Source organism: Kocuria sp. KH4, assembly GCF_053711175.1.
The window spans coordinates 1-55,723 of the sequence record NZ_JBSJYX010000020.1; the positions used below are offsets into that span (position 1 = coordinate 1).

49 protein-coding genes are annotated in these 55,723 nt (G+C 73.7%); 12 read left to right on the forward strand and 37 right to left on the reverse strand.

Going from position 1 to position 55,723, the window contains the following annotated elements:
• Positions 1–1,544 precede the first annotated feature (1,544 nt).
• The 4 genes from qcrB to ctaE form a co-directional block, all read right to left on the reverse strand.
• Positions 1,545–3,206 (reverse strand): cytochrome bc1 complex cytochrome b subunit, encoded by a 1,662-nt coding sequence (qcrB, locus tag ACWCOM_RS13720; protein WP_454549301.1) that lies wholly within the window; start codon positions 3,204–3,206, stop codon positions 1,545–1,547.
• Entirely contained in the window at positions 3,206–4,300 is a 1,095-nt protein-coding gene (gene qcrA / locus ACWCOM_RS13725; protein ID WP_454549302.1) for a cytochrome bc1 complex Rieske iron-sulfur subunit, read from the reverse strand. The genes qcrB and qcrA overlap by 1 nt, the downstream gene beginning before the upstream one ends.
• A 75-nt stretch (positions 4,301–4,375) precedes the next feature.
• Positions 4,376–5,167: a cytochrome bc1 complex diheme cytochrome c subunit gene (gene qcrC, locus ACWCOM_RS13730; RefSeq protein ID WP_454549303.1), complete on the reverse strand. Its 792-nt coding sequence runs from the start codon at positions 5,165–5,167 to the stop codon at positions 4,376–4,378.
• Between the two features lie 64 nt (positions 5,168–5,231).
• Positions 5,232–5,870: an aa3-type cytochrome oxidase subunit III gene (gene ctaE, locus ACWCOM_RS13735; protein WP_454549304.1), complete on the reverse strand. Its 639-nt coding sequence runs from the start codon at positions 5,868–5,870 to the stop codon at positions 5,232–5,234.
• Between the two features lie 241 nt (positions 5,871–6,111).
• Here ctaE and trpD point away from each other — a divergent pair, with 241 nt between their 5' ends.
• The gene (trpD, locus tag ACWCOM_RS13740) at positions 6,112–7,170 is read left to right on the forward strand and encodes an anthranilate phosphoribosyltransferase (protein WP_454549305.1); all 1,059 of its coding nucleotides are present in this window, start codon (positions 6,112–6,114) and stop codon (positions 7,168–7,170) included.
• Positions 7,171–7,283: 113 nt separating this feature from the next.
• On the opposite strand, the gene ACWCOM_RS13745 is transcribed toward trpD, so the two are convergent.
• From ACWCOM_RS13745 to ACWCOM_RS13755, 3 genes are all read right to left on the reverse strand, one after another.
• Positions 7,284–7,562, reverse strand: coding sequence for an Lrp/AsnC family transcriptional regulator (locus tag ACWCOM_RS13745; protein ID WP_454549306.1), 279 nt, complete (start codon positions 7,560–7,562; stop codon positions 7,284–7,286).
• 52 nt (positions 7,563–7,614) lie between these two features.
• Positions 7,615–8,031 carry a DUF3054 domain-containing protein gene (locus ACWCOM_RS13750; protein WP_454549307.1) on the reverse strand — a complete coding sequence of 139 codons (417 nt, stop codon included), beginning with the start codon at positions 8,029–8,031 and terminating at the stop codon, positions 7,615–7,617.
• 1,108 nt (positions 8,032–9,139) lie between these two features.
• Positions 9,140–11,518 carry an ATP-binding cassette domain-containing protein gene (locus tag ACWCOM_RS13755; protein ID WP_454549308.1) on the reverse strand — a complete coding sequence of 793 codons (2,379 nt, stop codon included), beginning with the start codon at positions 11,516–11,518 and terminating at the stop codon, positions 9,140–9,142.
• Between the two features lie 335 nt (positions 11,519–11,853).
• Between ACWCOM_RS13755 and ACWCOM_RS13760 the strand changes: the two genes are divergently transcribed.
• Positions 11,854–13,281 carry an alanine racemase gene (locus ACWCOM_RS13760; RefSeq protein ID WP_454549309.1) on the forward strand — a complete coding sequence of 476 codons (1,428 nt, stop codon included), beginning with the start codon at positions 11,854–11,856 and terminating at the stop codon, positions 13,279–13,281.
• Positions 13,282–13,290: 9 nt separating this feature from the next.
• On the opposite strand, the gene ACWCOM_RS13765 is transcribed toward ACWCOM_RS13760, so the two are convergent.
• The gene (locus tag ACWCOM_RS13765) at positions 13,291–13,683 is read right to left on the reverse strand and encodes a hypothetical protein (RefSeq protein WP_454549310.1); all 393 of its coding nucleotides are present in this window, start codon (positions 13,681–13,683) and stop codon (positions 13,291–13,293) included.
• Between the two features lie 206 nt (positions 13,684–13,889).
• Between ACWCOM_RS13765 and ACWCOM_RS13770 the strand changes: the two genes are divergently transcribed.
• From ACWCOM_RS13770 to ACWCOM_RS13780, 3 genes are all read left to right on the forward strand, one after another.
• Positions 13,890–14,435: an NfeD family protein gene (locus ACWCOM_RS13770; protein ID WP_454549311.1), complete on the forward strand. Its 546-nt coding sequence runs from the start codon at positions 13,890–13,892 to the stop codon at positions 14,433–14,435.
• A gap of 76 nt (positions 14,436–14,511) precedes the next feature.
• Positions 14,512–15,636, forward strand: coding sequence for an SPFH domain-containing protein (locus tag ACWCOM_RS13775; protein WP_454549312.1), 1,125 nt, complete (start codon positions 14,512–14,514; stop codon positions 15,634–15,636).
• 154 nt (positions 15,637–15,790) lie between these two features.
• Entirely contained in the window at positions 15,791–16,126 is a 336-nt protein-coding gene (locus tag ACWCOM_RS13780; RefSeq protein ID WP_454549313.1) for an RNA polymerase-binding protein RbpA, read from the forward strand.
• 86 nt (positions 16,127–16,212) lie between these two features.
• On the opposite strand, the gene ACWCOM_RS13785 is transcribed toward ACWCOM_RS13780, so the two are convergent.
• The 16 genes from ACWCOM_RS13785 to ACWCOM_RS13860 form a co-directional block, all read right to left on the reverse strand.
• Positions 16,213–16,956, reverse strand: a complete 744-nt coding sequence (locus tag ACWCOM_RS13785) for a polyprenol monophosphomannose synthase (protein ID WP_454549314.1) — start codon at positions 16,954–16,956, stop codon at positions 16,213–16,215.
• A gap of 202 nt (positions 16,957–17,158) precedes the next feature.
• Entirely contained in the window at positions 17,159–18,850 is a 1,692-nt protein-coding gene (locus tag ACWCOM_RS13790; protein ID WP_454549315.1) for an amidohydrolase, read from the reverse strand.
• Positions 18,851–18,909: 59 nt separating this feature from the next.
• Positions 18,910–21,747 (reverse strand): DEAD/DEAH box helicase, encoded by a 2,838-nt coding sequence (locus ACWCOM_RS13795; RefSeq protein ID WP_454549316.1) that lies wholly within the window; start codon positions 21,745–21,747, stop codon positions 18,910–18,912.
• A 71-nt stretch (positions 21,748–21,818) separates the two neighbouring features.
• Positions 21,819–22,712, reverse strand: a complete 894-nt coding sequence (gene tatC / locus ACWCOM_RS13800; RefSeq protein ID WP_454549317.1) for a twin-arginine translocase subunit TatC — start codon at positions 22,710–22,712, stop codon at positions 21,819–21,821.
• A 106-nt stretch (positions 22,713–22,818) separates the two neighbouring features.
• The gene (gene tatA, locus ACWCOM_RS13805; protein ID WP_454549318.1) at positions 22,819–23,124 is read right to left on the reverse strand and encodes a Sec-independent protein translocase subunit TatA; all 306 of its coding nucleotides are present in this window, start codon (positions 23,122–23,124) and stop codon (positions 22,819–22,821) included.
• Positions 23,117–23,485: a hypothetical protein gene (locus ACWCOM_RS13810; RefSeq protein ID WP_454549319.1), complete on the reverse strand. Its 369-nt coding sequence runs from the start codon at positions 23,483–23,485 to the stop codon at positions 23,117–23,119. Before ACWCOM_RS13810 ends, tatA begins: the two co-directional genes overlap by 8 nt.
• Before the next feature lie 23 nt (positions 23,486–23,508).
• Positions 23,509–25,572, reverse strand: coding sequence for a WYL domain-containing protein (locus ACWCOM_RS13815; protein ID WP_454549320.1), 2,064 nt, complete (start codon positions 25,570–25,572; stop codon positions 23,509–23,511).
• An 11-nt stretch (positions 25,573–25,583) separates the two neighbouring features.
• Positions 25,584–25,979: an FKBP-type peptidyl-prolyl cis-trans isomerase gene (locus ACWCOM_RS13820; protein WP_156268155.1), complete on the reverse strand. Its 396-nt coding sequence runs from the start codon at positions 25,977–25,979 to the stop codon at positions 25,584–25,586.
• 109 nt (positions 25,980–26,088) lie between these two features.
• Positions 26,089–27,054: an FKBP-type peptidyl-prolyl cis-trans isomerase gene (locus tag ACWCOM_RS13825; RefSeq protein ID WP_454549321.1), complete on the reverse strand. Its 966-nt coding sequence runs from the start codon at positions 27,052–27,054 to the stop codon at positions 26,089–26,091.
• Positions 27,055–27,188: 134 nt separating this feature from the next.
• A complete protein-coding gene (pafA, locus tag ACWCOM_RS13830) occupies positions 27,189–28,634 on the reverse strand; it encodes a Pup--protein ligase (RefSeq protein WP_454549322.1) in 1,446 nt (481 codons plus the stop codon).
• A 5-nt stretch (positions 28,635–28,639) separates the two neighbouring features.
• Positions 28,640–28,849 carry a ubiquitin-like protein Pup gene (locus ACWCOM_RS13835; protein WP_454549323.1) on the reverse strand — a complete coding sequence of 70 codons (210 nt, stop codon included), beginning with the start codon at positions 28,847–28,849 and terminating at the stop codon, positions 28,640–28,642.
• Between the two features lie 30 nt (positions 28,850–28,879).
• Entirely contained in the window at positions 28,880–30,517 is a 1,638-nt protein-coding gene (dop, locus tag ACWCOM_RS13840) for a depupylase/deamidase Dop (protein WP_454549324.1), read from the reverse strand.
• The gene (gene arc, locus ACWCOM_RS13845; RefSeq protein WP_454549325.1) at positions 30,514–32,280 is read right to left on the reverse strand and encodes a proteasome ATPase; all 1,767 of its coding nucleotides are present in this window, start codon (positions 32,278–32,280) and stop codon (positions 30,514–30,516) included. The genes dop and arc overlap by 4 nt, the downstream gene beginning before the upstream one ends.
• Positions 32,277–33,383 carry a tRNA (adenine-N1)-methyltransferase gene (locus tag ACWCOM_RS13850; RefSeq protein WP_454549326.1) on the reverse strand — a complete coding sequence of 369 codons (1,107 nt, stop codon included), beginning with the start codon at positions 33,381–33,383 and terminating at the stop codon, positions 32,277–32,279. Before ACWCOM_RS13850 ends, arc begins: the two co-directional genes overlap by 4 nt.
• A gap of 132 nt (positions 33,384–33,515) precedes the next feature.
• Entirely contained in the window at positions 33,516–34,652 is a 1,137-nt protein-coding gene (locus ACWCOM_RS13855; protein WP_454549327.1) for a site-2 protease family protein, read from the reverse strand.
• Positions 34,649–35,359: an HAD family hydrolase gene (locus ACWCOM_RS13860; RefSeq protein WP_454549328.1), complete on the reverse strand. Its 711-nt coding sequence runs from the start codon at positions 35,357–35,359 to the stop codon at positions 34,649–34,651. Before ACWCOM_RS13860 ends, ACWCOM_RS13855 begins: the two co-directional genes overlap by 4 nt.
• A gap of 83 nt (positions 35,360–35,442) precedes the next feature.
• Between ACWCOM_RS13860 and ACWCOM_RS13865 the strand changes: the two genes are divergently transcribed.
• Positions 35,443–36,339 carry a PAC2 family protein gene (locus ACWCOM_RS13865; RefSeq protein ID WP_454549329.1) on the forward strand — a complete coding sequence of 299 codons (897 nt, stop codon included), beginning with the start codon at positions 35,443–35,445 and terminating at the stop codon, positions 36,337–36,339.
• A 142-nt stretch (positions 36,340–36,481) separates the two neighbouring features.
• Here ACWCOM_RS13865 and mshC read toward each other — a convergent pair whose 3' ends face one another.
• From mshC to ACWCOM_RS13880, 3 genes are all read right to left on the reverse strand, one after another.
• Positions 36,482–37,759 (reverse strand): cysteine--1-D-myo-inosityl 2-amino-2-deoxy-alpha-D-glucopyranoside ligase, encoded by a 1,278-nt coding sequence (gene mshC, locus ACWCOM_RS13870; RefSeq protein ID WP_454549373.1) that lies wholly within the window; start codon positions 37,757–37,759, stop codon positions 36,482–36,484.
• A gap of 98 nt (positions 37,760–37,857) precedes the next feature.
• A complete protein-coding gene (locus ACWCOM_RS13875) occupies positions 37,858–38,688 on the reverse strand; it encodes an undecaprenyl-diphosphate phosphatase (protein WP_454549330.1) in 831 nt (276 codons plus the stop codon).
• A 112-nt stretch (positions 38,689–38,800) separates the two neighbouring features.
• Positions 38,801–39,157 carry a primosomal protein gene (locus ACWCOM_RS13880; RefSeq protein ID WP_454549331.1) on the reverse strand — a complete coding sequence of 119 codons (357 nt, stop codon included), beginning with the start codon at positions 39,155–39,157 and terminating at the stop codon, positions 38,801–38,803.
• A gap of 40 nt (positions 39,158–39,197) precedes the next feature.
• On the opposite strand from ACWCOM_RS13880, the gene ACWCOM_RS13885 reads away from it, so the two are divergent.
• The gene (locus ACWCOM_RS13885; protein WP_454549332.1) at positions 39,198–39,431 is read left to right on the forward strand and encodes a DUF5703 family protein; all 234 of its coding nucleotides are present in this window, start codon (positions 39,198–39,200) and stop codon (positions 39,429–39,431) included.
• A 27-nt stretch (positions 39,432–39,458) separates the two neighbouring features.
• On the opposite strand, the gene ACWCOM_RS13890 is transcribed toward ACWCOM_RS13885, so the two are convergent.
• The 3 genes from ACWCOM_RS13890 to ACWCOM_RS13900 form a co-directional block, all read right to left on the reverse strand.
• Positions 39,459–40,685: an acyl-CoA dehydrogenase family protein gene (locus tag ACWCOM_RS13890; RefSeq protein ID WP_454549333.1), complete on the reverse strand. Its 1,227-nt coding sequence runs from the start codon at positions 40,683–40,685 to the stop codon at positions 39,459–39,461.
• Positions 40,686–40,749: 64 nt separating this feature from the next.
• A complete protein-coding gene (locus ACWCOM_RS13895; RefSeq protein WP_454549334.1) occupies positions 40,750–42,084 on the reverse strand; it encodes a M20/M25/M40 family metallo-hydrolase in 1,335 nt (444 codons plus the stop codon).
• A gap of 79 nt (positions 42,085–42,163) precedes the next feature.
• Complete coding sequence (locus tag ACWCOM_RS13900) at positions 42,164–42,373, reverse strand: hypothetical protein (protein ID WP_454549335.1); 210 nt, start codon at positions 42,371–42,373, stop codon at positions 42,164–42,166.
• A 333-nt stretch (positions 42,374–42,706) separates the two neighbouring features.
• Between ACWCOM_RS13900 and ACWCOM_RS13905 the strand changes: the two genes are divergently transcribed.
• Positions 42,707–43,894: a CAP domain-containing protein gene (locus ACWCOM_RS13905; protein WP_454549336.1), complete on the forward strand. Its 1,188-nt coding sequence runs from the start codon at positions 42,707–42,709 to the stop codon at positions 43,892–43,894.
• Between the two features lie 53 nt (positions 43,895–43,947).
• Here ACWCOM_RS13905 and ACWCOM_RS13910 read toward each other — a convergent pair whose 3' ends face one another.
• Positions 43,948–44,955: a zinc-dependent alcohol dehydrogenase family protein gene (locus ACWCOM_RS13910; protein WP_454549337.1), complete on the reverse strand. Its 1,008-nt coding sequence runs from the start codon at positions 44,953–44,955 to the stop codon at positions 43,948–43,950.
• A gap of 196 nt (positions 44,956–45,151) precedes the next feature.
• On the opposite strand from ACWCOM_RS13910, the gene ACWCOM_RS13915 reads away from it, so the two are divergent.
• Positions 45,152–46,033 (forward strand): manganese catalase family protein, encoded by an 882-nt coding sequence (locus ACWCOM_RS13915; protein WP_454549338.1) that lies wholly within the window; start codon positions 45,152–45,154, stop codon positions 46,031–46,033.
• Between the two features lie 110 nt (positions 46,034–46,143).
• Here the strand turns inward: ACWCOM_RS13915 and ACWCOM_RS13920 are convergent, their stop codons facing one another.
• The 4 genes from ACWCOM_RS13920 to ACWCOM_RS13935 all read right to left on the reverse strand — a co-directional run bounded on the left by ACWCOM_RS13920 (position 46,144) and on the right by ACWCOM_RS13935 (position 49,766).
• On the reverse strand, positions 46,144–46,887 hold the full coding sequence (locus ACWCOM_RS13920; protein WP_454549339.1) for an MBL fold metallo-hydrolase: 744 nt from the start codon (positions 46,885–46,887) through the stop codon (positions 46,144–46,146).
• A gap of 16 nt (positions 46,888–46,903) precedes the next feature.
• Entirely contained in the window at positions 46,904–47,986 is a 1,083-nt protein-coding gene (locus ACWCOM_RS13925) for a glycosyltransferase (RefSeq protein ID WP_454549340.1), read from the reverse strand.
• A gap of 145 nt (positions 47,987–48,131) precedes the next feature.
• Entirely contained in the window at positions 48,132–48,830 is a 699-nt protein-coding gene (locus ACWCOM_RS13930; RefSeq protein WP_454549341.1) for a type 1 glutamine amidotransferase domain-containing protein, read from the reverse strand.
• Between the two features lie 69 nt (positions 48,831–48,899).
• Positions 48,900–49,766 (reverse strand): aldo/keto reductase, encoded by an 867-nt coding sequence (locus ACWCOM_RS13935; protein WP_454549342.1) that lies wholly within the window; start codon positions 49,764–49,766, stop codon positions 48,900–48,902.
• A gap of 108 nt (positions 49,767–49,874) precedes the next feature.
• On the opposite strand from ACWCOM_RS13935, the gene ACWCOM_RS13940 reads away from it, so the two are divergent.
• Complete coding sequence (locus ACWCOM_RS13940) at positions 49,875–50,726, forward strand: SDR family NAD(P)-dependent oxidoreductase (protein ID WP_454549374.1); 852 nt, start codon at positions 49,875–49,877, stop codon at positions 50,724–50,726.
• On the opposite strand, the gene ACWCOM_RS13945 is transcribed toward ACWCOM_RS13940, so the two are convergent.
• On the reverse strand, positions 50,701–51,312 hold the full coding sequence (locus ACWCOM_RS13945) for a deoxynucleotide monophosphate kinase family protein (protein ID WP_454549343.1): 612 nt from the start codon (positions 51,310–51,312) through the stop codon (positions 50,701–50,703). The genes ACWCOM_RS13940 and ACWCOM_RS13945 overlap by 26 nt on opposite strands.
• Before the next feature lie 136 nt (positions 51,313–51,448).
• Between ACWCOM_RS13945 and ACWCOM_RS13950 the strand changes: the two genes are divergently transcribed.
• Both ACWCOM_RS13950 and ACWCOM_RS13955 read left to right on the forward strand, forming a co-directional pair.
• Positions 51,449–52,183 carry a TetR/AcrR family transcriptional regulator gene (locus ACWCOM_RS13950; protein WP_454549344.1) on the forward strand — a complete coding sequence of 245 codons (735 nt, stop codon included), beginning with the start codon at positions 51,449–51,451 and terminating at the stop codon, positions 52,181–52,183.
• Positions 52,180–53,835 (forward strand): MDR family MFS transporter, encoded by a 1,656-nt coding sequence (locus ACWCOM_RS13955; RefSeq protein WP_454549345.1) that lies wholly within the window; start codon positions 52,180–52,182, stop codon positions 53,833–53,835. Before ACWCOM_RS13950 ends, ACWCOM_RS13955 begins: the two co-directional genes overlap by 4 nt.
• 417 nt (positions 53,836–54,252) lie before the next feature.
• On the opposite strand, the gene ACWCOM_RS13960 is transcribed toward ACWCOM_RS13955, so the two are convergent.
• Entirely contained in the window at positions 54,253–55,470 is a 1,218-nt protein-coding gene (locus ACWCOM_RS13960) for an MFS transporter (RefSeq protein ID WP_454549346.1), read from the reverse strand.
• Positions 55,471–55,723: the final 253 nt, after the last annotated feature.

Here is a 55,723-nt window from a genome sequence, read left to right on the forward strand (position 1 = left end):
CAGCACAGGTGTCCGGGGCCTCCGCCGTTCCCGCGGGCCCCGGACACCTGTGCTGTCCGGGGTCTCCGCCGTTCCCACGGGGCCCGCGGTGCTGAGCGGGGGGTACTGCTCCGTGCCCGGTTGACCCCGCCGCGCCAGGCCCGTCGTTCTGGCCGCAGCACTGCCGTCCTGGCCCGCAGCACCGCCGTGGACAGCACAGTCGCCTGAAGCCGGCGTGAGCCTGCTGTGGACCGCTTCTCGGGCCCGTGGGTCCGCAGTGCCTGGTCGGGGCCCTCAGGACCGATGTGCGGCCACCGGCCGCGCCATCGGCGGCCGGGCGTCCCGTGGGACGTGCCCAGGCCGTCCCGGTCCCTCGCAGGCGGTTCCCGGGTGCGCCGGCAGGCAGCACGGGACCGGCGTGTGCCGGGAGGCCGTGGCTCCGCGTCCGCAGAGGAGCACCATGCATCGGGGCTCCGTCGAGCCTCGGCGCGTCCCGCATGTCCGCGACACCGGCGTACTGATGCGCGACGGTCCGGCATCGGCGATGAGAACAGGCTGTCCAGCGGCGTCCCGACGGATACGCTGCGCCGACGACGTCCTCGATTTCCTGCCGCTGCGCTGCAGCGGCACTGCCGGTAGACGAGCTGCACGCGGCCTCGGAGGCCTTCCACGCGGTCGTGCGGGAGGGGGGGAGACGTCAGCCGCCCGGGAAGATGCACTGGAGGCCCCCACGAGGGCGTGGCGCCGGTCCTGGCGGACGCTGACCGGACCCCGACTGCGGGCACCGTCCCACCGGCGGATCGGTCGACCGGCGGCTGTGCGGTCCCGGACCTCTCCCATGGCGACACGGTCCTGCAGGGCGCCGCAGGGCGGGGGTGGCGCACCGGGCCGTGCGGGAGACGTCTGCCTTGTGGGGACTCGTCCGGCCGGCTGGACAGCTTCGCTCCGTCGAGTGTCACGCGTGGTCTCGCGCGCTCCCGCCCGTGCCCGCCGGACGCGCCCTCTCCTCGGCCCGGCACCAGCCGCGGTCCCCGTACACGTCGCTGTGCCCGGGGAGCACCGCTCGGGCAGACATGGCTCATCCGGGGGGCCCGGCCGCCTTCGGTCCAGCCTCCGGTACGCCGTCGCGGAGAAGGCTGGTGCGCTGCCGCCGGTAGAGGCCAGGCTCTGCAGACCACGGACACGCATCAGTCGGAGGCCCGGCGGCACAGGACGATGGCGTCTCCGCACGCGTCCAGCAGTCGCATTGCCTCGAACCGCCAGGGACCGGGTCCGAGCGGTGACCGGCACGGAACGCCCTCGGTCCGGACGGTCCGGATTCGCGGTGCCGGCCGGTGACGTCGGACATCTCGGAGCGGGCGGCGAAGAACACGTCAGGAAGCAGACCGGGAACTCCGCGGCGACCGCCGGTGGTGAGCCCGCCGGCCTGGTCGAGGACGCCGCCGGCCCGAGCGGCGCAGGCCGCTCGTCGGCGGCAGGGGGGGAAGAGAAGAGCTCGCTGGAGCGCACATGACGGGGCCCCGGGAGGATGATCCTCCCGGGGCCCCGTCAGTCGGTCGGACGGCTCAGCGGACGAGCTCCCGGTCCTGGGAACCGGCCGTCACGGCCTCCACCTCGTGGTGGTGGTGCGAGGCCTCGAGCTCGGCCGGGGTCACGGGGGCCACGCGGTCCTCGAAGAAGAACCGGCTGACCCGCTCGCGCATCTTCTCCACGCCCGTGATCTTGCCCTTGCCGTTGGGCTGGGCCGGCAGCACGTCGTAGTCCGGCATGGAGACGAGACGGTAGCGCTTGTACTCGTCGAGCGGCTCGTGCACCTCGATGAACTCACCGTGGGGCAGCTGCTGGACGCGGCCGGTCTCGCGGCCGTGCAGCACGATCTCACGGTCCTTGCGCTGCAGCGCCAGGCAGATGCGCCGGGTGATCATGAAGCCGAGGATCGGGCCGAGGAAGTACGCCGCCCGCAGCCAGTACAGGACGTCGTTGACGGCCACGTGGAAGTGCGTGGCGATGAGGTCACCACTGGCCGCCACGAGCATCACGGTGTAGAAGACCACACCGGCGACGCCCATGGCGGTGCGGAACGGGGCGTTGCGCGGGCGGTCCAGGATGTGGTGCTCGCGGTCGTCCTTCGTGACCCATCGCTCGACCCACGGCCAGGCGGCCATCAGGCCGAACAGCACTGCCAGGGGCATCATCGGCAGCAGGACGTTGAAGGGGATCGACATCCCCCAGAAGGTCCACTCCCAGCTGAACGGCCAGTTGCCGGGCATGAGGCGCACGGCGCCGTCGGTGAAGCCCATGTACCAGTCGGGCTGCGAGCCGGCCTGCACGGGGGACGGGTCGTACGGCCCGTAGTTCCAGATGGCGTTGATGGTGGTGGTGCCCGCCATCAGCGCCATGATGCCGAACACGATGAAGAAGAAGCCGCCCGCCTTGGCCGCGTAGACCGGGCCGACCGGGAAGCCGACCACGTTGTTCTCGGTGCGGCCCGGGCCGGGGAACTGGGTGTGCTTGTGCACGACGACCATGAACAGGTGGACCACGATGAGGCCCAGGATCGCCGCGGGGATCAGCAGCACGTGGATGATGTAGAGGCGCGCGATGATGTCGTGGCCGGGGAACTCGCCGCCGAACAGGAACATCGACAGGTAGGCGCCCACCAGCGGGATCGCCTTGAGGATCGCGTCGGCGATCCGCAGGCCGTTGCCGGAGAGGACGTCGTCCGGCAGGGAGTAGCCGGAGAAGCCCGCGACGATGGTCAGCAGGAACAGGCCCACGCCGACGAGCCAGTTCAGCTCGCGCGGCCGGCGGAACGCGCCGGTGAAGAACACGCGGAGCATGTGCACGGCCACGGCGGCGGCGAACACGAGTGCGGACCAGTGGTGGATCTGGCGCAGGAACAGCCCGCCCCGGATGTCGAAGGAGATGTCGAGCGAGGACGCGTAGGCCGCGGACATCTCGACGCCCTGCATCGGCACGTACGAGCCCTCGTACTCCAGCGCGGCCATCGAGGGCTCGAACCAGAGCGCCAGGAACGTGCCCGAGAGCAGGAGGATGACGAAGGTGTACAGGGCCACCTCGCCGAACATGAAGGACCAGTGGTCCGGGAAGATCTTCCGGCCGAACTCCTTGACCATCGGCGACATGCCGACGCGGGTGTCGACGAAGTTCGCGATCCGGCCGGTGCTGGTCTGCGGCTTGTACTCGTAATCAGTGGACGTTGACATCAGTTCGCCTCACCCTGCATCTCTTCGACATGGGTACCCCGCTGGGAGTAGGTCGGTCCGACCGGTTCCTGGAAATCGCTGCGGGCCACGAGGTAGCCCTCGTCGTCCACGGTGATCGGCAGCTGGGGGAGGGGCCGGGCAGCCGGCCCGAAGATGACCTCGCACTCGTTGGTGAGGTCGAACGTGGACTGGTGGCACGGGCACAGCAGGTGGTGCGTCTGCTGCTCGTACAGGGCCACCGGGCACCCGACGTGGGTGCAGACCTTCGAGTAGGCGAAGATGCCGTCGACGTTCCAGTCGGCCCGCTCGGGGGACACGTTGACGGTCTCGGGGTCCAGGCGCATCAGCAGGACCACGGCCTTGGCCTTCTCGTCCAGGTAGCCCTCGTTGTGCCCGATGGAACTCAGGTTCTCCGGCACGACGTGGAAGGTGGAGCCGAGAGTGACGTCCGAGGCCTTGATCGGCGTCCCGGAGGGGTCGCGGACCAGGCGGATGCCCTCGTCCCAGAGGGTCTCCTTGAGGACGTCCAGGTTCGTGGGCCCCAGGTCCTTGAGCAGGCCGACGAACGGCAGGGGGGCGAGGACCGCGGCGCCGATGAGGGTGTTGCGCAGCAGCGGACGACGCTTGATGCCGGACTCGTCGTAGATCGTGGTGAGGATGCTCTGCGCGTCGGCGCGCTGTTCCTCGGTGCGGACCGCGTGCCGGTTCTCGACCAGCTCGTGGTCCGGCATGAGCGTGCGCGCCCAGTGCACGACCCCCAGGCCGATGCCGAACATGCCGAGCGCGATGCCGAGCCCCAGCAGGAGGTTCTGCAGCTGCAGCGCCCGGGTGGGCGCCGTGTTCGTGACGTCGTAGATCGGGCCGTCCACCCGGACGCCGAAGTAGCCGACGAAGAACAGGACGGAGCCGATGATCGAGATCAGGAACAGGAGGACGACCTGCCGCTCGGCGCGGTTGGCCGCCCGGTCGTCGACGTCCGTCAGGCGCGGGCGGTGCGGGGGCAGTCCGGGGTCAGGGAAACGCTCCATCGCCGTGGTGCCCGTGGTGGCAACTGTTCCCGACTCGTGGGGAGTGCCGTCACTGTGGCTTCCCATGTGTGGTCCCTCATTCTTCTCTTGGTGCAGTTGATCGTAGCTAGTGGGTCCGACATCCGCCGCCGGGGCGGCGGCTCAGGCGGAGCGGGAGGTGAGCCAGATGGTGAACCCGATGATGACCGCGAGTCCGATGGTCCAGACGAACAGGCCCTCCGAGACCGGGCCGAGCGCGCCGAGGCCGAACCCGCCCGGGTTGGGGCTCTCCTCGAGGGTCTTCAGGTACGTGATGACATCCCGCTTCTCCTCGGGAGTGATGTTCGCGTCGTTGAAGACCGGCATGTTCTGCGGGCCCGTCTGCATGGCCTCGTAGATGTGCGCCTCCTCGACGCCCATCAGGGACGGGGCGTACTTGCCGCGGGTCAGAGCGCCACCGGCGCCGGCGGCGTTGTGGCACATGGCGCAGTTGGCGAGGAACACCTTCGCACCGTTGGCGGCGTTGCCCTGGGTGACGTCCAGGTACTCCTCCTCGGGCAGCGCGGGGCCGGGGCCCAGGCTCGCGACGTAGCCGGCCATCTGGGCGGTCTCCTCGGGGCTGAACTGCGGAGCCTTCTGCGGAGCCTGGGGGCCGTTGGCCTGCATGGGCATGCGGCCGGTGCCGACCTGGAAGTCGACGGCCGCGGCGCCGACGCCGATCAGCGACGGCCCGGAGGGGGAGCCCGCACCGTCGAGACCGTGACAGGTCGAGCAGTTCGCGATGAACAGCTTCTCGCCCTCCTCGAGGTCCTGGGCCGAGTACGACTCGGTCTGCGCCTTGGCCTCGTTGGTGGTGGTGGCGACTGCGTAGAGCCCACCGCTGAGGAGCAGGGCCAGGACCATCAGTACGAGGACTGCGAGAGGGTGGCGCCGCTGTTGCGAAAGTGCCTTCACGTCAAACGTTCCTTTAACTCGGTGCTGCGTTGGTTTGCTGGGGTCGTCCCCGGGAGGGCGCGGGCTACTTCAGGAAGTAGACCACGAGGAAGAGGACGATCCAGACGACGTCCACGAAGTGCCAGTAGTAGGAGACGACGATCGCGGAGGTGGCCTCGAAGTGCCCGAAACGCTTGGCCACGAAGGCGCGGCCCATGATGAACAGGAAGGCGATGAGCCCACCCGTCACGTGCAGGGCGTGGAAGCCGGTCGTGATGTAGAAGGCGGAGCCGTACGCGTGGGCCGGGATGCTGATGCCGTGCGAGACGAGCTCGGCGTACTCGAACGCCTGCACCGCCACGAAGATCGCCCCCATGATGAAGGTCAGGGCGAACCACTCGACCATGCCCCAGCGGCGCACGTCGAGGACGCCGCCGGTGCGGCGGGGCTGGAGGCGCTCGGCCGCGAAGACGCCGAACTGGCAGGTCACCGAGCTCGACACCAGGATGATGGTGTTCGCGGTGGCCAGCCACACGTTCAGCTTGGCCGACTCGTCGGCCCACAGCTCCGGGGAGGTGGAGCGCAGCGTGAAGTACATGGCGAAGAGGCCGGCGAAGAACATGACCTCGGAGGCGAGCCACACGATGGTGCCCACGGAGGTCAGGTTGGGTCGGTTGATCGACCCGCCTACCGGCTTGGCTGGGGTCTGGGTTGCAGTCGTCACAGAGACATTATGTCGCCAAAACTCCCGGTGGACCAACCAGGATCGGATCGGGCGATTTGCGTGTCCGGCGCCCCGCGCCGCACGTGACCGGGCCCGGGGCCGCGTCCGGCGGCCGGGGGTGCCGGATCCCGCGCCCGGGGGAGCTCGCGGGGGTCTCTCGTGATCTGCGGCACCACCGTCCGGGGTCCGTCCGGGCGGACCCGTGCCGGCCGCCGCCGGGGCGGGCGATACGATCGGGGGCGTGAACACGACGACTCCGGCGACCGCACCGCACTTCGAGTGGCCCGACCTCATCACCGCGCTGATCTCGGGGGCCGACCTGACCCGGGAACAGGCGTACTGGGCCATGGACACCGTCATGTCCGGGGAGGTGCCGGACGTCGTCATCGCCGGCTTCCTCGTGGCCCTGCGGGCCAAGGGCGAGACGGTGGAGGAGCTCACCGGCCTGGCGGACGCGATGGTCTCCCGGGCCCGGCCGGCCGACATCCCCGGGCCCGCCCTGGACATCGTCGGCACCGGCGGCGACCGGCTCTCCAGCGTGAACATCTCCACGATGGCCGCGCTGGTCTGCGCGGGCGCGGGGGCGAAGGTCGTCAAGCACGGCAACCGGGCGTCGTCGTCGAAGTCCGGCTCCGCCGACGTCCTCGAGGCCCTCGGTGTCCGTCTGGACCAGCCGGTCGACCTGGTGGAGTCGGCCGCGGAGCACGTGGGCATCACGTTCCTGTTCGCCCAGACGTTCCACCCGTCGATGCGCTACGCGGCCGCGGCCCGGGCCCAGCTGCGGGTGGCCACGACCTTCAACGTCCTCGGGCCCATGACCAACCCCGCCCGGGTCGAGGCCTCGGCGATCGGGGTGGCCGACCGCGCCCTGGCTCCGCTCATCGCCGGGGTCTTCGCGGCCCGGGGCCACCGCGCCCTCGTCTTCCGCGGCGGCGACGGACTCGACGAGCTCACCGTGACGGCGCCCTCGGAGGTCTGGGAGGTGCGCGGCGGCAGCATCGAGCACCACGAGCTCGAGCCCCTCGACCTCGGCATGCCGCGGGCCACGGTCGAGGACCTGCGCGGACGGGACGCCCTGTACAACGCCGGGGTCGTCGAGCAGGTGCTGGCGGGGGAGCCGGGGCCCGTGCGCAACGCCGTCCTGCTCAACGCGGCGGCCGGCCTGGTCGCCTTCGACGAGGAGGCGGAGGGCTCGTTCCACGACCGTCTGGCGGCCGGGGTCCGGCGCGCCGAGCAGGCCGTGGACAGCGGCGCCGCGCGCGCGGTCCTGGACCGCTGGATCGCCCACACCGCCCGCTGAAGGGCGCCGGGGGAGCCGACGGCCGGTGGCCGGTGAGCAGGTGCTCACCGGCCTCCGGCCGTCCCGGGGCGTCCCGACGGGGTCGGGCCGGTGGGGTCGGTCGACGCCGGGGGTCAGTCGATGCCGAGGGAGAAGGCGGCGTCGAGGTCGTGCGTGCTGTAGGTGCGGAAGGCGATGTTGGTGTTCGTCCCCACGACGCCGTCGACCTTGGAGAGACGGTCGGCGATGACGTCCGCGAGGTCCTCGTGCCGGTGCACGCGGACCATGGCGATCAGGTCCCAGTCGCCGGTCACGGAGTACACCTCGCTGATCCCGGGGATCTCGGAGATCTGCTCCGCGACCTCGGGAATGCGGTCGGCGGAGGTCTTGATGAGGACGATGGCGGTGAGCATGGGACGCCTTTCTCGGGACGGGGCCGGCCGGGGCCGGGGGGAGCAGGATGGATCAGGGCCGGCGGTGCGTCCGTGCCGCGCGCACCGCCAGGGCGAGCACGCGGTGGCCCAGCAGGAGCACGGCGAGGACACCCAGGGTCACCAGCACGAAGCTCGGCGCGGTGCCCTCGCCGGCGAGGACCCGCAGGGCCATGCCCGCGGTGACGGTCGTCAGCCACAGGGCGACCCCGTGGGGCCACAGGTCGACGGGGTGGCGGGGCAGTCGCCAGAGGACCCAGCCCAGCAGCAGTCCGGTCAGGAACGGCCAGGCGGTCTCCAGCAGGCCCACGGGGTCGAGGGCATGGGTGCTGCGCCCGACGGCGGCGAAGAGGAGGATCAGGAGCACGTCAACGACGAGGACCACCGGCCAGGAGCTCCGGTGTCCGGGGCGCCCGGTGGGCCGCGGGGTGGTGGGGGCCGTGGTGTGCATGCTGGCAGTCTAGTGCGGGCCCCGGTGCGGCCGGCGTGCACCGCTCGGGTTGAAGGTAAGCCTGAAGGTTGAGGAATGGATGAGGTCCGGCGCCGGACGAACTCTCAACCTTCGACCATGAGTCCAGGGATATGCAGGCATCGTTCTGAAGCGGTCATGATCCGAGTCCAGGCAAGGCGACCTCCACTGGATGCCCGAGGGTGGTCGTTCTCGCGAGGGGCTCGGTCAGCCCGGCTCCCGGCCGTGCGCAGAGTAGGCGCGAGCATCGCGGCGGTCGCCGGCGCGGAGGTGCGACGGTGTGCGGGGCGGTGGTTCCGGATGCGGCGTGGAGGGGGCCGAAGGGTCGAGCGGGGAGGCCCCTTTCCAGCGCTACTTTACATAATGTAGATTATCGGCGCTTTGGACAGAGCCGATCGGGGCGCCGAAAACGGCCGTGTCGGGACGTGCCTCCTGCCGATGCTCCGTCTGCACCGGTGTCTCCGTCGCGGGTGCCGGTCGGTCGCCGGGACATGGACTTAGGACGCCGCTCGGACTGATTCGTTCCGCGCCGTTCGGACCGGGCCGTCGACCGGATTGACGGATCGCCGTGGAATGCACCGTGGATGCGTGGGACGGCCACGCCATGCCGATGCTGTCGCACGCCGTCCGACCACGGAACGTGCCGACCGACGACGGCACCGAGCCGGCGGTCCGTTCGTCCGGGTGACGTTCGGTACCGGCGGACGCCCTCCTGCCCGCGTCCGCCATGCCGGCTGGCTGCCGTACGACGTCCCCGGTCCTCCAGACGCCCCTGGCCGGTCCGTGGTGCTCGCCGTACCCGCCGGTGATGCTTGTTGGACCCTGCAGTCGGTGCTCGACGGACCTCTGCACAGTTTGTGGTGCGAGTCACAGGAGCGTTGCCGTTCGGGCCCGTCCTCGTCGGCCGCCCCCTGAGCCGTTCCCTGCGCTCCGCCCGTGGACAGGCGTCCTCCCTCGGTGTGGATCCGGACCGCCGGGGACTGCTGCCGGTACTCCCCTGGCTCCTGCAGTTCCTGTCCCTTCGCCACGGGCGGCTGACCCGACGGGCTCCGGAGGCACCGCTCAGGACGCCGGGCGCCGCGTTCGACCGTCACGCCCCGACGTAGGCCGCGAGGTGCCGGCCGGTGAGCGTCGAGCGGGCGGCCACGAGGTCCGCGGGCGTGCCCTCGAAGACCACCCGGCCGCCCTCGTGACCGGCGCCGGGGCCGAGGTCGACGATCCAGTCGGCGTGGGCCATGACCGCCTGGTGGTGCTCGATCACGACGACCGACTTCCCGGAGTCGACGAGCCGGTCGAGCAGGCCGAGCAGCTGTTCCACGTCGGCCAGGTGCAGGCCGGTGGTCGGCTCGTCCAGGACGTAGATCTCCCCCGGCGCCGCGAGCTGGGCGGCCAGCTTCAGCCGCTGCCGCTCCCCGCCGGAGAGCGTGGTGAGCGGCTGGCCGAGCACCAGGTAGCCGAGCCCCACGTCGGCCAGCCGGCCGAGGATCTTCTGGGCGGCCGGCGTGCGGGCCTCACCGGCTCCGAAGAAGTCCAGGGCCTGCGCCACGGGCATGGCCAGGACCTCGGCGATGTCCCGGCCGGCCAGCGTGTGCTCCAGCACGGCGCTCTGGAAGCGCTTTCCGCCGCAGTCCGCGCAGGTGGTCTCGACCGTCGCCATCGGACCCAGGTCCGTGTAGACGACCCCGGCGCCCTTGCAGGCGGCGCAGGCGCCCTCGGAGTTGGAGCTGAACAGTGCGGGCTTCACCCCGTTGGCCTTGGCGAAGGCCTTGCGGATCGGGTCGAGCAGGCCGGTGTACGTGGCCGGGTTGCTCCGGCGCGAGCCGCGGATCGCGCTCTGGTCGATCAGCACCACGCCCTCCCGGCCCGCGACCGAGCCGCGGACCAGCGAGCTCTTGCCCGATCCGGCGACACCGGTGAGCACGCAGAGCGTCCCGAGGGGGATGTCGACGTCGACGTCCTGGAGGTTGTTGGCGTCGGCGCCGCGGATCCCGAGGATGCCGGTGGGCGTGCGCACCGTCTCCTTGAGGGACGCGCGGTCGTCGAGGTGCCGGCCCGTGAGCGTGCCGGAGGCGCGCAGCCCCTCGACGGTGCCCTCGAACACGACGGTCCCGCCGTGGCTGCCGGCACCCGGGCCGAGGTCGACGACGTGGTCCGCGATCGCGATGGTCTCCGGCTTGTGCTCCACGACGAGCACGGTGTTGCCCTTGTCCCGCAGCTGCAGGAGCAGGTGGTTCATCCGCTCGATGTCGTGGGGGTGCAGGCCGATGGTGGGCTCGTCGAAGACGTAGCTCACGTCAGTGAGGGAGGACCCGAGGTGCCGGATCATCCTGGTGCGCTGGGCCTCTCCCCCGGACAGCGTGCCGGTCGGGCGGTCGAGGGAGAGGTAGCCGAGCCCGATCTGCGTAAAGGCGTCGAGGAGGTGCTGCAGCCCCGCGAGCAGCGGGGCGACCGACGGCTCGCGCAGCTCCCGCACCCAGTCGGCCAGGTCGCTGATCTGCATCGCGCAGACGTCGGCGATGTTCTTCCCGTCGATCCTCGAGGAGCGGGCCGGTGCGCTCAGCCGGGTGCCGCCGCACTCGGGGCAGGAGGTGAACGTCGCGGCGCGCTCCACGAAGGCCCGCACGTGCGGCTGCAGCCCCTCGATGTCCTTGGACAGCATGGACTTCTGGATCCGCGGGATCAGCCCCTCGTAGGTCAGGTTGATGCCGTCGACGACGATCTTCGTGGGCTCCTTGTGCAGCAGGTCGTGCAGCTCCCGCTCGGAGTACCGGCGGATCGGCTTGTCCGGGTCGAAGAAGCCGCAGCCGCGGAAGATGCGGCCGTACCAGCCGTCCGTGCTGTAGCCGGGGATCGTGAGCGCGCCCTCGTTGAGCGACAGGGCGTCGTCGTAGAGCGCGGACAGGTCGACGTCGCTGACCGAGCCCATGCCCTCGCACCGCGGGCACATGCCGCCGAGGACGGTGAACGTCGTCTTCTCCGGCCGCGTCCTGCCGGGGCCGCGCTCGACGGTGATCGCGCCGCTGGCCCGCACCGAGGGCACGTTGAACGAGTACGCGTTGGGTGAGCCGATCTGCGGCGTCCCGAGCCTGCTGAAGAGGATCCGGAGCATCGCGTTGGCGTCCGTGGCGGTGCCGACCGTCGAGCGGGGATTGGCGCCCATCGGCTCCTGGTCGACGACGATGGCGGTCGTCAGGCCCTCCAGCAGGTCGACCTCGGGCCGGCCCAGCGCCGGCATGAAGCCCTGCACGAAGGCGCTGTAGGTCTCGTTGATCAGCCGCTGCGACTCCGCGGCGATCGTGCCGAACACCAGTGAGCTCTTGCCGGAGCCCGAGACGCCGGTGAACACGGTCAGCCGGCGCTTGGGGATCTCGATGCTGACGTCCCGGAGGTTGTTCTCCCGAGCGCCCTGCACACGGATGAGGTCGTGGCGGTCGGCGAGGTGCGGCTCCGTCCGGGCTGGCGTGCTCATGGTCTCGGCCTCTCCCGGGCGGCTCCGCCCGCGTCTCGCCCGGGAACGACGCCCGCCCCGGTCCGGTCCGAGCCTACGGCCGGTGGCCCGTCCTGTCCGCCGGGCGCGGTCCGCGCACGGCGACCGGGTGCCCGCGGCGTGGCGGCGCCCCGTCCGATGACGTGCATGTGACGCGGAATCCGTCCGCACATCTGTGGACCCCGGCCCGCGAGCGCCGGGGACGGGCCTGTCGGCGCCCCGGCTCCGGATACGCTCCCCGTGACCGAACGGTGTGTGCACCGGCAAATGCCGGTGCCGAGGGGAGGAGCGCTGTGGGACGACGGAACGGCACGGGCATGACGGACATCCGCGGACACGGGCTGGTGACGTCCCTGCTGGGGCTGTCCGTGCTGGTCCTGGCGGGCTGCGGCCAGGGTGGTGCCGCCCCGTCGGAGGCGCCGCCGCCGAGCGCCTCCGGCTCGGTGGCCCTCTCCCCCGCGCACGGCGGGCTCGGCGGGGGCAACCTGGTCCTGGCCGACACCGGGGAGGACACCGAGGGCCCGATCACCGCCCGCTTCGGCGGGACGGAGGTCGAGTGCCCGTTCGACGAGCGGTCCGCCCGCCACGCCTGCACGGCCCCGTCGGTGGGTGCGCCCGGCACGGTGGAGGTGTCCTTCGCCGCCGGCGGGGACGAGATCGGGGAGAAGACCGCCTACACCTACACGACGCCGGGCACGCAGGACGTCCCCGTGCTGACGGTCGACACGGGGACCGTGCGGCGCAACGCCGAGGAGATCCGGGCGGACTTCCCGCAGGACGTCCAGCTGGGGGCGGTGCTGAAGAACGGCGAGCCGGTGGACGTGTTCGGGAAGGTCATCGAGGACGCGGCCGACGTCGACTACCTCTTCGTGCCGAAGCTCGACGACGCCATCGCCCTGCGCGAGGCCGGGGTGCGGGCGCGGATCGCCGTGCTCTACGCCGCCCAGGTCGAGGACATCCCGCTGCTGGTGCACTACGACGTGGAGGTGCCCGCCATCGATCCCGCCTGGGTCGACGCGGCCGAGCAGGTGCTGGCCACCACGGGCGGGACGCTGAAGGTGCACCTGTGGGTGGACACCGGCATGGGGCGGGAGGGTGTGGTGCCCGAGGAGGCGCTGCCCCTGGCCCGCGCCGTCGAGGGGGCCTCGCACCTGGAGCTGGCGGGGATCGCCACGCACTTCTCCACGGTCACCGCCGAGGACGCGGAGGCCATCGAGCGCAACGACACCGCCAACACGACCGTGGCGCAGAAGAACCGCTTCGACGGCGCCGTGGCCGCCATCCGTGACGCCGGCCTCGGCCAGGACGCCCTGATCCACGCCGGGGCCAGCGACGTCCTCGACCACGGCATCGAGGCGCTGTACTACGACCTGCTGCGGGTCGGCGGGATGTTCTTCAGCAGCGCCCCGCCGGAGACGAGCGTGTACTCCTGGACGACGGAGCTGAGCCAGGTCAAGACGCTCCCGGAGGGCTGGTGCATCGACTACGGGTGCACCGATCCGACCACGGCGCCCACGAAGGTGGGACTGATCCACCACATCCCGTCCCGGGAGAACGAGCTGGACTTCACGGTGGGCGGCCGGCGCGTCCCGGTGCTGCTCGACCACGGCACGGTCGTGACCCTGGACCTCTCGGAGGTCCCGGACGCCGCGGCGGGCGACGAGGTGGTCATCGACTTCAGCGCCGAGGCCTTCCACATGCTCGACGCGACCGCGCCGCTGCCGGTGACCACGACCGGGGGGTGAGCGGGGGCGTCAGCGCCCTGCGATCCCGTCCTCGGCGTCCCGGGCGCCGTCCAGGTCGTGGTCCAGCACGTGGTCGGCGTGAAAGCTGCGGGCGAGCTCGCGGTTGCGGGCGGCCCGGCGCGCGGAGGTGCCCGGAGGCACGGTGACGTCGACGTACACCACGGGCCTCCCGGAGGCGCTCTCCAGCCGGGCGCGCAGTCTCTCGGCGCGGTCGTCCCCGGGTGCGCACCGCCCGGTGCCGAGCAGGACCAGCGCCCGCTCGAAGTCGGGCTCGGCGGCGAGCCAGCGGCTCATCATGGCGGGCAGCCGGGACTGGAGGGCCGAGAGGCCGACCACGGCGGTGGCCGTGCCGGCCAGCCACGCGCCCGCGGCCGTGACCGCCACCGAGGTGACGAGCTTCATGGGTTCCCTCCTTCTGCCTGGCACGGTCCGGTCGGGCCCGCCGGGGCGCGGGTGGGACTCGGGTGCGGGGCCGCGGATCCTTCCCGGACCCGCGGCGCCACCGTTGTCGGGTGAACAGCAGGGAAAGCCCGGGTATTCCGGGCGGCCCCGCCTGCGGACGGCGGCCGCCGCGCCGCTCCCGGGCCGCGTCGGTGGGCTGGGGCACAATGGAGACCAGGGCGCACGCCCTGGCGAAGGCGCAGGAGAGGTCGGGACCGATCATGTGGGAATGGCTCGTCGACAACGCGTGGCTGTTCTGGTTGCTGGCGATGATCGTGCTGGCCGCGATCGAGATGCTGACCCTCGACTTCGTGTTCCTGATGCTGTCCGCGGCGTCCCTGCTGGCCTTCGGCCTGAGCTGGGTCACGGACAACTTCGTGGTCCAGGTGGTGGCCTTCGCCCTGGCCGCGGTCCTGCTCATCTTCCTCGTCCGGCCCATCGCCCTGCGCCGGATCAACCGGTCCACCCCCGGCACCGTGTCCAACGCGGCCCGGCTCATCGGCCTGCCCTGCCAGGTCCTGGACCCCGTCACCGCCCGCAGCGGGCTGGTGCGCCTGGAGGGCGACACCTGGAGCGCCCGCTCGGTCACCGGCGAGCAGCTGCCGGTGGGCAGCGACGTCTACGTCCACGAGATCGAGGGCGCCACCGCCCTGGTGGCCCCGCACCCCGCCCCGACCGCCGACGGCCGGCCCGAGCCGCGCCCGTCCTTCTGAGTTCCCGCACCGGAGGCCCCGCGCCGCCGGACCCGGCGTCGCCGACGTCGCGCCGCACCCACCGAGAGAGGCCCCCGTGGACCTAGCCGTCATCATCCTGCTCGCCGTCCTGATCGTCCTGGTCGTGATCATCCTGTTCCGCTCCGTGCGGATCGTCCCGCAGGCACGGGCCGGCATCGTGGAGCGTCTCGGCAAGTACCGCACGACCCTGACCCCGGGGCTGCACTTCCTCATCCCGTTCATCGACCGGCTGCTGCCGCTGATCGACCTGCGCGAGCAGGTGCAGTCCTTTCCCGCGCAGTCCGTGATCACCGAGGACAACCTGGTCGTGGGCATCGACACCGTCGTCTACTTCCAGGTCACGGACCCGCGCGCGGCGACCTACGAGATCGTCGACTACATCCAGGCCGCGGACCAGCTGACCTCCGCCACGCTGCGCAACGTGGTGGGCGGGCTGAACCTGGAGGAGGCGCTCACCTCCCGGGACAAGATCAACGCGGAGCTGCGCGGCGTCCTGGACTCCACGACCGGGCGCTGGGGCATCCGGGTCTCCCGGGTGGACATCAAGGAGATCACTCCCCCGCCGTCCATCCAGGACTCGATGGAGAAGCAGATGCGCGCCGAGCGGGAGCGCCGCGCCGTGATCCTGACGGCCGAGGGCGACAAGCAGTCCCGGATCCTCATGGCCGAGGGCCAGCGGCAGTCGGCGATCCTCTCCGCCGAGGGCGAGGCGAAGGCCGCGATCCTGCGCGCCGACGGCGAGGCGCAGGCGATCCGCAAGGTCTTCGACTCGATCCACCGTGCCCGGCCCACGCAGAAGCTGCTGGCCTACCAGTACATCCAGACGCTGCCGAAGGTCGCCGAGGGCAGCGCGAACAAGGTCTGGATGATCCCCGCGGAGCTGGGCGACGCGCTGCGGGGCGTCGGCGAGTTCCTCTCCCGCCCCGACGAGGACGGCGACGGCCCCGGCCCGGCCGGCGAGGAGGACGCGGCACCGGTCGAGCCCGCCGGGGCGGAGGCGGAGCCCCTGGTCGCCCCGGAGGAGGTCCGGGTCACCGAGGAGGACCTGTCCCTGAACCTGGAGCGCACCACCGTGGACCCGGACGACTTCACCATCCCCCGTCCCTCGAGCATCGACCCGGACGCGCCCGTGCGCCTCGAGGACCCGATGCCGCCGCAGGACGGCCCGGCCGGCCGCTGAGGCGCGGGGCGCACCGGAAACCGGGCCCCGTGCGGGGAACATCCCGGGGGCCGTCGATGTTGCACCCTGAGGATCCCGGGTCCCTGTGGACCCGTCGTCAGCCCGAGCGTGCGCCACGGCCGTGGCCACCGTCAGTTATGGAGGAACCACCACTATGAGCGACCGCAGCCTCAGGGGAATGCGTCTGGGCTCCCAGTCGATGGAGACGGAGGCCGGCGTCGAGCCGGCCCCGCGCCAGCGCGTGGAGTACCGCACCACGGACGGCGAGTCGGTGACGGTCACCTTCGCCGCGGAGGCCGAGATCCCGCCGGTGTGGGTGTCGAAGACCGGCAAGGAAGCGATCATCGTCAACGGCGAGAAGCCGGAGAACCCCAACGAGAAGCACCAGCGCACGCACTGGGACATGCTCCTGGAGCGGCGCAGCGTGGACGAGCTGGAGGAGATCCTCGCCCAGCGGGTCGAGTTCTACCGGGCCAAGCACGCCATCTGAGCCCGCGCCCCGAGAAGTGCGCGGAGGGCCCCACCCGTTGCGGGTGGGGCCCTCCGCGCGTTCCCGGGGCGGTGTCCCCGGTCCGCTCAGCGGCCGGTGCGCCGGAGCTTGGCCGCCAGGGTCCTCGCGCGGGCGGTCAGTCCCCACTGGGCGACGCGGACGACGGCCTCGCGGGTGACGTCCGGGCTCATCTTCGACTCGCCCTCGGCGCGCTCCACGAAGGTGATCGGGACCTCCACCACGTGCAGGCCGGCGCGCTCCGTCCGCCAGCCGAGGTCGATCTGGAAGCAGTAGCCCTTCGAGTCGACCGTGTCCAGGCCGATCCGCTCGAGGGTCCCGCGGCGGAAGGCGCGGTAGCCGGCGGTGATGTCGTGGATCCGGGAGCCCAGCAGCGTGCGGGCATAGAGGTTGCCGCCGCGGGAGAGCAGCTGGCGCTGCACCGGCCAGTTCACGGTGCGGCCCCCGGGGACGTAGCGCGAGCCGATGGCGAGGTCGGCGCCGCGCTCCACCGCGTCCAGCAGCAGCGGGAGCTGCTCGGGCTGGTGGGAGCAGTCGGCGTCCATCTCGACCAGGACGTCGTAGTCCCGGGCCAGCCCCCAGCGGAACCCGGCGATGTAGGCGGCCCCGAGGCCGTCCTTGCTGGTGCGGTGCAGGACGTGGACGGCGGCGTCGGCGGCGGCCATCTCGTCGGCGAGCCGGCCGGTGCCGTCGGGGCTGTTGTCGTCCACCACCAGCACGTCGCCCTCCGGGACGGCCTGGCGCAGCCGGTCCATGACCGTGGGCAGCGACTCGCGCTCGTTGTAGGTGGGGATGACGGTCAGTACGCGCACCGGGTCGGTCCTTTCGAGGTCTCACCTGTTAAACCACAGGGCAGGCTCCCTCGCCTTCGGACCAGGCCAGCCCTGAGGGGATGCCGGCCTGTTTTCTAAGGACGAGTGAGCCCACCCGGCAGCAGTTGCCCAGCCTATCCTGCGCCGTGCGCTCGACCAAGATCGACCGACACGGGGCGGGGCCGGGCGGCGGGGCGGGAGCTCACCACCCGTCGGAGCGGAACAGCTCCACGCCGTCGAGCACGGTCTGCCGGCACACGGGCAGGGCCGCCCCGTCCAGGGCGGGCAGCAGCGGGGTGCGGGCGCGCGGGTCGGTGCTCCAGGAGGAGCCGGTGCCCTCGGCCTGCTGCACCATCAGCGCCTCCACGTCCCACACGGCGAAGGTCGCCGGGGTGCCGGGGGCGAGCTGGCCCTGCATCGGATCCGGGTGGCGGGCGGCCCGCCAGGCGCCGCGGGTGGAGGCGAGGAAGGCGGCGCGCGCGGAGATCCGCTGCTCCGGGTCGTGGTGCTCCAGGCAGGCGCGGACCGTCTCCCACGGGGACAGGGGCACCACGGGGGCGTCGCTGCCCAGGGCCACGGGCACGCCGGCGCGGTAGAAAGAGGCCAGCGGGTTCATCGCCGCGGCCCGCCCGGGGCCGAGGCGCTGCTCGTACAGCCCGCCCGGCCCGCCCCAGGCGGCGTCGAAGCCCGGCTGCACCGAGACGGTCACGGCGTGGCGGGCCAGCCGTTCGATGCCCTCCGGGTCGATCAGCTCGGCGTGCTCGAGGCGGTGGCCGGCGCCCTGGAGGGCCCGCTCCCCCACGAGCCGGGCGGCGCGGTCGAGACCGTCCAGGACCGCGTCCATCCCGGCGTCCCCGATGACGTGGAAGCCGCCCTGCAGACCGGCCTCGGTGGTCGCGGCCAGGTGGGCCGCGACGGCGTCCGGGTCGAGGTAGAGGTCCCCGGTGCTGGACGGCTCGTCGGCGTAGGGGGCGCGCAGGGCGGCCGTGCGGGAGCCCAGGGCGCCGTCCACGCAGAGGTCCCCGGCCAGCCCGACCAGCGACTCGTCCCGCCGCGGCGGGCGCCCGAGCAGCTCCGCCAGGGCCGCGTCGAAGCGGTCGACGACCGCGCGCGCCTGCGCGGCGGTGCGCACCAGCTCCCCCCGGTAGGGCAGCACGCGCGGGGTCGGCCCGTCGGCGTGGACCCCGTGGTTGGCGAGGGCGACCAGGTGCACGAGGTCCTCGACGGGAGCGACCTGCTCCGCGCTGGCCTCGGCGAGGGCCACGTAGCCCCGGGCCGCGGCGTGGCGCAGCCCCAGCCGGTGCAGCTCGGCCCGGCGCCCGGCGTCGAGGTCGAGGGCGGCGGCGCGCACCCGCTCGTGCGCGAGGTGCTCGACGCGGCCGTCGCCCAGCCAGCCGTCCACGGAGGCGAGGCCCAGGCGCCGGGCGAGGGACGCGGAGACGACTCCGGAGTGGACGTCGATGCGGGTGAGGTAGACCTCGCGCCCGCCGGCGGCGCGGTCCAGCTCCTGGGCCGTGGGGGCGCGCCGCTCGGGCCACACGGACTCGTCCCAGCCGGAGCCGAGGACCACCCCGCGGCCGGTGCGCGCGGCCCCGGCCACGGCGTCGAGGACGTCCTGGAGGGACCCGGCCGAGCTGAGGTCGAGGGTGGACAGGGACAGCGCCGTCTCGGTGAGGTGCACGTGGGAGTCCACGAACCCGGGCGCCAGCAGCCTCCCGTCGAGGTCCACCACGTCCATGGAGGAGTCCTGCAGGGACCGGGCGGCCTCCTCCGAGCCCACCCAGGCCACGCGCGGGCCGTCCACCAGGACGGCGGTGGCGAAGGGGTCGGCGGGACTGTAGACGGAGCCGTTGCGGTAGAGGACCGGACGGCGTGCGGGGGCGGTGGAACTCACGGGTCTCCTGTTCGGGACGGGCGTGGGCGGGCCGCGGACGGCCCGCGGGCGGGGCGGGCTCAGTCCTCGAAGGCCGAGTGGGCGACGACGCCGCGGCGCACCAGCGCGATCGCGCGCTGGCACTGGCTGCGCAGCTCGGGGCCGAGCAGGTCGATGGAGGCGAGCTGGTCGAGCATGTCGATCACCTGCTTGGCCCAGCGGACGAAGTCCCCGGCGGCGAGCTCGGTGCCGGTCAGGGCGGTGCTCAGGGTCGCGCCCCGCGCCCACAGGTACATGGGCTCCACCAGGCCGAACTCCGGCTCCGCCGTGGGCGGGAGGTGGTGCTCCTGCTCCCGGTCCGTGAGCACCGACCAGTTGCGCGCCACCGTCTGCGCCGCCCGGTCCATGGCCGCGGAGGGCAGCACGGGCTGGAAGCGCTGCTCCTCGCGCTTGGCCTGGTACACGAGCAGGGTGACCAGGCCGGCCGTGGCCGCGGGGTCGAGGCCGTCGAGGAAGCCGTCGCGCAGGCTCAGCGCCAGGAGCAGGTCCCGGTCCCCGTAGATCCGGCGCAGCTGCTCCCCGGCGTGGGTGGGCCGCACCTCGCCGTCGGGCAGGGTCTCGAGGTAGCCGAAGGAGTCCAGCACCTGGGAGACCCGGTCGAAGGTCTTGGCGATCGTGTTGGTGCGGCCCTCGATCTGGCGCAGCAGCCCGTCGGTGTCCCGGCGCAGCGTCCACCACCGCTCGGCCCAGCGGGCGTGGTGCTCGCGGTCGGAGCACCCGTGGCAGGGGTGGGCGCGCAGGGCCTTGCGCACGTCGGCGATGCGCTGCTCGGCGGCGCTGGTGCCGCGGTCGAACCGGACGGTGTGCCCGCGACCGCCGCCGCGCGGGGGCCGGTGCTCGTGCAGGGCGTTGCGCACGGAGGAGGCGAGGTCCCGGCGCTCCTTGGGGGACTTCCCGGTGAAGTGCTTGGGGATCCGGATCCGGGAGACCGGCTCCAGCGGCCCGTCCAGGTCCTGCGCGCCGACCCGGCGCAGCTGGTGGTCCAGGGTCAGGATGGAGGGGCGCGGGTCGTCCCGGTTCGGGTCGGTGCTCAGCACCACGGCGTAGCCGGCGTTGCGCCCGCGGGGGATCTCCACCACGTCGCCGGGCAGCAGGTCGTGCAGCGAGGCCACCGCGTCGGAGCGGCGCCGGCGGGAGTCGGAGCGCTCCGCGGCCCGCTCGAGGTCCTTCAGCTCCCGGCGCAGGGCCGCGTACTCGGTGAAGTCCCCCAGGTGGCAGGTCATCGCCTCCTCGTAGCCGCGCAGCGACTCCTCCTGGGAGCGGACCCGGCGGGCCAGGCCCACCACGGAACGGTCGGCCTGGAACTGGGCGAAGGAGGACTCGAGGATCTTGCGCGAGCGGTGGGCGCCGAACTGCGCCACGAGGTTCACGGACATGTTGTAGGTGGGCCGGAAGCTCGAGTTCAGCGGATAGGTGCGCTTCGAGGCGAGACCGGCCACGGTGCGCGGGTCCATGCCGGGCTGCCACAGCACCACGGCGTGGCCCTCGACGTCGATCCCCCGCCGCCCCGCGCGGCCGGTGAGCTGGGTGTACTCCCCCGGCGTGATGTCGACCCGCGACTCGCCGTTGAACTTGTCCAGCTTCTCCAGCACCACGGAGCGGGCCGGCATGTTGATGCCCAGGGCGAGGGTCTCGGTGGCGAAGACGGCCTTGACGAGGCCGTCGGCGAAGAGCTGCTCCACGAGCTCCTTGAAGGCGGGCAGCATCCCGGCGTGGTGGGCGGCCACGCCGCGCAGCAGGCCGTCGCGCCACTCGTAGAAGCCCAGGACGTTGAGGTCGGCCGCCTCGAGGGAGGCGGCGGTCTCGGCGACGCGCGCCCGGATGGTCTGCTGCTCCTTGTCGGTGGTCAGGCGGATGTCCGCGGCCACGCACTGCTGGACGGCGCCGTCGCAGCCGGCCCGGGAGAAGATGAAGGTTATGACCGGCAGCAGGCCCTCGGCGTCGAGCCGGCGGATCAGCTGCGGGCGGGAGACCCGGCGGGTCTCAGGCCCGGGGCGGAAGCCCTCGCCGCCGTTGCGGCGGGAGAACCGGTCGCGGGAGCGCCCGCCGGGGCCGCGTCCCCCGCGGCGGCCGCCACGGGGGTGCTCGGCGCGGGCGAGCTGGAGCAGCTCGGGGTTGACCTCCGGCTCGTCCCGGCCGGGCCCGCCGAGCCGCTCGGCCGCCTCCTCCACGGTGGTGTCGTCCACGAACAGGTCCAGCAGGCGCCCGCCCACCTGGACGTGCTGCCACAGCGGCACGGGGCGGTGCTCGGAGACGACGACGTCGGTGTGCCCGCGCACCGTGTCCAGCCACGCGCCGAACTCCTCCGCGTTGGAGACGGTCGCGGACAGGGAGACGAGCTGCACGCTCTCCGGCAGGTGGATGATGACCTCCTCCCAGACGGCGCCGCGGAAGCGGTCGGCGAGGTAGTGCACCTCGTCCATGATCACGAAGCCGAGGTTGAGCAGCGTCGGGGAGTCGGCGTAGAGCATGTTCCGCAGGACCTCGGTGGTCATCACCACGACGTCGGCCTCGGAGTTCACGGAGGTGTCGCCGGTGAGCAGCCCGACCCGCTCCGCGCCGAAGGCGCGGGAGAACTCGTGGAACTTCTGGTTGCTCAGGGCCTTGATGGGCGTGGTGTAGAACGCCTTCTGGCCGCGGGAGAGGGCGAGGTGGACGGCGAACTCCCCCACCACGGTCTTGCCGGCCCCGGTGGGTGCGGCCACGAGCGCCCCGCGGCCCTCCTCGAGGGACCGGCACGCGGTCACCTGGAACTCGTCCATCGCGAACTCCAGCCGCTGCTGGAACGCCGCCAGCTCGGTCCTGGCGTGGGCGGCCCGCTGCTTGGCGGCCAGGTATCGGTCGGCGTAGGAGGACATGTGCCCACCCTACTGTGCATCCTCGCCGCGCACGGGCCCCGGCGGGCCCGTTCGCGACGGGCCGATCCGGCTCAGACTCCGGTGTCCTCGCGGGGGTCCCGGCCGAGGCGCTCCAGCTCGTCGTCCGAGGTCGCGGCGTCGGCCGAGGCGCCGGTGGCGGCGGCCCGCCGCTGCTCCCGGCGGGCGCGGCGCCGGTCCAGGAGCAGGCACAGCCCGACCGCCACGAAGAACAGGGCCAGCAGGGGCACCGCCAGGTAGAACATGGTCATGGGGTCCGGGCCGGGGGCCGCCATCGCGGAGACCACCATCACGAGCACCACCACGATCCGCCAGCTCTTGAGCACCGTCCGGCCCGGGAGCACCCCGAGCATGTTCAGCCCCACCAGGAACACCGGCAGCACGAACGCGATCCCGAAGGTGAGGATGAGCTGGAGGAAGAACCGCAGGTAGACGTCGGCGGAGATGAAGTTCGTGCCGCCGGCGGGGGTGAACGCGGTCAGCGCGTAGACGGCGGTGGGCAGGGTCAGCACGGCCACGGCGATGCCGCCCAGGAACAGCGGGACCGCCGCGGCCAGGAACCCGATCGCGTAGCGCCGCTCCGTGCGGTGCAGGGCGGGGGTCACGAAGGCCCAGAGCTGGTACAGCCACACGGGGCTGGCCAGCACCAGGCCCAGGACCAGGGAGACCTCCACCATGATGTTGAAGGAGGAGCCCACCGCGGAGTAGTTGATGGACGCCTGGTTGCCCTCGGCCTGGGCCAGCCGCGCCAGGGGCTCGGTGATGTAGCCCATGAAGGGCTGGTAGAGGAAGAAGCCCCCCACCATGCCGAGGACCGTGGCCACGGCGGCCTTGATCAGCCGGTTGCGCAGCTCCCGCAGGTGCTCGGCCAGGGCCATCTGCGCCTGCGGGTTGGCCTTGCGCACGGACCGGCGCTGCTTCGGGCCGCGGGATGACTGCGCGGGCATGGGGGACCTCCGGGACGTCGGGGCCGGGCGGGGGGACCGGGCGAGCGGTCCCCCGCTCCCGCCGCGGGGCGGGGCGGGAGACCGCTCGGGTGCGGGGCGCGGGCCGTCAGGCCGTGGGGCTGCCGGGGCGCTGGTCCGGGCGCGGCGGGGTGTCCGTGCCGGGGGCGCCGGTCGTGCCGGGGCGCGGCTCCGGGGCGGCGTCCCGGATGTTCTGCACGGGCTTGCCGTCGATCACGACGTCCGAGCCGCCCGGCTGGTCGTCCCGCTTCATCTCCTTGACCTCGGACTTGAAGATGCGCAGCGACTGGCCGAGGCTGCGGGCCATGCCCGGGAGCTTGGGCGCGCCGAAGAGCAGCAGGATCACCAGCAGGATGATCAGGATCATGAAGGGGCTGTCGAAGAGCCTACCCATTGAACATTCCTTTCCGTTCAGCCCGGCGGATGTCGCTGATCCGCTGCGGCTGGCCCATGCGGTCCTTGCGCTCCATGCGGCGTCTCAGACGGGCGGTTTCTCGTTGGTCACGGCCGACCCGGTAGTCGGCCACGGCTTGCCCCACCGGGGTGAACAGGGCCGGGTCGGGGGCGACCCGGACGGGACGCTGTACCCCGGCGGCGGCGTCGTCCCAGCGCCGGGCGAACTCCCCGGCCACCGTCTCGGTGTCCCGGAGCAGGGCAAGGAACGTCCTCACCAGCCGCCACAGCATCAGCCCGAGGAACGCGGCGCCGAGCAGGACGAGGACCGTCCACAGCAGGACCCAGGACCACCAGAGCATGTCCTCCAGTATAGGCGCGCCGGTCAGGGCTTCCCCGACGTCCCGTAGGTGCTCAGCGCCGAGTTCACCCAGAGTTCCACCTGCGCCACCACGTCGTCGGGGCCGGCCACGGCCAGCTGCCCGCCGTAGCGGGTGACGAGCGCGCACACCGCCTCGACCGTCTGGAAGCCGATGAGCGCGGCCTCGTGGTCGGCGGCGGGGCCGGTGCGGGGCCCGCCGGGCAGCCGCACCACCGCGGTGCGGGTCGCGTGGTACTGGTCCGCGATCCACCGGCTGCGGCGGTCGGTGACGAGCACGACCTCCACGGTGTCCGGGGTGCCGGGGGCCGGCGGGGAGGCCGCGGCGGCCTCCTGGGCGGCCGGGCGCGGCCCGGCCGGTCCGGCGTCCTCCACGGAGGAGATCCGGTCGAGCCGGAAGTTGCGCATCCCCTCGGAGGTCAGGCACCACGCGCGCACGTACCAGTGCGTGTTGGAGGAGAAGACCTGCACGGGGTCGACCACGCGCTCGGTGAGCTCGTCCCGGGACGGGACCACGTAGCGGATCCGGATCCGGCGCCGCTCCTCCACGGCCCGGCGCACGGTGGCCATGACGTCCGCCAGCGCCGGGGCGGGGGTGTCCGTGATGGGGCGGGCGCCCACCGCGTTGGCGAGGACCCCGGCGTCCCCGGCCGCGCCGGCGACCTTGGCGATCGCCGAGGCCACGGCCTCGGAGTCCCCTCCGGGCACCGTGCGCAGGGTCTGCAGGCCCACCAGCAGCGCGGAGGCCTCCGGCTGGGTGAGCCGCACGGGGTCGGAGAGCTCGTCCGCGTTGGAGAGGTAGACGTGCCCGTCGTCCCAGGACGCGTCGATCAGCTGGTCGGGCATGTGCCCGGGCTTGCCGCACACGAACAGCGTGTTGAGGTCGGCGATCAGCTCCTGGTCGGTGATCCCGAAGCGGCGGGCGGTCTCCTCGAGCTCGGCGCCCTGGTGGGCGTAGACCCACCGGACGATCTCCAGCAGCCGGGAGAGGTGGTCGGCCGTGGAGAGCTTGTTGCGGGTGCCCTTGCGGGACTTCACGGTCCAGTCGACCGGCACGCCGCGGAACGCGGCCACGGCCGCGGCGGCGCTGCCGAGCCGGCGCACCACGGCGGCACGGACCTCGGCCTGCATGGTGGGCGCCGTCCCGTCCCCGCCCTCGGGCACGACGACGCCGGGTCCGGCCGCGGCGATCTCCTCGGCGAGGATCTCGGTCTCCGCGAAGGGGATGTGCAGCCGGTCCCACTCCCCGGCGGCGGCGGCGGGCTGCTGGCGGGAGGCCATCCGGCGCAGCATGAGGGCGTGGCCGGGACGGGCGAGGACCTCCACGGTGCGCGCCGGGGCGTGGGAGACCATGTGGGACAGCGCCTCGTTCATGGAGAAGCCCGCGGGCGGGTCGAACTCCTTGCGGGTCACCGTGACGTCGGACATGATCCGGGAGAGCCGGAACGTGCGGGAGTCCTTGCGGTCCAGGTCCCAGCCGACCACGTACCAGTTGCCGTAGCGGGAGCCGATCCCCCACGGCCGCAGCCGGCGGGTGGTGAGCTGGTCGGTGCTGCGGGCCAGGTAGTCGAAGCGCACCTCGCGGTGGCGCACGACCGCCGAGAGCAGCGGCTCGAAGGACGGCTCGTGGGCGGTGAGGGTGGGCTGGAGCAGCGGCGGGGCGTCGTCGTCGGGCAGTCCCCCGATGGCCGGCTCGAGCTTGCGCAGGGCGCGGCGGGCCAGCTCGCCCAGGGAGGCGTCCGTCCACGCGTTCGCCGCCAGGGCGAGCACCGCCGACTCCTCCGCGGTGAACTGCAGGGGCGGCAGGGTGAAGGACCCGCGCGGGATCCGGTACCGGTGCCCGTGCGTGTCGTCCGGGAACAGGGGGTCCTCGGAGACCTCCTCGATGGGGTAGCCGAGATCCCGCAGCTCCGCCTTGTCGCGCTCGAACATGCGCTCGAAGGCCTCGTCCGAGGCGGACTCCGCGTACGACGGAACGGCCTCCCGCAGCTCGGCGCGGGTGTAGCCGCGCTCGCGGGAGACCAGGGCGATGAGCAGGTTGAGAAGCCGCTCCGTCGATCGGGCTGCCATCCGGTGGGTCCTCAGCGCACGTCCAGGAGGTCCACCACGAAGATGAGGGCCTCGTCGGGGCCGATCACTCCGCCCGCGCCCCGGGAGCCGTAGGCCATGGCGGAGGGGATCTCCAGGCGGCGGCGGCCGCCGACCTTCATGCCCAGCAGGCCCTGGTCCCAGCCCTGGATGACCTGGCCGATGCCCACGGTGAAGTCCAGGGGCTGGCCGCGGTTCCAGGAGGCGTCGAACTCCTCGCCGGCGGAGAACGTCACGCCGACGTAGTGGCAGGAGATCTGCTTGCCGGCGGTGGCCTCGGCGCCGGTGCCCTCGACGAGGTCGGTGACGACGAGCTCGGTCGGGGCCTCCCCCTCCGGGAAGTCGATCTCGGGCTTGGTGCGGTCGAGCCTGCGCTCTCCGAAGGACATGGGTGCTCCTGGTTCGTCGGGTCGTCGGCGGGGGTGCCCGCCGGGGGCGGTGGGGCCGCGGGCCCCGGTGGGGGCCGCGCCCCCACCGGGCCACCATAGCCGACCGGAACTACTCCTCGGTCGCCGAGGGCGACGCGCTGGGCGCCGCGGAGGGCTCCGCCTCGGCCGGGGCCTCGGGGGTGTCGACGGCCGCCAGGATGTCGACGACGAACAGCAGGTCCCCGGCGGGGTACTCGGAGTCCTCGCCCAGGTCCTTCTCCGTGCCGTAGGCCTGGTCGACCGGCACGGACAGGATCACCCGCGAGCCGGCCTTCTTGCCCGCCAGGCCCTCCTGCCAGCCCTCGATGACGTTGTCGAGGGGGAAGGACGCGGGGGCGCCCTTCTCGTAGGAGGAGTCGAAGGTCTCGCCGTCGGACCACTTCACGCCCACGTAGTTCGCGATGACGGTGTCGCCCTCGGCGACCTCCTCGCCGTCGCCCTCGACGAGGTACTCGGAGACGAGCTTCTCCGGGGCCTTGCCCTTCGGCTGGGCCACGGTGGGCACGCCCTCGTCGTTCTCGGTGACCGCGGGCAGCCCCTTCGGGCTGTCCTGCGGCTCGCCCTCGATCTCGGTGGGGATCCTGCGCACGACCTCGTAGACCTCCACGGAGGTCGAGTCGTCGCCGGCGGCGCCGGAGGTCTCCGGGGAGGAGTAGGCGATGATCGCGCCCTCCTTGGCGCCCACCAGGGCGTCGTACATCTCCGGGATGGACTCCTGCAGCCCCTGCTCCAGGGTGAGCACCTGGCCGGCTCCCTGGGAGTAGGTCTCGCCGATCGAGGTGCCGTCCGAGCCCTTGAACAGCGCCGCCTGCAGCAGGACGGTGTCGCCCTCGGCGATCTCCGCGCCCTCGCCCTCGCGCAGCTCCTTCGCACCGGCCTCCTCGGCGTTGAGCGGGGTCTCGAACGTCACCGACGGGGCGGTGCCCGAGGCCGGGTCGTTGCTGAGCTCGACGGAGTCGACGCCGGGCCCCGAGCAGCCCGCCAGGGCGAGCGTCAGGGTCAGGGCGGCAACGGAGGTGGTCAGGGTCTTTCGCACAGGTGTCTTCCTCGGGGGTCGGGCCGGGTGGGGTCGGCGGGGTTCGGGCGGCGGGGCCGGGACCGCCGCCCAGCCTAGTGCAGGGCGCTGGATGTTGACTGGACAGCGCGGCCCGGGGCCGGGCCGGGGCCGCGTCAGACCACGGGGGCGTCCCCGTGGGCGGGCCCGTCCCCGCCGGGGGCCTCCGCCCGCAGACCGGCGACCAGGGCGTCGGCCTCGGGGTGCTCGGTGGCGAAGGGGTCCTTGCAGAGCACGGTGCGCTGGGTGCGGTCGTTGACCTTCAGGTGCACCCAGTCGACCGTGTACTGGTGCCCGGAGGCGACCACCGCGTCGATGAACCGGCCGCGGACGGCGGCCCGGGTGGCGGGCGGGGTGCGCGCCGCCTCCTCGACCCGCGCGTCGGGCACGAAGGTCGCGGCCTGTCCGCGGCGCTGCAGCAGGTTGAACAGCCCGCGCTCCGGGGCGGTGTCGTGGTAGGCGAGGTCCAGCTGGGCCAGGCGCGGGGCGGAGTAGTCGAGGCCGTCCCGGACGGCGTAGCCGTCGAGCAGCTTCTTCTTGATCGCCCAGTCGATCTCGGTGTCGATGGCCGAGGTGTCCTGCCGGGCCACGGCGTCCAGGGTGCGCTCCCACAGCTCCAGCACCCACGGCACCCGGTCGTGGTGGGCGCCTTCCCGGTCGACGAACGCCCGGGCGGCCTCCAGGTGCTCCCGCTGCAGGTCCAGGGCGGAGCGCCGGGCGCCGTCGGCGAGCAGGACCGGGTGGGTGCCGGTGAGGTCGTGGGAGACCTCCCGCAGGGAGCGCACCGGGTCGGCCATGGTCCGGTCCGGCAGGATCTGCCCGGCCTCGATCATCCGCAGCATCAGGTCGGTGGTGCCGGCCCGCAGGGCCGTGGTGGTCTGGGACATGGTGGAGTCCCCCACGATCACGTGCAGCCGGCGGTAGTGCTCGGCGTCGGCGTGCGGCTCGTCCCGGGTGTTGATGAGCGGCCGGGAGCGGGTGGTGGCGGAGGAGGAGCCCTCCCAGATGTGGTCCGCGCGCTGGGAGAAGGAGTAGCTGGGGGTCCCCGGGCCCATCGGCACGGCCCCGAAGTCCTCCGGCCCGGCGGGGTGCACCTTGCCGGCCCCCACGAGCAGCTGGCGGGTGACCAGGAACGGGATGAGGATCTGCACGAGGCGGGCGAACTCGGTGCGCCGGGCGATGAGGTAGTTCTCGTGGGAGCCGAAGGAGTTGCCGCGGGAGTCGACGTTGTTCTTGAACAGGTAGATCCGCCCGGGCACCCCCTCCGCCGCCAGGGCGTCTTGGGCCTGGCGGCGGAGGTCGTCGACGAGCAGCTCGCCGGCCTTGTCCTGGGCCACGAGGTCCTCGAGGCTCGCGCACTCGGCGCTCGCGTACTCGGGGTGCGAGCCGACGTCCAGGTAGAGCCGGCCCCCGTTGGGCAGGAACACGTTCGAGGACCGGCCCCAGGCCACCACGGGCCGGAAGAGCGTGCGGGCGGCCTCCTCGGGGCTGAGCCGGCGCGCCCCGGGGGCGCTGTGGGTGATGCCGAACTCGGTCTCGATGCCGTAGATCCTGCGGTCCATGGGGGCTACTGGCCGCCCTTCTGCACGAAGCCCTTCACGAACTCCTCGGCGTTGGACTCGAGCACGCCGTCGATCTCGGCCAGCAGGTCGTCGGTGCTGCCGGTCTGCGCCTGGGCCTGGCCGGCGGGCGGGGTGGGGGCGGGGACGCCGGGCTCGGGGAGCTCGGTCTCCTCGCGGCGCTGGGCGCCGGTGCCGAAGATGCGTTCCTGGGCCATGCGGGATCCTCCTGTGGTGGTGGGGTGTGCTCAGCCGAGGGAGCCGGTGTGCACGAGGGCGGGGCGGGCGCCGGCGAGGGCGCGCACGAGGTGTTCGGCGTCGGGGGCGGTCCCGACGAGGGGGCCGACGTCGTCGCGGGTGAGCTCCAGCGGCTCGGGCATCGTGATCCTAGCGCCGCGGCGGAGCCCCGGCAGCGTGAGGGAGACCGAGTCCCAGTTGGCGGTGAGCACGTCGTCGGGGAACCGGGAGACCAGCTGGCCCCGGAACCAGGCGCGGGTGTCGGCGGGCGGCGCGCCGGCCGCCCGCTCGATCTCCTCGGCGTCGAAGAGCGTGCGCATCCGCCCGCCCGCGACCAGCCGGTGGTAGAGCCCCTTCTCGGGGCGCACATCGGCGTACTGCAGGTCGACGAGCGTCAGGCGGGGGTCGTCCCAGGCGAGTCCGTCGCGCTCGCGGTAGCCCCGCAGCAGCGCGTACTTGGCGACCCAGTCCAGCCGGTCGGCCAGGGACAGCGGGTCGCTCTCGAGGGCGTCGAGGACCTCCTCCCACAGCTCGAGGACCTCTCGGGTCTGCGGGTCGGGGCCGCCGCCGGCGGCCTCGTGGGCGCGGGCGGCCTCGAGGTAGAGCCGCTGCAGCTGCACCCCGGTGAGCTCCCGGCCGTCCCGGAGCGGGACGGTGGCGCGCAGCGACGGGTCGTGGCTGATCGTCTGCAGGGCGGCCACGGGGTCGGCGAGGCCGAGGTCCGGGGCGGCGCCGGCCTCGACCAGGCCCAGGACCAGGGAGGTGGTGCCGAACTTGAGCAGCCCGGCGGTGTGGGAGAGGTTGGCGTCGCCGATGATCACGTGCAGGCGGCGGTGCCGGCCGCGTTCGGCGTGGGGCTCGTCCCGGGTGTTGACGACGGGGCGGTGGACGGTGGTCTCCAGGCCGACCTCGCGCTCGAAGAAGTCGGCGCGCTGGCTGAGCTGGAAGCCCGGGCGCCGGCCGCGCGGGCCCAGGCCCACGCGGCCGGCGCCGCACATCACCTGGCGGGAGGCGAAGAAGGGCAGCAGGGCCGCGGCGAGCCGGTCGAAGGGCACGGCGCGGGGCACCAGGTAGTTCTCGTGGGCGCCGTAGGAGACGGACTTGTTGTCCGTGTTGTTCTTGTAGAGGTTCACGACGTCGAGGCCGGTGCTCGCGGCGCCGGCGGCCACGGCCCGGACGGCGTCGAGGGCCACGCGGTCCCCGGCCGCGTCCCAGAGCACGGCGTCCCGGGGCGTGGTGACCTCCGGGGAGGAGTACTCGGGGTGGGAGTGGTCCACGTAGAGGCGGGCGCCGTTGGGCAGGACGGTGTTCATCACGACCTGGGCCCGGTCCACGGACTCCGCCCAGGGCCCGGACTCGCGCAGCGCCTCGGCGGCGATCTCCTCCGCGGTGAGCACGGGGGCGACGTCGGTGAGCTGGGAGGGGTCGGCCTGCTCGCGCGGGACGGTGAAGCCGCGGGCGTCCGCCAGGGGCGTCTCGCCGTGGTAGTCCCAGTCGGCGGTGGTGCGGGACGCGCCCAGGCGGCGGCGCACCAGGGCGGCGTAGGCGGTGACCACCCGGGTGGAGAGCACGGTGGCGTTGGCGTGCGGGCTGCCCGGGGCCAGCACCCCGTACTCGGTCTCGGCCCCCATGACGCGGCGGACGGTCATGCGCGGGCCTCCCCCGGTGCTTCTCTCGGTCCCTCCCCCGGTGCCGCGGGCGGCCCGGCGGGGTGGGGGTCGCGGTGCAGGACCACGCGCAGGTCGGTGATGGTGTCCCCGCGGCGCCCGGAGATCCGCGCCCAGTCCTCCGGGTTGGAGGTGTTGGGCAGGTCCTGCTGCTCGTGGAACTCCTCGTCCACGGCGCGGACCAGGTGGGCGCGGCCCAGGCCCCGCACCCCGGTGGTGAGCAGGTCCTTGATGGCCTGCTTCTTGGCCCGGTCCACCACGTTGCGGATCACGGCCCCGGAGGTGAAGTCGCTGAAGTAGAGGGTCTCCTCCGTGCCGTCGCGGTAGCTCAGGTGCAGGAACCGCGTGCCGGGGCTCCTCTCGTACATCCGGGCCACCGCGGCGTCCACGAGGGCGTCGACCGCGCCCGCGCGGGAGCCGGCGGCGTCGACCTCGGCCTGGCGCAGGGGCAGGTCCTCGGTGACGTAGAGGCGCAGGATCTCGGCGGCGCCCCGGGCGTCCGGGCGGTCGATGCGGATCTTGACGTCGAGCCGGCCCGGGCGCAGCACGGCGGGGTCGATCATGTCCTCGCGGTTGGTGGCGCCGATGACGATGACGTTGTCGAGCCGCTCCACGCCGTCGATCTCGGTCAGCAGCTGCGGGACGATGGTGGTCTCCACGTCCGAGGACAGCCCGGAGCCGCGGGTGCGGAACAGGGAGTCCATCTCGTCGAAGAACACGACCACGGGCACGCCCCGGGCGGCCTGCTCCCGGGCGCGCAGGAAGATGGAGCGGATCTGGCGCTCCGTCTCCCCCACGTACTTGTCCAGCAGCTCCGGGCCCTTGATGTTCAGGAAGTAGCCCAGGGCCTTCCCCCGGCCGGCGCGGTCGGCGGCGCGCTCGGCGAGGGAGCGGGCGACGGCCTTGGCGATGAGGGTCTTGCCGTTGCCGGGGGGCCCGTAGAGCAGGATGCCCTTGGGCGGGGTGAGGCCGTGCTCGCGGTAGAGCTCGGGGTGGACGAAGGGCAGCTCCACGGCGTCGCGGATCTGCTCGATCTGGGGGCCGAGGCCGCCGATGTCGCCGTAGGAGACGGCGGGGACCTCCTCGAGGACGAGCTGCTCCACGTCGGTGCGCTCGATGGGCTCGAGGGCGAAGCCGGTCCGGTGGTCGATGGACACGGCGTCGCCGATCTCCGGGCGCCGGCGGCGCAGCAGCCCGGAGAGCAGCAGCACCCGCTCCTCGTCGGAGCGGCCCACGGTGAGCACGCGGTCGTGGTCGACGATCTCCTTGACGGTGGCGACCTCCCCGGTCTGCTCGTAGTCCAGGACGGCGCCGACGGTGTAGTTCTGGTCGAGCAGCACCTGGCGTCCGGGCTCGCACGCGCTGAAGCTCACCAGGGGGCTCAGCGCCACCCGCATCCGCCGACCGGCGACCAGGACGTCCAGGGTGCGGTCGGTGACGGCCGGCCCGCTGCCGGCCTGCTCGCCCACGGGGGCGTGCCCCGGGTTGACCTGCACCACGGTCCCCTGGCTCAGGGGCGGCACGAGGTCGTTCTCCAGGGCGCGCTTGAGCTGGGTGATCTCGGTGCGGGTGGCGTCGAGCAGGCGCACCAGCTTCTGGTTCTGCGTCCCGGCGGCGGCGAGCTGCCGGTCCAGGGCGCGCTTCTGGTCCCGGAGGATGTTGACCTGCCGCTGGGCGTTGGTCAGGGCCCGGCGGGCCTGCTCCGGGTCGGCCGGGGCGGCCTGCTGCTGAGGGGGCTCGTTCACGGGCGCTCCTCCTGCTCCTCCCCGGCCGCCGCCGTGCCGTCGGGCGCGGGGCTCTCGGGCGCGGGGCTCTCGGGCGCCGTGGCGCGGGCGGCGCGCTCGGCCAGGCCGAGGGCCTCGCGGCCGGCCCGGCGCAGCTTCTTGTCGGTCACGTCGCGCTCGCCGAGGGCCACGGGGGTCCAGGCGTCGAGGTCCTCCTGGCTGTACTCGGACTTCGAGGCCCGGCGCTTGGGCGCCAGCCGCTCGGAGCCGTCCGCCAGGCGGCGGGCGGAGAGCAGGAACCCGGTGTGCGCGACCATCCGGTGGTCCGGGCGCACGGCCAGGCCCTCGACGTGCCAGCCGCGCACCATGGTCTCGGAGGCGTCCGGCTCGGTGAAGCGCCCGTCCGCGCGCATCGCCTCGGCCGTCCGGGAGAGCTGGGTGACGGTCGCGACGTAGCACATGACCACGCCGCCGGGGGCCAGGGCCGTGGCCACGGCGTCGAGGCACTCCCAGGGGGCGAGCATGTCCAGGACCACGCGGTCCACGGACCCGGGCTGCTCGTGCTGTCCGAGCTCCTGGGCCAGGTCGCCGATGGTGATCTGCCAGGCCGGGTGGGGCCCGCCGAACATGGTCTCGACGTTGCCGCGGGCGATGTCGGCGAACTCCGCGCGCCGCTCGAAGGAGTGCAGGTGCCCCTGGTCGCCCACCGCGCGCAGCAGCGAGATGGACAGCGCGCCGGAGCCCACGCCGGCCTCGACCACGCGGGCCCCGGGGAAGATGTCGGCCATGGTGACGATCTGCCCGGCGTCCTTGGGATAGACCACTGCCGCGCCGCGGGGCATGGACAGCACGAAGTCCTTCAGCAGCGGGCGCAGGGCCTGGTAGCGGAACCCGGCGGAGTTCTCCACCACGGTGCCCTCCGGCCGGCCGATGAGCTCGCCGTGGCCGAGCACGCCGCGGTGGGAGTGGAACTCGCCGTCGGCCGCGAGGGTGACCGTGTTCATCCGCCCGCGCTCGTCGGTGAGCTGCACGCGCTCCCCGGCCCGGAAGGGGCCGCGCCGGTTGAGGGCGCCCCGCGGGGTGGCGGGCGTGGGGTCGGCGGTCTGGTCAGCGGTTCCGGTCATCGGCTCACTTTCACGGGATGGCGTTGCGGTGCAGGGTCTCGCGGCGGACCCGGCAGGAGCGTGGGTCCTCCCCCATTGTGTCACCGCGCCGTGCCCCCGTGGCGCGGGGGTGCCGCCGCGGCCGCCGGGGGCTCAGCCGGCCAGCAGGCGTTCCAGGGCCGCGCTGCGCAGCACCCCGGCGGGTGCTCCGCCGGGACCGGTGACCACGTAGCGGGGGTGGTCGGTGCGGGCGAGCGTGCGCAGCAGCGCCTCCCCCTGCAGCTCCCCCGGGAGCACGGCGCCCTCGGGCAGCCGCTCCAGCACCGCCGCCAGGGGCGTGCCGGCGCGCCGGTCGTCGGGCACGGCGTCGGCGGCGGCGGGCACGAGCAGGCCCACGGGCCGCCCGGACCCGTCCACGGCCACCACGTGCGGCACGGCGCCGCCCGCGCCGGGGCCGCGGGCGGCGAGATGGGCGAGGACCAGCTGGTCGGCGCGGGCCAGGGACACGTCGTCGGACACCGTCAGGGCGGGTTCGGCGAGGGCCGTGGCGCTGACCCCGTGCAGGCGGGAGAGGACCCGCGCGGAGCGCAGCGAGGCGCCGGCGCCCTGCCACATGAACGCGGCGATCAGCACCACGAGCACGAGCGCGGGGGTCTGCCGCCACAGGCCCGTGACCGCGGTGCCGGCCAGCAGGGAGACCGACAGGGCGCGGCCGGCCCAGGCGGCCACCACGGTGCCGCGGTGCTCCCGGCCGGTGAGCGCCCAGACCACGGACTCGACCACGCGGCCGCCGTCCAGCGGCAGCCCGGGCAGCACGTTGAACAGGCCCACGATGAGGTTGGCCCAGGTGGTGAGGTCCAGCAGCACCCAGCCGAGGGACGGGGCGGGGTCCGCCGTGCGCAGCAGCGCCCAGCCGGCCAGGCCGAGGACCAGGTTGACGGCGGGGCCGGCCAGGGAGACGACCGCGGAGGCCAGCGGGGTGGTGCGCACGTCGCCGAAGTGCGTGTGCCCGCCGAGGAGGCTGAGCACGATTCGCCCGGTGGGCCAGCCGAAGGCCCGGCCGGTCCAGGCGTGTGCCAGTTCGTGCAGCAGCACGGACAGGGCGAGGGTGAGGGCGAAGCCGAGGGAGGCGGCGTAGGTGAGCGCGCCCAGCTCGGGGTAGGCCCGCAGCAGCACGGGGGTGTAGAGGAGCACGGTGACGGCGGCGATCACGAACCAGGACCAGGACAGGGTGACGGGCACGCCGCCGATCCGGCCCAGCGGCACCCCCGCGGCGCGCTCGCCGCTCACGCGCGGACCCCGGCCACGAGCCGCCCGAGGTCTTCGGGCGTCAGGCCGGCGAGGGTGGGCAGCACCGTGTCCGCCCCGGAGTCGTCGAGGGGGACGAGGTTGGGCACGCCCAGGGTGTGGATGCCCGCGGCGACCGCGGAGCGCACGCCCGTGCGGGAGTCCTCGACGGCGACCATCCCCCGCAGGTCCAGGGGGCGCCCGAGGCGCTCGGACAGGCGGGCCGCGCCGAGCAGGTAGGGGTCGGGGGCGGGCTTGGCGGGGTGGCCCTGGTCGCCGGTGACGACGACGTCGAAGGTCCCGGGGCCGCCGTAGGCCTCGACGACGACCTCGGCGAGGGGCGCCTCGCTGCTGGTGACCAGGGCCAGGGGCACGCCGCGCTCGCGCAGGGCGGCGACGAGCTCGGGCGCCCCGGCCCGGTGGACGGTCCGCTGCCGGGTGCGGGCCACGACCTGCCCCAGCAGGTGCTCGACGATCTCCCGCACCGTGAGGGCCACCCCGGCGCGCTGGAAGACCGCCGCGGCGTCCTCCAGGCCGGTGCCGACCATGGCCAGGGAGTCCGCCTCGGTCCAGGTCCCGCCGTGGGAGCGCACCAGCGCGACCTCGGCCTCGATCCAGTAGGGCTCGGTGTCCACCAGGGTGCCGTCCATGTCGAAGAGCACCGCGGTGGGCAGGGGGGCGTGGGGGCGCTGGGCGGGCGGGGTCGGCATGGCCTCCATCGTAGTTCCCGCAACACGGGCCCCGTGCCCGGCGGTCCTCTTGCCGTGGATGCGCCTGCGCGTAGGGTGGGGACGTGAGCAACTTCGACGAGACGTTCCCCCGACCGCAGGCCGGACCGTTCGGCGTGGTCCGGGAGAGCGGCGACCAGGAGCGGGTGACCGTGCTGGTGGCCGCGTTCGAGGGGTGGAACGACGCCGGGGACGCGGCCACGGACGCCGTGCAGTTCCTGGCCGAGCACTACGGGGCGAAGGACGTCTTCGAGGTCACCTCGGACGACTTCTACGACTACCAGTTCTCCCGGCCGATCGTGCGCCGCGCGGCGACCGGCGAGGTGAAGATCGTGTGGCCGACGACCAAGCTGGCCACGGCCACGGTGCCGGGCACGAACCTGGACCTCGTCCTGCTCCACGGGTGGGAGCCGTCCTACCGGTGGCGCTCGTTCACCGCGGAGCTGCTGGAGCAGGCGACGCTGCTCGACGTCGACTTCGTGGTGATGGTCGGGGCGCTGCTGGCGGACGTGCCGCACACCCGCCCGATCCCGGTGACCAAGACCTCGGACACCGCGGAGCTGCAGGAGGAGCTGGGCGTGGACCCCTCCCAGTACGAGGGCCCCACCGGGATCGTGGGGGTCCTGTCCCACATGGCCTCCCTCGGCGGGTTCCCCACGGTGAGCCTGTGGGCGGCCGTCCCGCACTACGTGGCGCAGTCCCCGTCCCCGAAGGCGGAGCTGGCGCTGCTGCGGGAGATCGAGGAGCTGCTCAACATCACGCTGCCGCTGGACGTCATCGCCGAGGACGCCGAGGCGTGGGAGCGCGGCGTGAACGAGCTGGCCTCGGACGACCCGGAGATCGCCGCCTACGTCCAGCAGCTGGAGGAGGCGAAGGACACCACGGACCTGCCCGAGGCCACCGGGGACGCGATCGCCAAGGAGTTCGAGCGCTACCTGCGCCGGCGCCGCGACGACAAGTGAACCCGGCCTGAGTCCGGAGCGGGCACGGCCTGGCCCGGCGAGGCGACCCCGCCGCCCGGGTGCCGGTCACCCGCCCCCGGCGCCGAGCTCCCCGGGCCGCGGTCCCGGCCGCGCCGGCCGGTGACCGGGGCCGTGGGGGACGTCAGAGCACCACGCCCAGGCGGGCCTCCACGAGGTCCCGGACCAGGTCCGCGTCGGCGGTGCAGGCCCGTGCGGTGCCGGTGAGGGCGCGGGCGGCCCAGTCGTCCAGGGCGGCCAGGGCCGCGGGGGTGTCCAGGTCGTCGGCCAGGGCGGTGCGCACGGCCTCCAGCAGCGGGCCGGCGCTGCCCTCGGGGGCCGCGGCCAGGGCCCGGCGCCAGGTGTCCACCCGGGCCAGCGCGCCGGCGAGCACCAGGTCGGTCCAGAACCAGTCCTCGGAGTAGCGGTGGGCGAGGATCGCGGTGCGGATCACCGCCGGGTCCACGCCCCGGCCCCGCAGCCGGGAGACGAGCACCAGGTTGCCGCGGGACTTCGACATCTTCTCCCCGTCCAGGCCGACCATGCCGGTGTGCAGGAAGTGCTCGGCCATCGGCCGGCCGGTCAGGGCCCAGCTGTGCCCGGCGCCCATCTCGTGGTGCGGGAAGACGAGGTCCGAGCCGCCGCCCTGGACGGTGAACGGAGCGGGCAGGTGCTGGAGGGCGATCAGGGAGCACTCGATGTGCCAGCCCGGCCGGCCCGCCCCCAGGGACGCCCCGTCCCAGGCGGGCTCGCCCGGGCGGTGCACGCGCCACAGCATGGGATCCAGCCGGTGGCGCTTGCCCGGGCGGTCGGGGTCGCCGCCGCGCTCACCGAACAGCGCCAGCATCGGCTCCGGGTCCAGGTGGGAGACGTCGCCCAGGGCCCACCCGTCCTCGGCCTCCGGCGCGCCGGCCGCCTCCACGTCGAAGTAGACGTCGCCGTCGGGCTCACCGGCGTCGCCGGGCACCCGGTAGGCCAGCCCGCGCGCGAGCAGGTCCTCGACGGCGGGCACGATCCGGTCCACGACCTCCGTGGCGCCCACGTAGTGCTGGGGCGGGAGGACGTTCAGGGCGCTCATGTCGGTGCGGAACAGCTCGGTCTGCTCCGCGGCCAGCTCCCGCCAGTCCACGCCCGTGGCCTCGGCCCGCTCGAGCAGGGGGTCGTCCACGTCGGTGACGTTCTGGACGTAGTCCACCGGCGTGCCCGCGTCCAGCCACGCCCGGTGCAGCACGTCGAAGGCCACGTAGGTGGCGGCGTGGCCCATGTGCGTGGCGTCGTAGGGGGTGATCCCGCAGACGTAGAGGCTCGCCCGCTCCTGCCGGGGTCGCAGCTCCGTCCGCCGCCGCAGCCGGGTGTCCTGCACCACCGGCAGGGGGGCCTCGCCGGGCAGGTCGGGGACGGGTCGGGCGGACCAGGCTTTCATGCTCACCTCGGAAGGGTTCGGGAACGGGGTGGGGGCGGTCGCCGCGGCGCGGGACCCCTCCCAACCTACCGGACCCGCAGGGGCCCTCCCGCCCGCGCTCAGGCGCTGAGCACGCCCAGGCCCAGCAGCACGAAGATCGTCAGGCCCAGCGCGATCCGGTACCACACGAAGACGGTGTAGCTGCGGTTGGAGATGTAGTGCATGAACCACCCGATGATCACGTAGGCGACGGCGAACGCGATGCCCGTGGCCAGCAGGATCTCGGCCATGCCGTAGGGCCCGGACTGGGGCTCCCCCAGCGTCTGCGCCAGCTTGTACAGCCCCGAGGCGAAGACCGCCGGGATGGCCAGCAGGAAGGCGTAGCGGGCGGCGGCCTCGCGGGTGTAGCCCATCAGCAGCCCGGCGGTGATCGTGCCGCCGGAGCGGGAGACGCCGGGGATCAGGGCGAGGGCCTGGGCCAGCCCGAAGAGCACGCCGTGCTTGACCGTGAGGTCGTCGAGGTGCCGGGCCTGGCGGCCCACCCGGTCCGCCACGGCGAGGATCACGCCGAAGACCACCAGCATCGTGGCGGTGATCCACAGCGAGCGGAACTCCGTGTCGATGTAGTCCTCCAGCAGCAGCCCGAGCACGCCGATCGGCAGGGAGCCCAGGATGATCAGCCAGCCCATCCGGGCGTCCGGGTCGGAGCGCTCCACCCGCCCGGTCAGGGACAGGGCCCACTGCTTGAGGATCCGGGCGATGTCGCGCCAGAAGTAGATGATCACGGCGGTCTCGGTGCCCAGCTGCGTGATCGCCGTGAACGCCGCTCCCGGGTCCGCGCTGTTGGGCAGGAACTCCCCCACGATCCGCAGGTGCGCCGAGGACGAGACCGGCAGGAACTCCGTCAGGCCCTGCACCAGGCCCAGAATGATGCTTTCGATCCAATTCACCCGGCCACCCTACGGCACCGGCGCCGCAGGAGGCGGCGGGACAGGCCCGGACGCACACAGGCACGGCCCCTCGGGCGGGGCCGTGCCTGCGTGCGGCGTGCGAGGTCCGGTGTCAGCGGGTGGAGCGCGCCCCGTCCGCGTCGTCGAGGTCCTCGTAGTCCTCCTCGTCGACGAGGTCCTCGTCGAGCATCTCGTTGTCCTCGAGCAGCTCCTCGTCCTCGTCGGAGTCGTCCTCGTCGTCGTCCTCGTCGGAGTCGTCCTCCTCCTCCTCGGCGAAGACGGTCAGCGGGGTGACCTCGTCGTAGGCGTCGTAGAGCGCCTCCTCGTAGGCGTCGAAGGCGTCGGCGATCGCGATGTAGGCCCCGTCGACCGCGGGGTCGTCGTCGCCGCGGCGGTTGGAGGCGGCGGCGAGGTGTTCTTCGAAGGCACTCACGAGGGCCTGCAGCGCGGCACGAGGATCATGACTCATGAAGTAGACGTTAGCGCTTATCCGTGCAGAATGGGGACCGATGAGAGAACAAGTCCGCACCAGCTCGGCGACCCTGCTGCACGACGCCGACCAGCGCTACGAGTACCTCCTGCTCACCGTCGCCCCGCACGAGCGGGTCAGCGAGGCGCGCGCCCGGCTGCGCGAGCACGCCGAGTACGGCAAGTGGGAGCTGACCCGCTCCGTGCTCCTCTACGGCGGCACCCGCAAGTACTGGCTGCGCCGCCGCGTGATGCGCGTCGAAGCCACCATCTGAGCCCCGTCCGGCGCCGGCGGGCGCGGCTCAGGCCTCCAGCGGGCCCAGCAGCGCCTTGGCCACGGCCGCGTGCACCGACTCGCTGTCCGAGGGGTGGTAGATCCCGGCGAGGACGTCGCGGTAGAGCCGCTCCAGCTCCCCGCCCCGGGAGTAGTGGGCCCCGCCGGAGGTGCGCATCGCGAGGTCGACCACCTGCCGGGCCGTCTCCGTGGCCCGGTGCTTGACCCCGGAGAACAGCAGGAACCAGCGGGCCCCGTGGTCCGGGGCGCCGGGCGTGCCCAGGGCGTCGACGTCGGCGGTGAGCCGGTCCAGCTGCAGCTCCACCCCGTCGCGCAGCAGCGCGGCCTCGGCGATCTGCCACCGGATGTCCGGGTCCTGCGCGTAGGACGTCCCCCGGGCCCGCGAGCGGCGCGCCACGGCGAGCTCCGCGGCCAGCTGCACCGCCCGGTCGGCCACCCCGGTGTAGACCGCCGCCAGGAGCAGCTCGAAGCAGCCGAAGATGCCCCACACCACGGGGTCCGGGTTGGGGCCGGCTGGGGTGCGGGTCAGCACCCGGTCGGCCGGCAGCCGCACCGAGCGCAGGACCGTGCTGCGCGACTGCGAGGCGCGCATCCCCAGGGTGTCCCAGTCGTCGAGGATCTCGATGCCCTCCTCGTCGCGGGAGACGAGGCCGAAGACGAGCGGGGACCGCGGGTCGGCGTCGTCCCGGGCGTGGACCATCAGGCGGGTCCAGACCGGGGAGAGCGAGGTGAAGATCTTGGTGCCGGTGACCCGGTACCCGTCCGCGGTGGCCTCCGCGGTGGTCGCCGCGTCGAAGAGCACGGCGTCGTTGCCCGCCTCGGAGATGCCGAAGGCGAAGATCTCCCCGGCCGCGGCCTGCTCGAAGATGCCCCGGGAGCGCTCGTCGCCGCGCAGCCGCAGCGTGTGCCCCACGCCCACGAGCACGTGGTGCATGTTGATGCCCAGCGCCGTGGCCGGTGCCGCCGCCGCCAGCCGGCGCTGCGCCGCGGCGGCCTGGCGCAGCGTGAAGCCCAGGCCCCCGTGCTCGCGCGGGACGAGCATGAGCGGATAGCCGATGCGCACCAGGTCGGCGAAGTCCTCGTCGAAGAACCGGTTCTCCCGGTCGTAGCCGCCCGCGCGCGCCCGGAAGGTCTCCAGCAGCTCGTCCGGCAGCAGGGTCTCCGGTGTCAGGGTCTCCGGCACGGGGTGCCCGGGCCCCCGGGCCCCGGCCGGTGCGGCGTCCGCGCGGTCCATCTCGCTCCTTCGTCGGCCGGGACCCGGCGCGGTGCCGGGCCGGTCGGTGGTGGTCGTTCGGTGGTCAGTAGCTGCTGAGCAGCCGGTGCAGGACGCGGGAGCCGAACTCCAGGGAGTCCACCGGCACGCGCTCGTCCACGCCGTGGAACATGGCGGGGAAGTCCAGCTCGTCCGGCAGCCGCAGCGGCACGAACCCGTAGCCGGTGATCCCCAGCGGGTCCAGCGACTTGTTGTCCGTTCCGCCGGAGAGCATGTAGGGCAGCACCACCGCCTCCGGGTCCTCGACGTGCAGCGCCGAGACCATGGCGTCGACCACGTTGCCGGAGAAGGGCACCTCCAGGGCGATGTCGTCGGACTCGAACTCGAAGCCCACGCCGTCCCCGGCCAGCTCCGCGAGCTTCTCCAGCACCACCTCGCGCTGGCCCGGCAGGTAGCGCACGTCCAGCCCGGCCTGCGCCGAGCCCGGGACGACGTTGACCTTGTACCCGGCCTCCAGCATGGTCGGATTGGCCGTGGTCTGCAGGGTCGCCCCGACGAACCGGGCCACGGAGCCCAGCTCGGCGAGCAGCCGCTGCGGGTTCTGCGGGTCGAACTCCACCCCCGTCAGCTCCGTGACGGAGTCCAGGAACGCGCGGGTGGTCTTGGTCAGCTCCACCGGCCACCTGTACTGCCCGATGTTGGCCAGGGCGCCGGAAAGGCGGGTGACCGGGTTGTCGTCGTTGATCTGGGAGCCGTGCCCGGCGGTGCCCTGGGCGTTGAGCCGCAGCCACATCAGGCCCTTCTCGGCCGTCTGCAGCAGGTAGGCGCGCCGGCCGCCGATGGTGGCCGAGTAGCCGCCGACCTCGCTGATCGCGTCCGTGACCCCGTCGAAGAGCCCGCGGTGGTGCTCGGCGATCCAGTGCGAGCCGTAGACCATGCCCGCCTCCTCGTCGGCGAAGAACCCGAACACGATGTCACGCCGCGGCCGGGCCCCCGTGCGCACCATGTGGCGCAGCACCGAGATCATCATGGCGTCCATGTCCTTCATGTCCACCGCCCCGCGGCCCCAGATCATCCCGTCCCGGACCTCGCCCGCGAACGGGTCCACGGACCAGTCGGCCGCGATCGCCGGGACCACGTCCAGGTGCCCGTGCACCAGCAGGGCGTCGGCGGACGGGTCGGTGCCCTCCAGCCGGGCGAAGACGTTGGCGCGCCCGGGGGCGGACTCCAGCAGCGTCGTGGTCAGGCCCACCTCCTCGATCAGGCCCGCGACGTACTCGGCGGCCCGCCGCTCGCCCTTGGCGTCCCCGCTGCCGTAGTTGGAGGTGTCGATCCGGATGAGGTTGCGGCAGATCTCGACGGTCTCCCCCTCCGGCGACGACGCCGCCGGGGCGGCGGGAACGGTCTGCGGATCGGTCATGGCGGTCCTTCCTGTGGGCGCGTGGGCGCGGGTGCGGTCAGCGGATCGCGGTCGGCGGGCGTCGGTCGGCGGGCGTCGGTCAGCGTGCGGCCGTGCCGCGGCCGGGGTGGCGCAGCAGCACGGGACGCCCCGGCTCCTCGACCACGACGACCTCCTCGGTCCGCTCGGCCACGGTCCCCGGGAAGGTCCGGGTGGTGCCCTCGGGCGCGTCGGGGTCGGGGCCGCACCCGGTCGGGGCCGGCCGGAGCGCGCTCCGAAGGCCGGCGGGACGAGTGGCGTGGTCGGTCATCGAGCTCCTTCCCGGATGTGCCCTGCCAGCCTATCGTTCCGCGGCCTGCGGGCGGCCGCACGGAGCGCGCCGGGTGCGCCGGGGTGAAATCGGGCACTATAGCCACGGCGGGCCGGGGCCCGCGGCACATCCGGCGTCGTGCGCGCGTGTCCGGGATTCCTAAAGCAACAATTTTGCATCTTTTCCATTTTTCATGGGTATTCCCTAGCATTTTCCCGGGCGCCTTCCCCAGCCCAATCTGTCTCGCGGTCCGGCCGGACCGCGATAGCCCCCCGCCGTGCGGAACCCCCACTTCTTCCGCGCGTGCAGACAGACCAGGAAGCAGAAGCACCCATGGCGAAACACCGCTGCGCCCCCGCGCGCCGTCACGGCCGGATGGCCGCCCTGGCCCTCTCCGCCGGGATCGGCGTCACCACCCTCGCCGGCACCTCGCTCCTCGCCGCTCCGGCGGCGCAGGCGGCCGAACAGGACCTCGTCCAGGTCGACCCGCTCACGCGCCAGAACGACGCGCAGATCATCCTCGACGAGATCAACCGGTACCGGGCATCCCTCGGGCTGAGGCCGCTGAAGTACTCGGCCACCCTCTCCCAGGTGGTGCAGAAGGAGTCCGACCGGCAGGTGGTGGAGGAGAGGTTCTCCCACAGCACCAGCTTCCTCACCGATCCCCGGGTCGGGCCGTACACGAGCGCCAACGAGGTGATCGCCCTCGAGTACCACCGTGACGTGCGCGCGCTGGTGGCGTGGTGGAAGTCCTCGGCGGCCCACGACAAGGCGCTCAAGGACCCCCGCCACGAGGTGATCGGCATCGGCCTCAGCTACGCGGACGGCCGGCTGGAGAACACCGGACAGCCCTGGCAGGTGCTGTCCACGGTCAACCTGTACGGCTACGCCAACGGGGGTGCTCCCGCGGACGCCTCCGCCCGCGTGGGCGGCACCCCCGCCTACAGCAACGAGACCTCCCAGCCGGCCGTGCCCGTCCCGGGGACTCCTGGCTACGGCGTGGCCGGGGCCATCGGCGCGAAGTACCACGCCCTGGGCGGGGCCTCCGTGCTGGGTGCGCCCGTCACCCCCGAGATCGGCGGGCTGCGCGCCGGCGGCGTCTACCAGGAGTTCTCCCTCAACGGGCGCAAGAGCACGCTCTACTGGAGCCCGGCCACCGGGGCCCACCGGGTCGAGAACGCCACGACCATCGGCCAGCGGTTCGTGGCCGCCGGACGGGAGAACGGCTACGGCTACCCCACCACGGAGGAGCGCCGGCTGCCCGACGGCTCCGCCTACCAGTCGTACTCCCGGGACGGTGCGGTGACCAAGGTGATGTGGACCCGCGCCTACGGGGCCCGGGCGGTCAAGGAGACGGGCGCGATCGGCCGGGCCTGGAAGGCCGCGGGCTTCGAGCGCGGCTACGGCTACCCCGTCACCGACGAGATCACCTCCGGCACCACCGTCTACCAGCGCTTCTCCAACGGGTACAAGGTCATCTGGTCCTCGACGACCGGGCAGGTCACCGTCACCGGCTGGTGAGCCCCGTGCCCGGGGGCCCGGCACCGTCACCGGCCCGGGTCCCCGGCACGGACTCAGTGCTCGAGCACGATCTTGCCGAAGTGGCCGGCCGCCTCCATCTCCCGGAAGGCCTCCGCCGCCTCGGCCAGCCCGTGCCTGCTGTCGATCACCGGACGGATCCCGGTGGCCTCCAGTGCGCGCACGAAATCGGCCTGGTCGCGGCGGCTGCCGACGATCAGGCCCTGCAGGCGGGCCTGCTTGGCCATCAGCAGCGCGGTGGGCACCTCGCCGCCGGGGCCGGTGAGCACGCCGATCAGGGAGATGTGCCCGCCGATGCGCACGGCCCGCAGGGACTGCGGCAGGGTGCCGGGGCCGCCGACCTCCACGACGTGGTCGGCGCCTCGCCCGCCGGTGAGCTCCAGGACGGTGCGGCCCCACCGGGGGTCCTCCCGGTAGTTCAGGACGTGGTCCGCGCCGAGCGCGCGGACGCGCTCCATCTTCGCTGCGGAGGACGAGGTCGCCACCACGGTGGCGCCCATGGCCTTGGCCAGCTGCACCGCGTAGACGGAGACCCCGCCGGTGCCCAGGGTCAGCACGACGTCGCCGGCGCGCAGCCCGCCGTCCACCACGAGGGCCCGCCACGCGGTCACCCCGGCCGTGGTGATGGTCGCCGCCTCCGCCGCCGACCAGCCGGCCGGGGCGCGCGTGAACCACGTCGCCGGGCGCACCACGACCTCCCGGCCGTAGCCGTCGAGCCCGTCCCCGGGCACCCGGGAGAAGTCCGCGTCCACCGGCGGGCCGTCCTGCCACAGCGGGAAGAAGCAGGAGACCACGGTGTCCCCCACCGCGAACTCCTCGACCCCCTCCCCCACGGACTCCACGACGCCGGCCCCGTCGGCCATGGGGATCCGGCCGTCCGCCGTGCTGGTGCCGCCCGAGACGACGAGGAGGTCGTGGTAGTTCAGGGAGCTGGCCTGCACCCGCACGCGGATCTCGCCCGGGCCGGGGGCACCGGGATCCGCGCCGTCCACGAGGCGGAGCCGGTCGAGGCCTCCGGGTGCGTCGATGCTGAGCTGCTTCACGGGCGGTCCTCCAGGTGGTCGGGAGCGGGGGTCGAAAGCGGTGGCCGGAACGGGCGGTCCCGGCGGACGCGCCCACTTTATCAGCACACTTCCCATCGGGCGGAGGGCGGATTAGGGTGGCCCTACCGGGGTGCGGCGGGGCGGACCAGTGCTCCCCCACCACCGGGCCACTGCAATCCATGACGGAGGCCACATCGTGTTCTTTCATCAGCAGAAACTCCAGTACAACGCCACGCCCGAGGCGCCGGACGCGGTCTACGCGCGCAAGCTGCAGGAGGTGATCGGCGGACAGTACGGCGAGATCACCGTGGCGATGCAATACAGCTTCCAGGCCTGGAACGCCCACATCCCCGGCAAGTACCGGGATCTGCTCTTCGGCACGGCCGCCGAGGAGTTCGGCCACATCGAGATGCTCGCCACTATGGTCGCCCAGCTCCTGGAGAAGGCCCCGCTGGGCATCACCGAGGAGGCCGTGCAGGGCGACCCGGCGGTCGCGGCGGTCATCGGCGGCACCGACCTGCAGCACGCCATCGTCGCCGGGGCCGGGGCGCGGCCGGTGGACTCCATGGGCAACCCCTGGTCCGGCTCCTACGTCACCGCCTCCGGGAACCTGCTGGCCGACATGTCCTCCAACGTCAACGCCGAGATGCAGGGCCGCGTCCAGGTGGCCCGGCTCTACCACATGACCGACGACAAGGGCATCCGCGACATGCTGTCCTTCCTGCTGGCCCGCGACACCATGCACCAGAACCAGTGGATGGCCGCGGTCAAGGAGCTGCAGGCGGACGGGCTGGAGCAGATGCCGGTGCCGTCGAACTTCCCGCAGGCCAAGGAGGCCACCGAGTTCTCCTACGACTACTACAACTTCTCCGACGGGGCCGCCGCCGCCGAGGGCTCCTGGGCCTCCGGGCCCACCCCGGACGGCAACGGGCAGTTCGGGTACAAGGACCAGCCCATGGCCGGGGTGCCGATGCCGCCCCCCACGCACCCCGACGCCCGGTTCTACGGGACCACGGAGGTGCCCAACCGGGTGGAGAAGATCGCCGGCACGATCCAGGACAAGCTCAACCGGGAGTAGCTCCCGCGGCAGCACTCCCGCCCACCGCCACCGGGGGCCGGGGACGGCACCTCCGTCCCCGGCCCCCGGCCGTGCCGGCGGCGCGGTCCCGCCGCCCGGTCCGGGACCGGTCAGTGGGCGCCCACGGCGCGGGCGTGCCGGACCGCGGCCTCGGCGCCCTGCGTCCAGCGCTCGCCGTGGCCGGGCAGCACCGTCCCCGCCCCGGTGGCGGCCACGGCGTCGAGGGACTCCAGGGCCACGGCCGTGTCCGCGGTAGCGGCCGCCGCGACGATCTGCGGGCCCCGCCGGCCGGTGTAGGGGTCCAGGGTCACGAGCGCGTCCCCGCTGAGCACGGCACCGCGCTCGGGCAGGTCCAGGATGCAGTGCCCGTCCGTGTGGCCGGGGGTGTGCACCACGACGGGCCGGCCCGGCACCGCCAGCGCGGTCCCGGTCTCCAAGGGGGCGAGCTCCCGCACGCCCTTGACGGCCAGTGCCCCCGCGGCGGCCATGCGGCCCAGCAGCGGCAGCGACCGCGGGTGGCCGAACGGGTAGAGGAAGCGGTTGCGCTCCGGGCGGTACCGGTAGGGGTGGGCCGCCAGCCGCGCGTCGGCCGGGTGGCCGAGCACCGGCACCCCCCACTCCTCCTGCGCGCGGCGGGCGAAGCCGACGTGGTCGAAGTGGGCGTGCGTGAGGACGAGCGCGCGCACCTCGTCGGGACGCCGGCCCCGGTCCTCCAGGGCCGCCAGGAGCATGGGCCACATGCTGGGCAGCCCGGCGTCCACGAGGGTGACGCCGTCGTCGTCCTCGACGAGGTAGCAGTTGACATGGGCATGGGTGATGCGGTGGATGCCGTCGGCCACGTGCGGGGTGAACATGGGTCTCCTCACTCGATCAGTGTGCTGATCGTACCGCTCCGCCGTCGGCGGGCGGGAGGGCGCCCGGAGGGACCGGCGCAGGGACTGGGCCGCGGCAGGGCCCCGTCCCGGGTGCCCCCCGGTCCCGCAGCCGCCGGCGCAGGGCGGCCCGGGAGTGCCCCGCGGTGCGCAGCCGCGAGCCGGCGTAGGGCACGCCGCCGCGCCACCGGGCGCCCAGGGCGGCCCACACGCACACCGAGCGCTCGAGCACCCACGCCGGGGCCCACAGCACGGTGCTCGCCGGGTAGACCCGCCGGCCCCCCGCGCGCCGCCGGCCGGCCTCGGCCACCGCGCAGACCAGCACGCCCAGCCCGGCCAGGCGCAGCGGGCGGCGGGCGGACCAGAGCAGCACGGGCAGCCACGACAGCTCGAGGGCCAGCCGCCCCGGCTGCGCGAAGTCGTCGTAGGCCTGCCGCACGCGCTGCCCGGCGAAGTGCGCGGCGCTGGGCGGGAGGCGGCCCACGAGCACGTCCAGGGCCCGGACCTCCCGCCCGCCCGCGGCCGTGACGGTGCGGATGAGCTCCAGGTTCTCGAACAGCACGTCGCCGTCGTAGCCCCCAGCGCCGAGCAGGGCGGAGCGGCGCACGGCCAGCGTCCCGGGGTAGTCGCCGCCCAGGGCGCGGTTGAGCAGGGTGCGGCCGGTATCCCAGCGGGCGTGCCACGGGAGGCCCAGGAAGTAGTTCTGCGGCCGGACCAGCTCCGCCTCCGCCAGCAGCCCGACCACGGCGGCCAGGGCGTCGCGGGTGTAGCGCACGTCGTCGTCGGCCAGGACGACGCGCTCCTCGGCCGCGCGCCGCACCCCGGTCATCACGCCGGCCACCTTGCCGTTGGCCCCGGGCCACGGGTCCGGGCGCAGCAGGCGCACGGCGCCGGGCAGGGCGCGCCGGTGGGCCTGGAAGAGCTCCTCCGCGGAGCCGTCGACGACGGTGACGGGCAGCCACCGGACGACCTCGGCCAGGTATGCGGCGAGACCGGGCAGGTCCGCGTCGTCGGTCCACTTCAGCGGCAGGACGTAGTGGGCGTCCTCCAGCGGTGCGGCGGGGCGGGGCGGGGCGACCATGAGCACGTCCTCCGGGGCGCGTAGCTGTCGAGGGGCTCGCTGCTGAACCGGTTCGCATGGTGCCGCTGCGCCGTCCGGCAGGACAAGCGCCCGTGCGGAAACCGGACAGACCGCCGGCGCCCCGGGACCCGTCGCCCCGGCGCCCTCACTCCCCGAGCGCCTCCAGCACCACCTCGGCCACGGCGCGGCTGGACTGCGGGTTCTGGCCCGTGACCAGGTTGGCGTCGCGGACCACGTGGCTGGACCAGGCGGGCCCGGTCGCCACGACGGCGCCCTTCTCGCGCAGCACGGTCTCCAGGAACCAGGGGGTGTTCTCGCCGGTGCCCCCGCCGAGCTCCTCCTCGTTGGTGAAGGCGGTCAGGCGCCGGCCGGAGAACAGGAACGTGCCGTCGTCCTGGGCGCTGAGCAGACCGGCGGGGCCGTGGCAGAACGGGGCGATGAGCCGCCCGGCCCGGTCGGCGGAGGCCAGGATCCGGCCCAGCGACGGGTCGTGCACGAGGTCGGCCATGGGCCCGTGCCCGCCGGGCAGCACGAACGCGTCGTAGTCGGCCGGGTCGACCTCGGACAGGACGAGGGGCGCGGAGAGCTCCGCGTCGATCCGCTCGAGGTGGGCGCGGAACGCGTCGGCCTGCTCCTGGCCCCCGGCCGCCCCGGGGGCGAGGCTGGCCCGGTCGACGGTGGGCCGGCGCCCGCCCGGGGTGGCGATCTCGACGGTGTGCCCGGCCTCGCGCAGCACCTGGTGCGCGACGACGAGCTCCTCGGCCCAGAAGCCGGTGGGGTGCACGGTGCCGTCGCGCATGATGAGGGCGTCGGCGGCCGAGACGATCAGCAGAACACGAGCCATGGTGGGTTGCTCCTCGGGTGCGGTGTTGGTGCGGTGCGGTGCGGTGCCGTCGCGGCGGGCCGGGCCGGGTCAGCCGGCGGCGGTGAGCTCCTCGTAGGTCGCGTCGTCGAGGCGGACGCCGGCGGCGCCCATGTTCTCCTCGAGGTGCTCGACGGAGGCGGTGCCCGGGATGGGCATCATCACCGGGGAGCGGCGCAGCAGCCAGGCGAGCGCGACCTGGGAGGTGGTCGCGCCGAGCCGCTCGGCGGCCGCGGCGACCGGCCCGCCCGGGCGGGCGAGCTCCCCGGCCGAGATCGGCGCCCAGGGGATGAAGCCGATGCCGTGGGCGGCGGCGTGGTCCAGGACGTCCTGGGAGGAGCGGTCGGTGAGGTTGTAGCGGTTCTGCACGGTGGAGACGGTGAAGTGCTCCTGCGCCGACGTGAGCTGCTCGACCGTCACCTGCGACAGTCCGAGCGCCCGGACCTTGCCCTCCTGCTGGAGCTCGCGCAGGGTGGCGAACTGCTCCTCGGCGGGGACCTGCGGATCGATCCGGTGCAGCTGGAGCAGGTCGAGGGCGTCGACCCGCAGCTTGCGCAGGCTCAGCTCGGTCTGCTGGCGCAGGTACTCCGGGCGGCCCAGGGGGATCCACTGCCGGGGGCCGGTGCGGGCGAAGCCGACCTTGGTGGCGATCCGCAGGCCGGCGGGGTACGGGTGGAGGGCCTCGGCGATGAGCCGTTCGCTGACGTCGGGGCCGTAGGCGTCGGCCGTGTCGATGAAGTCGACGCCCAGCTCCACGGCGCGGCGGAGCACGCGCACGGCGTGGTCGCGGTCGGCGGGCTCCCCCCACACGCCCTCGCCGACGATGCGCATGGCCCCGAAGCCGAGGCGGTGCACCGTCCCGAGGTCCTGGAGGTCGATGGTGGCGGGCACTGCGGTGGTGCCGGTGTTCTCCGTCATGCGTGCCGCAACGGCCCCGCCCGGCCGCTTATTCCGCCGGAGCGGCGGGTCCGCCGCGGGCGCGCCGCTATCCTGGGCCCACGCCGTCTGTTCCGAGGAGGACCCGTGATGCAGCAGGACGACCCGCGCACGATCGTGATCACCGGTGCCAGCGACGGCATCGGCGCCGCCGCCGCGCGGCGGCTCTCCGCCGACGGGCACGAGGTGGTGGTCGTCGGCCGCTCGGCCGGGAAGACCGCCGCGGTGGCCCGTCCGCTCGGGGCCCGGCACTTCAGCGCCGACTTCGCGCGGCTGGCCGACGTGCGCCGCCTGGCCGCCGAGCTGCGGGAGGCCGTGCCGCGGATCGACGTGCTGGTCAACAACGCGGGCGGGATCTTCGACCGCCGGGAGCTCACCGAGGACGGGCACGAGATGACGTGGCAGGTCAACCACCTGGCACCGTTCCTGCTGACCCAGCTGCTGCTGGACGGGCTGCTGGTGGGCGGGGCGGCGGTGGTGAACACCTCGAGCGTGGCCGCCCGGCTGGGCCGGTTCCGCCCGGAGGACCTCGGCGACGAGCGGCGGTGGTCCCCGCAGCGGGCCTACGGGGACACCAAGCTCGCCAACATCCTCTTCGCCCGCGCGCTCGCCCGCCGCCACGGCGAGCAGGAGCTGGCCGCGGCGGCGTTCCACCCCGGGGGCGTGGCGACCAACTTCGCCTCGTCGACCAGCACTCCCCTGCGCTTCCTCTACGGCACCCGGCTGGGCCGCCGGCTGATGATCAGCCCCGAGCGTGGCGCGGAGACCCTGGTGTGGCTGGCCGAGGGCACCCCCGGGCAGGACTGGCACTCCGGGGGCTACTACGAGAAGAAGCGGCCGGCCCGCACGAACCCGCGAGCGCACGACGACGCGCTCGCCGAGGCCCTCTGGGTGCGCAGCGCCGAGCTGGTCGGCCTCAGCCCGGGTCCCTCGGCCCGCTGAGCACCAGGGCGTCGACCTTCGCCCACAGCTGCTTCAGGGTCCCGTCGTTGCGGACGGTGGCGCTGATCCAGTGCGGGTCGATGCCCGCCTCGGAGGGGTGGGGGTCCCCCGGCGCGGTGCTGCCCGGGCGGACCACGTGCACCACGCGGCCGCCGGCGCGGGTGATCGCGGCGGCCTCGACGTCGAAGCGCACGTCGGTGAACACGACCCGCCCGCCCAGCCGGCGGGCGGTCTCCAGGCCCCGGTCGGCCCAGACGGTCGGTCCGAAGACGGCCTTGCCGGCCTCGTTGCCGACCTTCTGCAGCAGGGTGCGGATCTCGCGGTGGACGGGGTCGTGGGTCTCGTCCTTGAGCCGGTCCCAGTCCCCGCCGGCCTCGGCGAGGACCGTGGTGAGGCGCAGTGGCTGCCCGTCCCGGGTGCCCACGAGCGGGTCCAGGTGGGTCAGGAACAGCCGCAGCGGATCGGCGAAGGCCACCCGGGAGTAGCCGTGGGCGGTCACGAGGCGGTCCCCGCAGCTGTCCTTGCCCGCCTGCTTGCGCCCGTGCAGGCCGATCAGCTGGGGTCCGGCGTCGTCGTGCGCGGCCATGGCGGTCCTCCTCCGGTGCGGGCGGGAGCTGTCCCTAGCCTAGGGAGCGGCGGGGGCGCCGCACCAGGGCGCCGTTCCACACAAATTGCACTATGCTTGCCAGAGTGCAATATGTAACGGACGGCAGGCGGGGCCCATGAGCGACGACGCGCGGGAGCGGCGGATGCGCCGCACCCGGGGGGCGCTGATCACCGGCGCCCGCCGGCTCACGGCCGCCCACGGCCTGGGCGGCTTCACCGTGGAGCAGCTGTGCGCGGAGGTCGGGATCTCCCGCCGGACGTTCTTCAACTACTTTGCCTCCAAGGACGACGCCGTGCTGGGCACCCCGGCGCGGGACCCGCTGGAGGCCTTCGGGGAGCAGTTCGTGGCCGGCGGCCGCGACCCGCACGGCCCGGGCCTGCTGGAGGCGCTCCAGGAGCTCGTCGTCCGGTCCTTCGCGCTGCTGGAGGGCCCGCACGACCGGGCGCTGATGCTCGAGGTGCTGCGGCGGGAGCCCGTGCTGCTGCAGCGGCTCACGGAGTCGATGGAGCGCCACGTCGCCCAGCTCGCGGCGCTGATCGCCCGCCGGCAGGGCTGCGCGGCCGGCGACCCGTTCCCCGGGGTGGCGGCGGCCGCCGTCTCGCACCTGGCCGGGCACACCGTGCACGAGCTCCTCGAGGGGCGTCCCGGCGGACCGGACCCGGAGCAGCCCCCGCCGCCGGCGGAGTTCGCCGACCGGCTGGCGCGCAACGTCCGCCTGGCCGGGGTCCTCTTCTGCCCGCCCGCCGCCGTGCCCGCGGCGGCGGAGGACCCGGGGGCCGCCTCCCCGGCCGCCTCCCCCATCACCGCACCCACCGCAGACCCGTCCTCGGACACCGAAGGAAGCCCATGACCACCACCCCGCCCGCGGTCGCGCCGGACGCTCCGCTGCTGGTGCTGACCCAGCGACGCATCTGGATCATCTTCTCCGCCCTCATCGCCGGGATGATGCTCGCCAGCCTGGACCAGACGATCGTCTCCACCGCCATGCCGACCATCGTGGGCGAGCTGGGCGGCGTGGAGCACCAGGCCTGGATCACCACGGCCTACCTGCTGGCCACCACCATCGTCATGCCCGTCTACGGCAAGTTCGGCGACGTCCTGGGGCGGCGGAACCTGTTCCTGGTCGCCATCGCCCTGTTCACCCTCGCCTCCGTCGGCTGCGCCGTGGCCACCGGGTTCTGGCAGTTCGTCACCTTCCGCGCCCTCCAGGGCCTGGGCGGCGGCGGGCTGATGATCCTCTCCCAGGCGATCATCGCCGACATCGTGCCGGCCTCCGAGCGCGGCAAGTACATGGGCCCGCTCGGCGGCATCTTCGGGCTCTCCGCCGTGGCGGGGCCGCTGCTCGGCGGCTACTTCGTGGACCACCTGAGCTGGCAGTGGGCCTTCTACATCAACATCCCGATCGGGATCGCGGCCTTCGCGATCGCCTGGTTCACCCTCACCCTGCCGCACAAGCGCGCGACCCGCAGGATCGACGTCAGCGGCGTCCTGCTGCTGTCCGCGGCGACGACCTGCCTGATCTTCTTCACCGAGTTCGGCGGGGACGCCGCGCACGGGTGGAGCGCGCCCGGCACCTGGGCCTGGGCCGGCGGCATGCTCGTGGCCGCGGGGCTGTTCGTGTGGAACGAGACCCGGGCCGAGGACCCGATCATCCCCCTGGGGCTGTTCCGCAACCCGGTGTTCGTCAACGCCACCGCCATCGGCCTGACCCTGGGCCTGGGCATGTTCGCCGCGATCGCGTTCGTCCCGACGTTCCTGCAGATGTCCTCGGGCACCTCGGCCGCGGAGTCGGGCCTGCTCATGGTCCCCATGATGGTGGGGCTGATGGGCACCTCGATCTGGTCCGGGCTGCGGATCTCCCGCACGGGCCGGTACAAGGCCTACCCGCCGGCGGGCACGCTCGTCACCGCCTCGGCCATGCTGGCCATGACCACGCTGACGGCCGCCACGCCGATCTGGCTGATCTGCGTGTTCCTGTTCGTGTTCGGCGCCGGCCTGGGCCTGATCATGCAGGTCGTCGTCCTGGTGGTGCAGAACGCTGTGGACCCCTCGCTGGTCGGCACGGCCACGAGCACCAACAACTACTTCCGCGAGGTCGGTGCGGCCCTCGGCGTGGCGATCTTCGGGGCGATCTTCACCACCAACCTCTCCGAGCAGCTCACGGCGGTCTTCACCGGCGCCGGCGCCTCCGCGGAGCAGGCCGGGCAGGCCACCGCGACCCTGGACCCGCGGACGCTGGCGCAGCTGCCCGAGCCCGTCCGCGAGGGCGTCGTCGCCGCGTACGCCGACTCCCTCGCCCCGGTGTTCTGGTACCTGATCCCGTTCATGCTCGTGGCCTTCCTCCTGGCCGTGCTCCTCCGGCAGATCCCCCTGTCGGACACCGCGGGCATGGTCGCCCGCGGGGAGGCGATCGGCGGGGAGGAGGCCCGGGCCCACGAACGGGCCGTGCGCTCGGCCGCCACCGCGCCCCCGGCCCGCCACGGGGACGCGCCGCAGAACTGACCGAAAGGCTATTCGCATCCGCGAACGACTCCGCTAGGTTGGGCGCGGGCGGCCCGTGCCCGCGGCCGCCCGGACCGATGCACCCCCCTCGGAAGGACCAGTCATGATCTCAGTCGACGGCGCGTTCGACGCCTTCTTCAACCCCAACGTCACGGCGATCCTGGGCATGTTCCTCGACTTCTTCCGCGCGGTGCTGGGCGTGGGCTGAGCCCCGCCGCGCACGGCACCGACTCGGCGCCGCCGGATTCCTCCGGCGGCGCCGAGCGCGTGTCCGGGCACCGGGTACCCCGACGGGGGCGGGGCCGCCGGGCCGGCCGGCCCCGCGTCGGGTGGGACGGCGGCACCGGGTGCCGTGCCCACGGTGGGCCGCACCGAGCGGGGCCACGACCGCCGGCGCCGCGCCGCCCCGGACCGCGCCTACCGGGGCCGCCGGGCCACGCTGCGCACGGCGAGCGTGGTGCACACCAGATAGGTGAGGGTGGCCGCCAGCACGACCAGCAGCGAGGCCGACCACGTGTGGGTGCACTCGTGCACGAACCCGAGGGCGGCCGGCGCCAGGGCGCCGAAGCCGTAGCCGACGCCCTGCACCACCGCCGAGATCCGCCCGGCCGAGGGGCCGTCGTGGGCCAGGCGCATGATCGCGACGAAGATCACCGTGATCCCCCCGCCCTGGGCCACGCCGCCGACGGCCGTCCAGGCCCACCACTGCTCCGGGACCAGCAGCAGGCCCACCGGCAGGAACAGCCAGGCCGCCCCCACGGCACCGGCCACGGCCGCCGTGCCGGCGCGGCGCGCCGCCAGCGGGACCCCGAGCGCGCCGGCGATCGCGAAGACGTGGAAGAAGGAGGACGCCGCCCCGGCCTCCACCGGGGACATCCCCACGTCGTCCACCAGCAGGGTCGGCAGCCAGGCCGTGACGCCGTAGAAAGCGAACGCCTGGCCGGAGAACCCCGCCGCGAGCCCGGCGGTGGCCCAGCGTCCGCTCGCGCGCCCGGCCGGCCGCGGCGCGGCGCGGGCCTGGGGCTGCGGCACGAGCGCCCGCCGCCGCCCCACGGCCGGCAGCCAGACGAGCAGCGCGAGGACCACGGCGAGGGCCGAGGACGCCAGCCCCGTCCGCCACCCCGTCGCCGCGGCGACCGGGGCGGTGAGCAGCGCCGCGAGGGTGGACCCGATGTTCAGGGCCGCGGTGTAGATGCCGGTGGCCGCGGCCTGCCGGTGCACCGGGAAGTCCCGACGGATGATCAGGGGCACGGCGATGTTGCCCACCGTGATGGCCACACCGATCAGCACCGTGCCCAGCAGCGTCGCGGTGGCGTCCCCGACCGAGCGCACCACCGTGCCGGCCAGCACGCCCAGCAGCGTCAGGGTGACGGCGAACTCCACCCCGACGCGGCGGATCGCCAATGAAGCCAGCGGGGAGGCCAGCGCGAAGCAGAGCACCGGGATGCTCGTGAGCAGCCCGGCCTGGGCGGCGGAGAGCCCCAGGCCCGCCCGCAGCTCCCCGAGGACCGGGCCGAGGGCGACGATGGGGCTGCGCAGCGTCAGGGCCAGCAGGCCGATGCAGACCATCAGCAGCCAGGCCCGCGGAGCGGCCCCCCGGTGGCCTCGGTCGGCGGGCGGCTCGGCACGGTGCATGGTCACGACTTTCGGCAGGGAGGCGGTGGGAGGGGGCGGCGGGCGCGGACGCACCCCGCTCGGGAGATCGGGCCGGCCCCGGTCCATCATCGCCCACCCGGACCCGGACCGCGCACCGGGCCCGTCCGGGACGGCTTTCCGGGGTCGGCCGGGACTGCTACCGTCGGCCCAGCACCCACCGGCGCCGGGTCCGGCCCGACGCCGGACGGGGACGCCCCGTCCCACCCGTCGTTCCCACCTGTCGTTCCCACCT

Bases quoted from the DNA above. Each gene is read 5' to 3' on its own strand.
- ACWCOM_RS13780 (WP_454549313.1), top strand. From the start codon at position 15,791: ATGAGCGACCGCAGCCTCAGGGGAATGCGTCTGGGCTCCCAGTCGATG.
- ACWCOM_RS13770 (WP_454549311.1), top strand. From the start codon at position 13,890: ATGGAGACCAGGGCGCACGCCCTGGCGAAGGCGCAGGAGAGGTCGGGA.
- ACWCOM_RS13795 (WP_454549316.1), bottom strand. From the start codon at position 21,747: ATGTCCTCCTACGCCGACCGATACCTGGCCGCCAAGCAGCGGGCCGCC.
- ACWCOM_RS13835 (WP_454549323.1), bottom strand. From the start codon at position 28,849: ATGGCCCAGGAACGCATCTTCGGCACCGGCGCCCAGCGCCGCGAGGAG.
- ACWCOM_RS13935 (WP_454549342.1), bottom strand. From the start codon at position 49,766: ATGACGGAGAACACCGGCACCACCGCAGTGCCCGCCACCATCGACCTC.
- ACWCOM_RS13810 (WP_454549319.1), bottom strand. From the start codon at position 23,485: ATGCTCTGGTGGTCCTGGGTCCTGCTGTGGACGGTCCTCGTCCTGCTC.
- ACWCOM_RS13815 (WP_454549320.1), bottom strand. From the start codon at position 25,572: ATGGCAGCCCGATCGACGGAGCGGCTTCTCAACCTGCTCATCGCCCTG.
- ACWCOM_RS13880 (WP_454549331.1), bottom strand. From the start codon at position 39,157: ATGAGTCATGATCCTCGTGCCGCGCTGCAGGCCCTCGTGAGTGCCTTC.
- ACWCOM_RS13885 (WP_454549332.1), top strand. From the start codon at position 39,198: ATGAGAGAACAAGTCCGCACCAGCTCGGCGACCCTGCTGCACGACGCC.
- ACWCOM_RS13895 (WP_454549334.1), bottom strand. From the start codon at position 42,084: ATGACCGATCCGCAGACCGTTCCCGCCGCCCCGGCGGCGTCGTCGCCG.
- pafA (WP_454549322.1), bottom strand. From the start codon at position 28,634: ATGGACCGCAGGATCTACGGCATCGAGACCGAGTTCGGCATCACCCAC.
- ACWCOM_RS13860 (WP_454549328.1), bottom strand. From the start codon at position 35,359: ATGCCGACCCCGCCCGCCCAGCGCCCCCACGCCCCCCTGCCCACCGCG.
- ACWCOM_RS13750 (WP_454549307.1), bottom strand. From the start codon at position 8,031: ATGCACACCACGGCCCCCACCACCCCGCGGCCCACCGGGCGCCCCGGA.
- ACWCOM_RS13945 (WP_454549343.1), bottom strand. From the start codon at position 51,312: ATGGCCGCGCACGACGACGCCGGACCCCAGCTGATCGGCCTGCACGGG.
- ACWCOM_RS13955 (WP_454549345.1), top strand. From the start codon at position 52,180: ATGACCACCACCCCGCCCGCGGTCGCGCCGGACGCTCCGCTGCTGGTG.
- dop (WP_454549324.1), bottom strand. From the start codon at position 30,517: ATGACCGTCCGCCGCGTCATGGGGGCCGAGACCGAGTACGGGGTGCTG.
- ACWCOM_RS13900 (WP_454549335.1), bottom strand. From the start codon at position 42,373: ATGACCGACCACGCCACTCGTCCCGCCGGCCTTCGGAGCGCGCTCCGG.
- ACWCOM_RS13930 (WP_454549341.1), bottom strand. From the start codon at position 48,830: ATGGCTCGTGTTCTGCTGATCGTCTCGGCCGCCGACGCCCTCATCATG.
- ACWCOM_RS13765 (WP_454549310.1), bottom strand. From the start codon at position 13,683: ATGAAGCTCGTCACCTCGGTGGCGGTCACGGCCGCGGGCGCGTGGCTG.
- ACWCOM_RS13905 (WP_454549336.1), top strand. From the start codon at position 42,707: ATGGCGAAACACCGCTGCGCCCCCGCGCGCCGTCACGGCCGGATGGCC.
- qcrA (WP_454549302.1), bottom strand. From the start codon at position 4,300: ATGGGAAGCCACAGTGACGGCACTCCCCACGAGTCGGGAACAGTTGCC.
- ACWCOM_RS13755 (WP_454549308.1), bottom strand. From the start codon at position 11,518: ATGAGCACGCCAGCCCGGACGGAGCCGCACCTCGCCGACCGCCACGAC.
- ACWCOM_RS13745 (WP_454549306.1), bottom strand. From the start codon at position 7,562: ATGCTCACCGCCATCGTCCTCATCAAGACCTCCGCCGACCGCATTCCC.
- ACWCOM_RS13940 (WP_454549374.1), top strand. From the start codon at position 49,875: ATGCAGCAGGACGACCCGCGCACGATCGTGATCACCGGTGCCAGCGAC.
- ACWCOM_RS13890 (WP_454549333.1), bottom strand. From the start codon at position 40,685: ATGGACCGCGCGGACGCCGCACCGGCCGGGGCCCGGGGGCCCGGGCAC.
- mshC (WP_454549373.1), bottom strand. From the start codon at position 37,759: ATGAAAGCCTGGTCCGCCCGACCCGTCCCCGACCTGCCCGGCGAGGCC.
- ACWCOM_RS13920 (WP_454549339.1), bottom strand. From the start codon at position 46,887: ATGTTCACCCCGCACGTGGCCGACGGCATCCACCGCATCACCCATGCC.
- ACWCOM_RS13850 (WP_454549326.1), bottom strand. From the start codon at position 33,383: ATGACCGGAACCGCTGACCAGACCGCCGACCCCACGCCCGCCACCCCG.
- ACWCOM_RS13820 (WP_156268155.1), bottom strand. From the start codon at position 25,979: ATGTCCTTCGGAGAGCGCAGGCTCGACCGCACCAAGCCCGAGATCGAC.
- tatA (WP_454549318.1), bottom strand. From the start codon at position 23,124: ATGGGTAGGCTCTTCGACAGCCCCTTCATGATCCTGATCATCCTGCTG.
- ACWCOM_RS13925 (WP_454549340.1), bottom strand. From the start codon at position 47,986: ATGGTCGCCCCGCCCCGCCCCGCCGCACCGCTGGAGGACGCCCACTAC.
- tatC (WP_454549317.1), bottom strand. From the start codon at position 22,712: ATGCCCGCGCAGTCATCCCGCGGCCCGAAGCAGCGCCGGTCCGTGCGC.
- ACWCOM_RS13960 (WP_454549346.1), bottom strand. From the start codon at position 55,470: ATGCACCGTGCCGAGCCGCCCGCCGACCGAGGCCACCGGGGGGCCGCT.
- ACWCOM_RS13760 (WP_454549309.1), top strand. From the start codon at position 11,854: ATGACGGACATCCGCGGACACGGGCTGGTGACGTCCCTGCTGGGGCTG.
- qcrB (WP_454549301.1), bottom strand. From the start codon at position 3,206: ATGTCAACGTCCACTGATTACGAGTACAAGCCGCAGACCAGCACCGGC.
- ACWCOM_RS13950 (WP_454549344.1), top strand. From the start codon at position 51,449: ATGAGCGACGACGCGCGGGAGCGGCGGATGCGCCGCACCCGGGGGGCG.